This is a genomic window from Salinicola salarius (assembly GCF_003206135.1).
GTDB lineage: Bacteria > Pseudomonadota > Gammaproteobacteria > Pseudomonadales > Halomonadaceae > Salinicola > Salinicola salarius.
Map to the genome: position 1 here is coordinate 1 of NZ_PZJT01000013.1, position 57,671 is coordinate 57,671.

Annotated in this window: 49 protein-coding genes and 1 other RNA gene (1 of these 50 running past the window's edge); 18 read left to right on the plus strand and 32 right to left on the minus strand. The window is 63.0% G+C overall.

The features are described from left to right. Positions 1-86 precede the first annotated feature (86 nt). From prpD to DOM32_RS12675, 4 genes are read right to left on the minus strand one after another with little or no spacing between them, the layout of a single operon-like run. The gene (prpD, locus tag DOM32_RS12660; protein ID WP_110635038.1) at positions 87-1,571 is read right to left on the minus strand and encodes a 2-methylcitrate dehydratase; all 1,485 of its coding nucleotides are present in this window, start codon (positions 1,569-1,571) and stop codon (positions 87-89) included. A 50-nt stretch (positions 1,572-1,621) separates the two neighbouring features. Further along, positions 1,622-2,746 carry a bifunctional 2-methylcitrate synthase/citrate synthase gene (gene prpC / locus DOM32_RS12665; protein WP_110635247.1) on the minus strand — a complete coding sequence of 375 codons (1,125 nt, stop codon included), beginning with the start codon at positions 2,744-2,746 and terminating at the stop codon, positions 1,622-1,624. Positions 2,747-2,781: 35 nt separating this feature from the next. Next, the gene (gene prpB, locus DOM32_RS12670; RefSeq protein WP_071231613.1) at positions 2,782-3,666 is read right to left on the minus strand and encodes a methylisocitrate lyase; all 885 of its coding nucleotides are present in this window, start codon (positions 3,664-3,666) and stop codon (positions 2,782-2,784) included. Further along, complete coding sequence (locus tag DOM32_RS12675) at positions 3,663-4,409, minus strand: GntR family transcriptional regulator (protein ID WP_110635041.1); 747 nt, start codon at positions 4,407-4,409, stop codon at positions 3,663-3,665. The genes prpB and DOM32_RS12675 overlap by 4 nt, the downstream gene beginning before the upstream one ends. A 321-nt stretch (positions 4,410-4,730) precedes the next feature. Here DOM32_RS12675 and pabB point away from each other — a divergent pair, with 321 nt between their 5' ends. The 4 genes from pabB to DOM32_RS12695 all read left to right on the plus strand — a co-directional run bounded on the left by pabB (position 4,731) and on the right by DOM32_RS12695 (position 8,855). Beyond that, entirely contained in the window at positions 4,731-6,131 is a 1,401-nt protein-coding gene (pabB, locus tag DOM32_RS12680) for an aminodeoxychorismate synthase component I (RefSeq protein ID WP_110635043.1), read from the plus strand. Positions 6,132-6,210: 79 nt separating this feature from the next. Further along, positions 6,211-7,290, plus strand: coding sequence for a FecCD family ABC transporter permease (locus tag DOM32_RS12685; protein ID WP_244179913.1), 1,080 nt, complete (start codon positions 6,211-6,213; stop codon positions 7,288-7,290). Continuing rightward, entirely contained in the window at positions 7,287-8,069 is a 783-nt protein-coding gene (locus DOM32_RS12690) for an ABC transporter ATP-binding protein (protein WP_110635046.1), read from the plus strand. Before DOM32_RS12685 ends, DOM32_RS12690 begins: the two co-directional genes overlap by 4 nt. A gap of 165 nt (positions 8,070-8,234) precedes the next feature. After that, positions 8,235-8,855, plus strand: coding sequence for a phosphoadenosine phosphosulfate reductase domain-containing protein (locus DOM32_RS12695; protein ID WP_110635049.1), 621 nt, complete (start codon positions 8,235-8,237; stop codon positions 8,853-8,855). Positions 8,856-8,985: 130 nt separating this feature from the next. Here DOM32_RS12695 and cysB read toward each other — a convergent pair whose 3' ends face one another. After that, the gene (gene cysB / locus DOM32_RS12700; protein ID WP_071231618.1) at positions 8,986-9,954 is read right to left on the minus strand and encodes an HTH-type transcriptional regulator CysB; all 969 of its coding nucleotides are present in this window, start codon (positions 9,952-9,954) and stop codon (positions 8,986-8,988) included. Between the two features lie 241 nt (positions 9,955-10,195). Here cysB and trxA point away from each other — a divergent pair, with 241 nt between their 5' ends. Further along, complete coding sequence (trxA, locus tag DOM32_RS12705; RefSeq protein WP_110635052.1) at positions 10,196-10,519, plus strand: thioredoxin; 324 nt, start codon at positions 10,196-10,198, stop codon at positions 10,517-10,519. Between the two features lie 197 nt (positions 10,520-10,716). On the opposite strand, the gene DOM32_RS12710 is transcribed toward trxA, so the two are convergent. From DOM32_RS12710 to DOM32_RS12775, 14 genes are all read right to left on the minus strand, one after another. Beyond that, entirely contained in the window at positions 10,717-11,823 is a 1,107-nt protein-coding gene (locus DOM32_RS12710) for an AI-2E family transporter (RefSeq protein ID WP_071231620.1), read from the minus strand. 179 nt (positions 11,824-12,002) lie between these two features. Next, the gene (pstB, locus tag DOM32_RS12715; RefSeq protein WP_083387314.1) at positions 12,003-12,827 is read right to left on the minus strand and encodes a phosphate ABC transporter ATP-binding protein PstB; all 825 of its coding nucleotides are present in this window, start codon (positions 12,825-12,827) and stop codon (positions 12,003-12,005) included. A 20-nt stretch (positions 12,828-12,847) separates the two neighbouring features. Continuing rightward, positions 12,848-13,699 carry a phosphate ABC transporter permease PstA gene (gene pstA, locus DOM32_RS12720; RefSeq protein WP_110635055.1) on the minus strand — a complete coding sequence of 284 codons (852 nt, stop codon included), beginning with the start codon at positions 13,697-13,699 and terminating at the stop codon, positions 12,848-12,850. A gap of 16 nt (positions 13,700-13,715) precedes the next feature. Beyond that, positions 13,716-14,654: a phosphate ABC transporter permease subunit PstC gene (pstC, locus tag DOM32_RS12725; protein WP_071231640.1), complete on the minus strand. Its 939-nt coding sequence runs from the start codon at positions 14,652-14,654 to the stop codon at positions 13,716-13,718. Positions 14,655-14,760: 106 nt separating this feature from the next. Beyond that, positions 14,761-15,804, minus strand: coding sequence for a phosphate ABC transporter substrate-binding protein PstS (gene pstS, locus DOM32_RS12730; RefSeq protein ID WP_071231621.1), 1,044 nt, complete (start codon positions 15,802-15,804; stop codon positions 14,761-14,763). Between the two features lie 319 nt (positions 15,805-16,123). Further along, positions 16,124-17,338, minus strand: a complete 1,215-nt coding sequence (locus tag DOM32_RS12735; RefSeq protein WP_110635061.1) for a Bcr/CflA family multidrug efflux MFS transporter — start codon at positions 17,336-17,338, stop codon at positions 16,124-16,126. Between the two features lie 252 nt (positions 17,339-17,590). Continuing rightward, entirely contained in the window at positions 17,591-18,097 is a 507-nt protein-coding gene (locus tag DOM32_RS12740; RefSeq protein ID WP_071231623.1) for an STAS domain-containing protein, read from the minus strand. Then, positions 18,090-19,229 (minus strand): PP2C family protein-serine/threonine phosphatase, encoded by a 1,140-nt coding sequence (locus tag DOM32_RS12745; RefSeq protein WP_071231641.1) that lies wholly within the window; start codon positions 19,227-19,229, stop codon positions 18,090-18,092. The genes DOM32_RS12740 and DOM32_RS12745 overlap by 8 nt, the downstream gene beginning before the upstream one ends. Before the next feature lie 16 nt (positions 19,230-19,245). Continuing rightward, complete coding sequence (locus DOM32_RS12750; RefSeq protein WP_071231624.1) at positions 19,246-19,992, minus strand: MlaA family lipoprotein; 747 nt, start codon at positions 19,990-19,992, stop codon at positions 19,246-19,248. Next, positions 19,992-21,122 (minus strand): beta-ketoacyl-ACP synthase III, encoded by a 1,131-nt coding sequence (locus DOM32_RS12755; RefSeq protein WP_110635064.1) that lies wholly within the window; start codon positions 21,120-21,122, stop codon positions 19,992-19,994. Before DOM32_RS12755 ends, DOM32_RS12750 begins: the two co-directional genes overlap by 1 nt. An 82-nt stretch (positions 21,123-21,204) precedes the next feature. Further along, positions 21,205-25,245, minus strand: a complete 4,041-nt coding sequence (hrpA, locus tag DOM32_RS12760) for an ATP-dependent RNA helicase HrpA (RefSeq protein ID WP_110635067.1) — start codon at positions 25,243-25,245, stop codon at positions 21,205-21,207. Between the two features lie 88 nt (positions 25,246-25,333). Further along, positions 25,334-27,070, minus strand: a complete 1,737-nt coding sequence (locus tag DOM32_RS12765) for an AMP-binding protein (RefSeq protein ID WP_071231627.1) — start codon at positions 27,068-27,070, stop codon at positions 25,334-25,336. A gap of 127 nt (positions 27,071-27,197) precedes the next feature. Next, positions 27,198-28,994 (minus strand): VWA domain-containing protein, encoded by a 1,797-nt coding sequence (locus DOM32_RS12770; protein WP_167400670.1) that lies wholly within the window; start codon positions 28,992-28,994, stop codon positions 27,198-27,200. A 61-nt stretch (positions 28,995-29,055) separates the two neighbouring features. After that, positions 29,056-29,514, minus strand: coding sequence for a hypothetical protein (locus DOM32_RS12775; RefSeq protein WP_071231629.1), 459 nt, complete (start codon positions 29,512-29,514; stop codon positions 29,056-29,058). 242 nt (positions 29,515-29,756) lie between these two features. On the opposite strand from DOM32_RS12775, the gene DOM32_RS12780 reads away from it, so the two are divergent. Further along, a complete protein-coding gene (locus tag DOM32_RS12780; RefSeq protein ID WP_110635073.1) occupies positions 29,757-31,823 on the plus strand; it encodes a S9 family peptidase in 2,067 nt (688 codons plus the stop codon). 67 nt (positions 31,824-31,890) lie between these two features. Here the strand turns inward: DOM32_RS12780 and DOM32_RS12785 are convergent, their stop codons facing one another. The 10 genes from DOM32_RS12785 to DOM32_RS12830 form a co-directional block, all read right to left on the minus strand. Continuing rightward, positions 31,891-32,346 (minus strand): YcgN family cysteine cluster protein, encoded by a 456-nt coding sequence (locus DOM32_RS12785; RefSeq protein WP_071231642.1) that lies wholly within the window; start codon positions 32,344-32,346, stop codon positions 31,891-31,893. 66 nt (positions 32,347-32,412) lie between these two features. After that, a complete protein-coding gene (locus tag DOM32_RS12790; RefSeq protein WP_110635076.1) occupies positions 32,413-32,703 on the minus strand; it encodes a YcgL domain-containing protein in 291 nt (96 codons plus the stop codon). After that, positions 32,703-33,827, minus strand: coding sequence for a ribonuclease D (locus tag DOM32_RS12795; RefSeq protein ID WP_110635079.1), 1,125 nt, complete (start codon positions 33,825-33,827; stop codon positions 32,703-32,705). Before DOM32_RS12795 ends, DOM32_RS12790 begins: the two co-directional genes overlap by 1 nt. Positions 33,828-33,907: 80 nt before the next feature. After that, positions 33,908-34,513 carry a recombination mediator RecR gene (gene recR / locus DOM32_RS12800; protein WP_110635082.1) on the minus strand — a complete coding sequence of 202 codons (606 nt, stop codon included), beginning with the start codon at positions 34,511-34,513 and terminating at the stop codon, positions 33,908-33,910. Further along, complete coding sequence (locus DOM32_RS12805) at positions 34,513-34,839, minus strand: YbaB/EbfC family nucleoid-associated protein (protein WP_071231634.1); 327 nt, start codon at positions 34,837-34,839, stop codon at positions 34,513-34,515. Before DOM32_RS12805 ends, recR begins: the two co-directional genes overlap by 1 nt. A 70-nt stretch (positions 34,840-34,909) precedes the next feature. Further along, the gene (gene dnaX / locus DOM32_RS12810; RefSeq protein ID WP_110635085.1) at positions 34,910-37,216 is read right to left on the minus strand and encodes a DNA polymerase III subunit gamma/tau; all 2,307 of its coding nucleotides are present in this window, start codon (positions 37,214-37,216) and stop codon (positions 34,910-34,912) included. Positions 37,217-37,429: 213 nt separating this feature from the next. After that, positions 37,430-37,526, minus strand: an RNA gene (gene ffs, locus DOM32_RS12815) — signal recognition particle sRNA small type. A gap of 268 nt (positions 37,527-37,794) precedes the next feature. Then, entirely contained in the window at positions 37,795-39,312 is a 1,518-nt protein-coding gene (locus DOM32_RS12820) for a tripartite tricarboxylate transporter permease (RefSeq protein ID WP_110635088.1), read from the minus strand. After that, a complete protein-coding gene (locus DOM32_RS12825) occupies positions 39,312-39,758 on the minus strand; it encodes a tripartite tricarboxylate transporter TctB family protein (protein ID WP_110635091.1) in 447 nt (148 codons plus the stop codon). Before DOM32_RS12825 ends, DOM32_RS12820 begins: the two co-directional genes overlap by 1 nt. After that, entirely contained in the window at positions 39,755-40,741 is a 987-nt protein-coding gene (locus DOM32_RS12830) for a Bug family tripartite tricarboxylate transporter substrate binding protein (protein ID WP_110635094.1), read from the minus strand. Before DOM32_RS12830 ends, DOM32_RS12825 begins: the two co-directional genes overlap by 4 nt. A gap of 330 nt (positions 40,742-41,071) precedes the next feature. Here DOM32_RS12830 and DOM32_RS12835 point away from each other — a divergent pair, with 330 nt between their 5' ends. From DOM32_RS12835 to DOM32_RS12850, 4 genes are read left to right on the plus strand one after another with little or no spacing between them, the layout of a single operon-like run. After that, positions 41,072-41,743: a response regulator gene (locus DOM32_RS12835; protein WP_338095129.1), complete on the plus strand. Its 672-nt coding sequence runs from the start codon at positions 41,072-41,074 to the stop codon at positions 41,741-41,743. Continuing rightward, on the plus strand, positions 41,740-43,134 hold the full coding sequence (locus DOM32_RS12840; RefSeq protein WP_244179915.1) for a sensor histidine kinase: 1,395 nt from the start codon (positions 41,740-41,742) through the stop codon (positions 43,132-43,134). Before DOM32_RS12835 ends, DOM32_RS12840 begins: the two co-directional genes overlap by 4 nt. Further along, positions 43,101-44,273 carry an ABC transporter substrate-binding protein gene (locus tag DOM32_RS12845; RefSeq protein WP_110635096.1) on the plus strand — a complete coding sequence of 391 codons (1,173 nt, stop codon included), beginning with the start codon at positions 43,101-43,103 and terminating at the stop codon, positions 44,271-44,273. The genes DOM32_RS12840 and DOM32_RS12845 overlap by 34 nt, the downstream gene beginning before the upstream one ends. Positions 44,274-44,295: 22 nt before the next feature. Then, entirely contained in the window at positions 44,296-45,045 is a 750-nt protein-coding gene (locus DOM32_RS12850; protein WP_110635099.1) for a TlyA family RNA methyltransferase, read from the plus strand. Positions 45,046-45,073: 28 nt separating this feature from the next. On the opposite strand, the gene mscK is transcribed toward DOM32_RS12850, so the two are convergent. Beyond that, positions 45,074-48,529, minus strand: coding sequence for a mechanosensitive channel MscK (gene mscK / locus DOM32_RS12855; RefSeq protein WP_244179916.1), 3,456 nt, complete (start codon positions 48,527-48,529; stop codon positions 45,074-45,076). Between the two features lie 450 nt (positions 48,530-48,979). On the opposite strand from mscK, the gene DOM32_RS12860 reads away from it, so the two are divergent. From DOM32_RS12860 to DOM32_RS12875, 4 genes are read left to right on the plus strand one after another with little or no spacing between them, the layout of a single operon-like run. Continuing rightward, positions 48,980-49,903, plus strand: coding sequence for a phospholipase A (locus tag DOM32_RS12860; protein ID WP_110635105.1), 924 nt, complete (start codon positions 48,980-48,982; stop codon positions 49,901-49,903). A 60-nt stretch (positions 49,904-49,963) separates the two neighbouring features. Next, positions 49,964-50,305: an ElaB/YgaM/YqjD family protein gene (locus tag DOM32_RS12865; protein ID WP_110635108.1), complete on the plus strand. Its 342-nt coding sequence runs from the start codon at positions 49,964-49,966 to the stop codon at positions 50,303-50,305. Next, a complete protein-coding gene (locus tag DOM32_RS12870) occupies positions 50,305-50,685 on the plus strand; it encodes a phage holin family protein (RefSeq protein ID WP_087717877.1) in 381 nt (126 codons plus the stop codon). The genes DOM32_RS12865 and DOM32_RS12870 overlap by 1 nt, the downstream gene beginning before the upstream one ends. Beyond that, positions 50,678-50,977: a YqjK-like family protein gene (locus tag DOM32_RS12875; protein WP_071232829.1), complete on the plus strand. Its 300-nt coding sequence runs from the start codon at positions 50,678-50,680 to the stop codon at positions 50,975-50,977. The genes DOM32_RS12870 and DOM32_RS12875 overlap by 8 nt, the downstream gene beginning before the upstream one ends. Before the next feature lie 69 nt (positions 50,978-51,046). Here the strand turns inward: DOM32_RS12875 and DOM32_RS12880 are convergent, their stop codons facing one another. Then, positions 51,047-52,279 (minus strand): BaiN/RdsA family NAD(P)/FAD-dependent oxidoreductase, encoded by a 1,233-nt coding sequence (locus tag DOM32_RS12880; RefSeq protein WP_167400671.1) that lies wholly within the window; start codon positions 52,277-52,279, stop codon positions 51,047-51,049. Between the two features lie 119 nt (positions 52,280-52,398). Between DOM32_RS12880 and DOM32_RS12885 the strand changes: the two genes are divergently transcribed. The 4 genes from DOM32_RS12885 (at position 52,399) to DOM32_RS12900 (ending at position 57,510) form a co-directional block, all read left to right on the plus strand. Further along, entirely contained in the window at positions 52,399-53,598 is a 1,200-nt protein-coding gene (locus DOM32_RS12885) for an efflux RND transporter periplasmic adaptor subunit (protein WP_110635111.1), read from the plus strand. After that, a complete protein-coding gene (locus DOM32_RS12890; protein ID WP_110635114.1) occupies positions 53,598-56,729 on the plus strand; it encodes an efflux RND transporter permease subunit in 3,132 nt (1,043 codons plus the stop codon). Before DOM32_RS12885 ends, DOM32_RS12890 begins: the two co-directional genes overlap by 1 nt. A gap of 126 nt (positions 56,730-56,855) precedes the next feature. Continuing rightward, complete coding sequence (locus tag DOM32_RS12895; RefSeq protein ID WP_139284355.1) at positions 56,856-57,206, plus strand: ElaB/YgaM/YqjD family protein; 351 nt, start codon at positions 56,856-56,858, stop codon at positions 57,204-57,206. Between the two features lie 67 nt (positions 57,207-57,273). Next, positions 57,274-57,510 carry an ElaB/YgaM/YqjD family protein gene (locus DOM32_RS12900; protein ID WP_071232833.1) on the plus strand — a complete coding sequence of 79 codons (237 nt, stop codon included), beginning with the start codon at positions 57,274-57,276 and terminating at the stop codon, positions 57,508-57,510. 150 nt (positions 57,511-57,660) lie between these two features. On the opposite strand, the gene DOM32_RS12905 is transcribed toward DOM32_RS12900, so the two are convergent. Further along, positions 57,661-57,671, minus strand: the end of a protein-coding gene (locus DOM32_RS12905) for a tautomerase family protein (RefSeq protein ID WP_110635117.1). The gene runs 175 nt beyond the window's last position; 11 of the gene's 186 nt are visible here — the last part of the coding sequence; its start codon lies beyond the right edge, outside the window; its stop codon occupies positions 57,661-57,663.

Sequence of the window (57,671 nt, forward strand, 5' to 3'; positions counted from 1 at the left end):
CGGCCCGCTTGGCAACCCCTGAATGAAGAAAAAGTTGGCAACGTGAGCCAGCCGTCATCAGACGGTCATCTCGAGGCCTTCTTTCGTCAGATGGTCCAGTGTTCCAGGAAAGTATCGACCGGCATCGATTCGAGCCGCGCGACATCTTCATACAAGGCGAGTATCCGCTCGCAACGTTGTGCAGGAAAGCGCGTTGCCAGGTTACGGCGGAACTTCTCTTTCAACAGGGGAATCCCCTCCTCTCGTCGACGTCGATGCCCCAAGGGATATTCCACCGCCACCCGGTCAGTGTGCGTTCCGTCATTGAAGAAGACCTGAATGGCGTTAGCGATGGAGCGCTTGTCCGCCTGGTGGTATTCAAGGCTGTATCGTTCGTCTTCCACGATCTCCATCTTGTCACGCAGGAGGTCGATGACGGGGTGCGCCCGATGGAAGTCGTCCTCGTAGTGCTCGGCGGTCAAATCACCGAACGCCAGCGGTACGGCGACCATATACTGCAGGCAGTGATCCCGGTCGGCAGGGTTGGCGAGCTCCCCCACTTTGGAGATGATGCGGATGGCAGATTCATGCGTGGTCACCACGATCCGTTCGATCTCGTCCAGGCGATCGCGCACCAAGGGATGCAGCGCGACGGCTGCTTCGGCCGCGGTCTGGGCATGAAACTCCGCCGGGAAACTGATTTTGAACAGGACGTTCTCCATCACGTAAGTCCCGTAGGGCTGAGATACACTAAAAGCGCGCTCGGCCTCGGGCTTGATCGCCTGATCCCTGTTGGTCTTGCTGAACAGGACATCGTAGAACCCCCACTGCGGCGCGGAAAGCACGCCCGGGATACCCATTTCGCCCCGCATCGCCATATCGGCCAGCCTGACCGCCCGGGACGTTGCATCCCCTGCCGCCCAGCTCTTGCGAGATCCGGCGTTAGGTGCGTGACGGTAAGTACGCAGACTCTGCCCGTCGACGAAAGCGTGCGATAGCGCCGAGAGCAGCTGCTCGCGGTTGGCGCCCATCAGCTTGGCGACCACAGCCGTCGATGCCACCTTGACCAGCACGACGTGATCCAGACCTACACGATTGAACGAGTTCTCCAGCGCCAGCACGCCTTGTATCTCGTGGGCCATGACCATGGCATCGAGTACATCGCGAAGGGTCAGCGGTTGTTCGCCCTTTGCCAGGCGCTGCTGGGAAAGATGATCGGCCACTGCCAGAATGCCGCCGAGATTATCGGAGGGATGCCCCCACTCCGCCGCCAGCCAGGTATCGTTATAATCCAGCCAGCGGATGATGCAGCCGATATCCCAGGCCGCCTTCACGGGATCGAGTCGAAGCTGCGTGCCGGGCACCCGAGCCCCATGGGGGACGATCGTACCGTCTACCAGCGGGCCCAGATGTTTGGTGCATTCCGGAAAACGCAGTGCCAACAGCCCGCATCCCAGCGTATCCATCAGGCAGTGCCGCGCGGTATCCAGCGCTTCCCGACTTTCGATGCGATAGTCGAGCACGTAATCCGCAATCGCCTGAAGCTCCGGATCGTAATCGGGGCGCTGGTTGAAATCGACGTTGGCACTCATGGCATTTCCTTTGATTTGTGACTTGTCCGGCTCGATGTTCGAAGCCGATATTATTGACGCTGCTCGATCGGCACCCAGTCGCGTTTTTCCGGTCCGACATAATCGGCACTGGGGCGGATGATACGGTTGTTGGCGCGCTGCTCGAAGACGTGTGCGCACCATCCCGTCAAACGGGAGCAAACGAAGATCGGCGTGAACAACTTGGTGGGAATGCCCATGAAGTGATAGGCGCTGGCGTGATAGAAATCGGCATTGGGGAAGAGCTTCTTCTCTCTCCACATGACTTCATCGACACGCTGCGACACCGCATAGAGGTGATTGTCGCCCACGTCATCCGCCAGTTGTCTGGCCCATCCCTTGATGATCGCGTTACGAGGATCGGACTCGCGATAGATCGCATGGCCGAAGCCCATGATCTTGTCCTTGCGCTCGAGCATTTCGAGAATATGGCGCTCCGCCTCGTCCGGCGTCGACCAGCGGCTGATCATTTCCATCGCCGCTTCATTGGCACCGCCATGCAATGGTCCGCGTAGCGAGCCGATCGCCCCGGTAACGCAGCTGTGCAGATCCGACAGTGTCGACGCACACACCCGCGCCGTGAAGGTCGAGGCGTTAAACTCGTGCTCGGCATAGAGAATCAGCGAGACGTTCATCACCTTGGCGTGCAACTCGGAGGCCGGCTTGCCGTGAAGCAGATGCAGGAAATGACCACCCACGGAGTCGTCGTCGGTTTCGGTCTCGATGCGCTCGCCGTAATGTGAATATCGATACCAGTAATTGAGAATCGACGGCATGACCGCCAGCAGCCGGTCCGCGTGGCGCTGTTGGTCTTCCCTGCGCTGCTCGGTTTCCAGATTGCCCAGCATGGAAGTCCCTGTGCGCAGCACATCCATCGGATGCGCATCGGACGGGACCTGCTCCAACACCTTCTTCAACGCCTCCGGCAGCGAACGGGAACGCTGGAGCAACGCGACGTAGTCATCCAATTGACGCTGATTGGGCAACTCCCCCTTGAGCAGTAGGTAGGCGACCTCTTCGAAACGCGCCTTCTCCGCCAATGTCTGGATGTCGTAGCCGCGATAGGTGAGTCCCGAGCCGCTCTTGCCCACCGTGCAGAGTTCGGTCGAGCCGGCACTCTGCCCGCGCAGGCCGGTGCTCTGGAGTTTTTCCACCATGATGATCTCCTCCAATAATCTTTTCCTGCTGCGACTCAGTCGCCCCCTTTCTCGAAGAGCATATCGAGCTTGCGTTCGAAGGCGTGATAGTCGAGAAAGTCGTAGAGTTCTTCTCGTGTCTGCATCAGATCGACCACATCCCGCTGATGCCCTTTGGCGTGAATATCCCGATACACCTTGAGTGCCGCGGCATTCATCGCACGGAAAGCCGAGAGCGGATAAAGCACCATGCGACAGCCGACCTCGGCGAGTTCCTGCTGGGTAAATAGCGGCGTAGCCCCGAATTCGGTGATGTTGGCGAGAATGGGTGCCTCGACGCCCTCGCAGAACGCCCGATAGTCATCCAAGGTATGCACCGCCTCGGCAAAGATCGCATCGGCGCCCGCCTCGATACAGGCGTTGGCCCGCTCGATCGCCGCAGCCAAACCCTCCTTCTGGAAGGCATCGGTGCGCGCGATAAGATAGAAATCCGCATCGTGACGGGCGTCGGATGCCGCCTTGATACGATCGACCATCTCCGACTGGGAAACGATCTCCTTGTTGGGCCGATGGCCGCAGCGTTTCTGCGCCACCTGATCCTCGAGGTGAACCGCGGCAACACCGGCGCGCTCCATTTCCTTGATCGTGCGGGCGATATTGAAAGCTCCGCCCCAGCCGGTATCGATATCTACCAGCAGCGGCAGATCGCAGGCGCCGGTAATACGGCGGGCGTCTTCCACCACATCGTTGAGCGTGGTCATGCCCAGATCCGGCAGCCCGTAGGAGGCGTTGGCCACCCCGCCACCGGACAGATAAAGGGCATGATGCCCGACTGCCTTTGCCATCATCGCGCTATAGGCATTGATGGCGCCGACGATGGGTAACGGACGGTGGCTATCGAGCGCTTCACGAAAGCGGGCGCCGGGGCTTGGTTGAGTCATGATTCGATCCTCGGGATTGCGGGAGAGTCGGACGCCTCCTCTCCCAGCGTACGGGCATAATGGGCAGCGACATTCTCGCGAGAGGCGCTGACATGGCGGCGCATCAGCAGCTCGGCCAGCTCGGCATCGCCCGCTTCGATCGCATCAACGATACGATGATGCTCGACGAACGCTCGCTGCGGCCGGGAACCCTTGGCGCTGAATTGGGTACGATAGAGCCGCACCAGGTAATAGAGGTCGTCGCACAGCAAGGTCATCAGCATGCGATTGTGGCTGCCCTGCACGATGCGATAATGAAAGTCGAGATCGCCCTCGCGCTGGTAATAAGCCTCTCCGCTGGACAAGTCTTCCTGACGTTCGTGAAAAGCCAGCAACTCTCGCAGCCCGGCAATTTCCTCGGCGGTCATCGACTTCGCGGCCAGTCGCGCCGCCATGCTTTCCAGCGCCTCGCGAACATCGAACAGTTCCAGCAGCTCGTCCATCGACAGCTTGACGACCCGGGCGCCGACATGAGGCACGCGCTCGATCAGGCGATAGGTTTCCAATCGGCGCATGGCTTCCCGCAACGGCCCCCGGGAGATACCGTAATGCGACGAGAGGTCCGGCTCCGTGATGCGCGTGCCGGGCGGCAGCTCGCCACGAACGATGGCACGCTGAAGCTGGTGGAAAACGCGCTCGGCCAGGGTTCGAACTACAGGAAGTTCGGTGTCGGCATCGTGTGCATCGGAAGTTGGTTGAAACATTAAGTTGTTAACAATCAAAGGGCGAAGATCCAATCATAGGCGCCCCGTTTTCCCGGGGCAATGGAAAAAACGTCGCAGATATCGCACTTTAGTCGAAAAGCACAAACTTCTTTTTGCATCATTGTCGACAATCAGTTCCCGCAAGCGGCCAGACACCGGCAGATACGCTTCCGCTCCCGGCACCGTTCACGTTCGCCCACGAGAGCGCAAAGACCTCGCTCATCATCACGACTCCCGATAAACTTGCGCCAGGCAATCGTTGCCTGCATGACAAGGCTTTCGATGCCGTGTCGTTGTTTCATTCGTCAGGAAAAGGTGTTCATGGCTGACGCGCGACCGTGGCTCGAGATAGCCGACCTTCCCTATACCTCCGACCCCACGTCGCTCTTCGAACGATTGCAGCAGCGCCCCGGTGCCGTATTACTGGACAGCGGCCGTCCGAGCGCCCCGGGTGGACGCTTCGACATTCTCAGCAGCGATCCGCTGGCGATGCTGACCATCGAAGACGGCCACCCTCGCTGCGAGCCGTCGATACCACTGCCCGCCGCCCCCTTTGCAGCGCAACAGGCCTTGCTGGAGCACGCCGAGACCGAACTGCTGCCGAGACTGTCGAATACTGTCGCAGCGCGGGCCAGCGCCCTTCCGTTTCTCGGCGGTCTGCTCGGCTACTGGGGCTATTCGCTGGTCAAGCCTCACGATGCGACGGACGACGCTGCCCGCCGAGACGCCCGGCGACCGGAGCCCGGGCTGCCCGAGGCCAGGCTCGGGCTCTACGACTGGGCGCTGGTTCAGGATCACCATGCCCGGCGCACGTTTGTTGTAGCCACGGCCGAACGTCGCCAGCAGGTCATGGCCTGGCTGGACGAGCCTGCAACCTCGACGCGGCCCGACTTCACCCTGACCAGCCCCTTCGTGGCCGACCTGGATCGCGCCGGCTATGCACAGCGCTTTCAACGGGTCATGGACTACCTTCACGCGGGAGACTGCTACCAGATCAATCTGGCCCAGCGCTTTACCGCCCATTTTCAGGGGAGCACCTGGCAGGCGTACCAACGTCTTCGTCAGGCCACCCCGACGCCCTACGGCGCTTATCTCGCGTGGGAGGACCAGGCCATCCTGTCGCTGTCGCCGGAACGCTTCATCGGTATCGCCGATGGACGGGTCGAAACCCGCCCGATCAAAGGGACTCGCCCCCGCGGCTCGACGCCCGAGGACGACCAGCGCCTGGCGGCAGAGCTACGACAGAGCGCCAAGGATCGCGCAGAGAACGTCATGATCGTCGATCTGCTCCGCAACGACCTCGGTCGTGTCTGCCGGCCCGGCAGCGTCACGGTTCCCCAGCTCTGCGGACTGGAGAGCTATGCCAATGTCCATCATCTGGTCAGTATCGTGCATGGGGAACTCGCAGTCGGCGCGAAGCCGCTGGATCTGCTGGCTTCCGCTTTTCCCGGCGGCTCGATCACCGGCGCCCCCAAGCATCGCGCCATGCAGATCATCGACGAGCTGGAGCCCTCCCAACGTAGCGTCTACTGTGGGAGCCTCGGCTATCTCGATCGTCGCGGCCGTCTCGACACCTCGATCGCGATCCGTACCGTCATCGCCGATGGCGACACGCTGCATATCTGGGGCGGCGGTGGGCTGGTCGCGGATTCCGACGAAGAGGCCGAGTATCAGGAAACGCTGGCCAAGATCGCACGATTGATGCAGGCGTTAGCGGGTTGAAGCCGTCGCGAGCCCGATTTCTGATAGCCTCTCCTTGGCTGACGCTGCCCGACCCCACCTCCAGACATCGATTCTTGCCTTGAAAGCCACCACTCGCTTGTCTCACACCGCGAAGCCGGAATCCACGGCAGTCCGCTACCTGGCCCGCCAGCGGCGTCAGCGGAGGTTGATCGCCCTGGCCGCCCTGGCGGTCCTGATTTCGCTCCTGGTCGATGTCGCTACTGGCCCCGGGGCCTATGCCCTTCCCGACGTGCTGAAAGCGTTGGTGGCACCGTCGGAGGTGTCCCGCATTCTCGAGATCGTGGTGTGGGAGATTCGGCTACCGGTCGCCTTGATGGCCATCATCGTCGGCGCCAGTCTCGCCGTCGCTGGCGCGGAAATGCAGACACTGCTCGACAATCCGCTTGCCGACCCGTTCACGCTCGGCATCTCTTCGGCGGCCAGCTTCGGCGCCGCGCTGGCCATCGTGCTCGACTTCGGCCTCCTGCCGGTGGCCGGCACGCTGCTGCTGACCGGCAACGCCTTCCTGCTGGCCATGTTCGCCTCCCTGGCGATATGGGCCTTGAGTCGACTACGCGGCGTCAGCATCCAGACGATGGTGCTGATGGGCATCGCGATCATGTTTTTCTTCAACGCGCTGCTGGGAATCCTGCAGTACGTCGCTTCCGCCGAGTCGCTGCAGCAGCTGATGTTCTGGTCGCTGGGCAGCCTGGACAAGGCCAGTTGGGGAAAGCTCGGGCTCGCCGGCCTGGCGTTGATGATCACGATGCCGGCCTTCATCAGGGCCCGGTCGCAACTGACCGCCCTGCGGCTGGGAGACGTTCAGGCCAAGGCGATGGGTATCGATGTCGGTCGACTTCGGCTGCGCATGCTGCTGTGTTGCGCACTGCTGTCGGCGACAGCCGTCGCCTTCGTGGGAACCATCGGCTTCGTCGGCCTGGTCGGTCCACACATCGCGCGCCTCCTGGTCGGCGAAGACCAGCGCGTGTTCCTGCCGATGTCCGCGCTGACCGGCGCGCTGATTCTGTCGTTGACCTCGATCCTCTCGAAGACGCTGATTCCCGGCATCCTGCTACCGATCGGCCTCCTGACGGCCCTGATCGGCCTGCCGTTCTTCGTCTCGCTGATCCTGCGTTCGCGCCGGGAGACATGGCGATGACTCTCACCATCGATCATCTCGACTGTTCGCTGGGGAAGCGTCGAATACTGCACGACGTTTCCGGCCTGAGCGCAAGCCCGGGCGAGATCACGGCATTGATCGGCCCCAACGGCTCGGGCAAATCGACGCTGCTCAAGGCGATCGCCGGCATCGAAGCGGCCAGCGGTCGCATCAGGCTGGGTGAACGGCAACTCGATGCGCTGTCGCTCGAGCAGCGCAGCCAATGCCTCTACTATCTCCTTCAGGACACCAGCACCCAGGCAGCGCTGAGTGTTTTCGAAGCCGTCCTGCTCTCTCGTCGAACGCAGGTTGCCGAGCCCGCCGCCACCGCGCTGTCGGCGGTGGAACGAGCCCTGACATCTCTGGAACTCGACCCCTTGGCCGAACGCGAGCTGGTCACGCTTTCCGGCGGTCAGCGCCAGCGAGTCGCGATCGCGCAGGCGATCGTGCGGAAACCGAAGCTGCTGATGCTCGATGAACCGACCAGCGCGCTGGACCTGCACCACCAACTGCAGGTGCTCGACTATCTTCGGCGTCTGGCGCGCCGCGAAGGGATCGTCATCGTTCTCGCGATTCACGATCTCAACCTGGCCGCCCGCTTCGCCGATCATCTGTGGGTCGTGAAGGAAGGTCGACACATTGTCAGCGGCATGCCAGAGCAAGTGCTGACCCCCGAGCGCCTGCGAGACATCTATGCTATCGAAGCCCATGTGGAATGGCCGATCGACGCCCCGCCTCGTGTCATCCCGCTATCGGCCCTGCACCGGCTGGGTGACTAATAATCAGAAGATTGATTTCTAATGCCAACTAGATAATCTGGTTATATATCCATCTAACCAAACGGTATTGGTCGATGCCTGGCCGCCCTTGCTAGAGTGACAGCCATTCCACGCCCCGTCGGATTTTGCCCACCTTGCGGCGTGACCACCCTGAAGGAGTCAGCCATGGCGTTCGACCTCGATGCCCTGAACCGTGAAATCGGCCACGATCCGCTGGCCATTACCGAATTCGCACTGAGCCTGGATCAGAAGGCGATCTGCACCACCAACTTCCGTCCGTTCGAGGCCGTGATACTGCACCTGGTCACTCGTGTGCGCCCCGATATTCCCGTCGTGTGGATGGATAGCGGCTACAACACGCCGGAGACCTATCGCTTCGCCGAGGAACTGACCAGGCAACTCGACCTCAACCTGACCATCTACCACCCGCTTCGCTCACGGGCCCATCGCGAGGCAGTGGAAGGCCCGACACCGCAGATCGACGACCCGCGTCACGCGGCGTTCACCGAAGAGGTCAAGCTCGAACCGTTCCGCCGCGCCCTGGCCGAGACGGCGCCGGATGTCTGGTTCACGGCACTGCGGGCAGAAGACACCGCGGAGCGCTCGCGCATGCAGCCCCTGTCCCGCAATGCCGGCGGGCTTTTGAAAGTGGCTCCGGTACTGCACTGGACCGCCAAGCAGATGTATCAATACCTGCAGCAGCACGACCTGCCCAACAACTTCGACTACTTCGATCCGACCAAGGTGGAAGAAAAGCGCGAGTGCGGTCTGCATTTGCAACATTGACCGGCAACGCGTCTCGCTCGGTCCGCACCCTACAACGCATGAGCCCCGCCAGTGGCGGGGCTCATGCATTGAGAAAAAGATCGTCTGCTGGAAACGATCCCGACAGGAACCGGCCTCTACGACACGATTTCTACAGCACCGGCAGCTGAATTCCCTCGAACAGCTCGGCCTCGTGCCGCGGCCCCGCCGCCAGCGCCGCCTCGACGGTTTCTCGATCGAGGTGTGGTGCCATGCGCTTGACGAAGTCATACATGTAGGTACGCATGAAGGTGCCGCGACGTATGCCGATCTTGGTGGTGGAACTCTCGAACAGATGCGACGCATCCACGGCGATCAGGTCGCTGTCGGCAACGGGGTCGACGGCCATGTGCGCAACGATGCCAATCCCCAGTCCCAGGCGCACGTAGGTCTTGATCACATCGGAGTCGGCCGCAGTAAGCACGACATTGGGCGTCAGGTCCCGGGACTTGAACGCATCATCGAGCTGCGAACGACCGGTAAAGCCAAAAACGTAGGTGACCAGAGGATGTTCGGCGACGCGTTCGAGCGTCAGCTCGCCGGTGGCCAGCGGGTGCCCCTTGGGTACGAGCACGCAACGATTCCAGCGGTAGCACGGTAGCAGTACCAGATCGTTGAACAGCTCCAGCGACTCGGTGCAGATCGCGAAATCCGCGGACCCTTCACTGACCATCTGCGCGATCTGCTTCGGCGTCCCCTGCTGCATGTGAAGAGCGACATCCGGATACTTCTGGCGAAACTCGCTGATTACGCCAGGCAGCACGTACCGTGCCTGGGTGTGCGTGGTGGCAATCGCCAGGTTACCGCGGCGTTCGTCGCTATGTTCCTGCGCGACGTGCTTGATATCCTCGACCGTTCGCAGCACCTTGCCGGCCAATTCGACGATCGCCTCCCCGGCGGGTGTCACGCGAGTCAGATGCTTGCCGCTGCGCGCGAAAATCTCCACACCGAGTTCATCTTCCAGCAGCCGAATCTGCTTGGAGATACCGGGTTGCGACGTGAACAGGCTTTGGGCCGTCGCCGATACATTGAGCTGATGCCGTGTCACTTCCCATACATAGCGCAACTGCTGAAGCTTCATAAGCGACCTCGTGGCTTCCCGACTCACCAAAAATGGCATAAGAAACGATTTAAAGATTACTTTACGCAATAAGTGGCAGCACGTGAAGGCCAAAAAACGCTATTCCGGATATGAAAAAATGACCTTTAATAACTTGGCGCTATCGTTTCGATAAGCCAGGATATTTGCCAGCATCCCATGCAAGGGCTAACATCGACGCCATAAGCTCGGTAAGAGCCCAATGTCTACAGGAGTTAACGTCATGTCCAACAACGTCGATATCACCACGGCCAATTTCGAACAGGAAGTGCTGAATTCGGACAAGCCCGTTCTGCTCAAGTTCTGGGCGCCCTGGTGCGGTCCCTGCAAGATGATGGCGCCCGTCGTCGACGAAGTCGCCGATGAAAAGGCCGAGGATATCAAGGTCGTCAGCGTCAACGTCGATGACGCCCCGGAGATCGCCTCCGAGCACGGGGTGCGCGGGGTTCCCACGGTGATGCTGTTCAAATCCGGCGCCAAGGTCGCTTCGCTGGTCGGCGCGCAGTCCAAGTCCCAGCTGACGCAGTTCCTCGAACAGAACGGCTGATACCGGCAGACCGCCGACAGATAGTCTCGGTTTCGCCATATTCTCAAGGCCGCACTCTCGTGAGTGCGGCTTTTTCATGGCCGCCATTCCGGTCGCCGGATGACCGAACGGCAGTCGGAACCTTGAGAGGCCAAGCCAGCCTGCTCTCGAACTGGGTCCGGCCGGTCGAATCTTCGGTGCCTGACGCTACCTGATCGCTACTCGATTTCTTCCTCCAGCTCATCCAGCGCTTCCTGAGCCTTGCGCTGACGCCGCCGTCTACGCTCCGAGGGGCTCAACATCTTGGCGATCCAGCGCGTCTCGGGATGGCTGTCCAGCGCGATCTTGAGCGTCATCGTCAGCGGTACCGACAGCAGCATGCCGACCGGCCCCAGAACCCACCCCCAGACCACCAGGGAAAGAAACGCGACCAGCGTCGATAGTCCCATCGTTCGGCCCATGACGCGGGGTTCGACGATGTTGCCAAGAATGAAGTTGATGGTGAGATAGGTACCCGACAGGATCAGCGCCTTCACTACCCCGCCGTCCGGCATCGCGAGTGTCAGCAGGACCGGCGGCACCGCGGCCAGCACCGAGCCGATATTGGGAATGTAATTGAGAATGAAAGCCAGCGCCCCCCAGAGCAGCGCGAACTTCACCCCGACGAGCCAGGCCGAAATCGTGACCAGCACCCCCGTGATCAGGCTGATCACGGTCTTTACCGCCATGTAGCGCTTGAGGTTGTAGCTGAACTCGGTGAACCGCTCCAGACTCGGCCCCGGATTGGTCAGTGCCCTGGCCACCTTCTGGCGAAAATCCAGCGTCTCGAACAGCATGAAGTTGACCATCAGCAGAATGACCAGGCTCTGGGACAAGACCAGGCCCAGACCGCTGAGAAAGCCGGAAACCCAGCTCTGGTCGCTGGAGTCGTCGACCATGTTGGAGAGTTGCTGCGGCGAAACGGACAACCCCTGGTTGGCCAGCCACTCCAGCAGGGTCAAATAGTGTCCCTGGAGCTGCTTCTGCGTTTCCGGCCAGCTGTCCATGAACATCGCGAAGCTGTTGGCCAGCAAGGTGCCGAACAGCGCCAGCAACCCGCCCAGTATCAGCAGCGTGATCAGTACGGCCGCGAAGGGATTGACCCCTCGGCGATAGAGCCAGTGGACTGGCGAAGCGCAGATCACGGCGATGAACAGCGACAGCAGTATCGGGATGATGAGGCTTTCGGCGGCGCGTATCCCGGCGATGATGATCGTCAGCGACGCCAGCGTCAGCATCAGATTGAAGGGAACGTTCCGAAACGTGGGTTCCTGCCCGGACGACATAGTGATAATCCTAGTGACACATCCTGTGAATCGAGACAGTAGCATGATCCTCGCACGGGTTCGTTGCCACGATGCAAAGTGTCGGCAATATCCTCTTTATCCAGACGCTGAATGCAGACACGCCCGAGCCAGAGCCCGGGCGTGTCCGCCAACCTTGATCGATGACTGATCCTCGGCGATCAGCCATAACGGCCGGTGATGTAGTCCTCCGTCCGGGATTCCTTCGGCTGGGTGAAGATCTTGGTCGTGTCGTCACACTCGATCAGGCTGCCCAGATACATGAAGGCGGTGATATCCGAGATGCGGGCTGCCTGCTGCATGTTGTGCGTCACGATAACGATCGTGTAGTCCTTCTTGAGCTCGTTGATCAGGTCTTCGATGTACCCGGTCGAGATCGGATCCAGCGCCGATGTCGGCTCGTCGAGCAGGATCACTTCCGGCTTCACCGCGATGGTGCGGGCAATGCACAGCCGCTGCTGCTGCCCGCCGGAGAGTGCCTGACCGCTCTGCTTGAGCTTGTCCTTGACCTCGTTCCAGAGCGCCGCCTTGCGCAACGCCCACTCGACTCGCTCTTCGAGCTCGCGGGCCGAGAGCTTCTCGTAGAGACGAATCCCGAAGGCGACGTTGTCGAAGACCGACATCGGGAACGGCGTCGGCTTCTGAAAGACCATCCCGACCCGGGAGCGCAGCAGGTTGAGATCGACGCCCGAATCGTAGATGTCGTGATCGTCGAGCAGGATCTGACCCTCGGTCCGGATCCCCTCGTAAAGATCATGGATGCGGTTGAAACAGCGAATCAACGTCGACTTGCCGCACCCCGAGGGGCCGATGAAGGCCGTGACCTGGCGCTCGGGAATTTCCATGGAGACGTTCTTGAGCGCCTGGAACTTGCCGTAATAGAGGCTCAGATCGTCCACCCGCAGCTTGGTAGCAACCTGGGGAGCAGGCGTCGCATCGACGGGATCGGCGTCGCGTTTCTGCTTGAGAGAAATATCGGCTGTCATGGCAGTCTCGCAGCTGGAAATCAGGAACGCTGGCGCGAGAAATAGCGCGCCGCAATGTTCAGAATCAGGATGGCAGCGGTCAGGATCAATGCGCCGCCCCAGGCCAGTGCAACCAGATCGGGAATGAAGGCATTGATCGTCATGTTCTGGTAGATGGTCATCGGCAGGTTAGCCATCTCGCTACCCAGGTCGAAGAAATTCCATTGATTGGAATTCAGCGATGTAAACAGCAGCGGTGCCGTCTCGCCACTGATACGGGCAAAGCCCAACAGGATACCGGTCAGGATGCCTGCGCGAGCGCCGCTGTAGCAGACACGGACGATGATCCACCAGCGATGGGCGCCCAGCGCAGCGGCGGCTTCCCGCAGCGAATTGGGGATCAGACGCAGCATGTCCTCGGTGGAGCGAATCACTACCGGCACGATGATGACGGTCAATGCCAGCACCCCTGCCCAGGCGGAGAAGTTACCCATCGGCACGACGACCACCGCGTAGATGAACAGGCCGATGATGATCGACGGTGCCGACAGGAGGATATCGTTGATGAAGCGAATCACCTTCGCCATCACCCCCTTGCCGCTGTACTCCGCCAGCCAGGTACCCGCCGCGACGCCGATGACAGTACCGATCAGGGTCGCGGCGCAGGTCATGATGAACGTGCCCCAGATCGCATTGCCCAGGCCGCCGCCGGTCATCCGCGTACGCTCGACGAAGGTCGACGGCGAGATCGCACCGATGCCCTTGGTCACCAACGTGAAGAGGATCGCGAACAGAAAGACGAACCCGATCACGGTGGCCAGCTGACAGAGCAGCATCACCAGCTGGTTGAGCCGCTTGCGGCGGCGGTAAAGCGGCGTTTGACTGATATTCATGGCTCTCTCCTGCCGCTTACGCGTGGCGACCGGTACTGTTGCGCAGCAGATAGCGCGCGAAAGCCAGTACCGCAAAGGTGATCAGGAACAGAATCAGGCCGAGCGCCAGCAGCGCCGAGCGCTGAGTGCCGTCCGACTCGGAGAACTGGTTGGCGATCAATGCCGCGATCGACGTGCCCTGACCGGTCAAGGTGGTATTCAGGAACAGGTTGTTGCCGATCACGAACGTCACCGCCATGGTCTCGCCCAGCGCACGCCCCAGACCGAGAACGACACCGCCGACCAGACCGCCTTTCACCGACGGCAGAATCACGCGCCGCGTCACTTCCCAGGTCGTGCAGCCCAGTCCGTAGGCGGACTCGCGCATGACCGCGGGCACGGTGTTGATCACGTCTCGGCTTACCGCCGTGATGAAGGGAATGATCATCACCGCGAGAATGATGCCCGCCGTCGTCAGACCGGTACCGGCGGGAAAGACAGAGGGGAACCAGGTGCGCAGTAACGGTGCCAGCACCTCCATGCCCCACATGCCGTAAATGATCGAAGGGATACCGGCCAGCAGCTCGATCAATGTACTTAGCGGCTGACGCAGGAACCCCGGGCATCGCTCGGTCAGAAAGATAGCGATGCCGAAAGAAACCGGCACGGCAATGACGATCGCGATGAACGACGTCAACAGCGTCCCGTAGATTGCCGGCAGCGCGCCAAAGACCTCGACGTTGGCCGCCCAGCGGTTTTCCGTAAAAAAGTCCAGGCCGTAACGCTGGATCGCCGGCCAACTGGACAACATCAACGACGCGATGATCGCACCAAGCAGCAGCAGCACGGCAAAAGCGAACGCGAACAGCGTGCGCTCGAACCATACATCGATGCGCGCCTTGCGTCGTAGCCGCTTGCGGGCAGCATCGCTGAGATGCCCCAGGCCGCTGGCTTGAATCGCGTTGGAGGTGGCCATCTTCATTCCTCATCGACTTGCCAACATGCCGCCAACCGGCGGCATTCGATACAGCGCCGCGACGGAGGCGGTATCCCGCTCACCGTCGCGGCATGTCATGCAGGGATCACTGGTTCCAGACAGCGCCGCCATCCGGACCCTGGATTTCGCTCCAGCTGTCGCGAACCATCTCGGCGACGTTCTCCGGCATCGGCACGTAGTCCAGTTCCTGAGCCATCTCGCTGCCGTTGCTGTAGGCCCAGTCGAAGAATTCCAGTGCCTGACGCGCAGCGTCGGCGTCCTGGACTTCCTTGTGCATCAGGATGAAAGACGCACCGGTGATCGGCCAGCTTTCGTCACCCGGCTGGTTGGTCAGCACCAGATACATGCCCGGCGCGGCCTTCCAGTCGGCGTTGGCGGCAGCAGCCATGAACGACTCCATGCTCGGCGCAACGACTTTGCCGGCCTGGTTCTTCAGGTGTACCAGACTCAGGTCGTTCTGGGCCGCGTAAGCGAACTCGACATAACCGATCGCGCCATTGGTGTTGGCGATCTGGCTGGCGACACCAGCGTTCGCCTTGGCGCCGACACCAGCCGGCCACGCGACGGACTTGCCCTCACCCACGGTGTTGGCGAAATCTTCGCTGACCTGGGACAGGTAATGCGTGAACAGGAAGTTGGTGCCCGAGCCTTCCGCACGGTAGACCGGCGTGATCTGAGTATCCGGCAGATCCATGTTCGGGTTCAGCTTGGCGATCGCCTCGTCGTCCCAGCTGGTGATCTTGCCCTGGTAGATGTCGGCCAGCGTCGGGCCGTCCAGGTTGAGCGAACCCCCTTCGATACCTTCGACGTGGAATGCCGCGACTACGCCGCCCATGACCATCGGCCACTGCATCAGACCGTTCTTGTCGAGCTCTTCCTTGGTCATCGGTGCATCGCTGGCGCCGAAGGTGACCGTCTTGGCGACGATCTGCTGAATGCCGCCGCCGGAACCGATCGCCTGATAGTTGAGGCCGATGCCGGATTCATCCTGGTAGGCGTCCGCCCACTGCGAATAGACCGGGTACGGGAAGGTTGCGCCAGCGCCGGTAATGGCTTCCTGGGCCTGAACACCAGCGGCACCCAGAACCAGCGATCCGGAAATGAGCGTTGCGAAGACGTGTTTAAGCATAGCGATATCCTGTTTCCACCTTGAATGCGTGAGCGATAACGACGTTGCGAAGGTTGCCAACACTCTCAGCACACACCGTACTTCAGTGTCGTGACAGTTTTATGACACCGATGTAGCAACTATCGCGAAGGTTTCGAGGTCGTGCCCGCCCTTTTATGAAAAAACCATCGAACGATTGCCTGAAGTCTTCAGGATCGTCGATGGTTCTTTGACGGAGCATTACCGTGACAACCTTCGCGCCACCACAGTGGCAAGGTTTGATGACAACAGGATGACAAACGTCAAATCGAGTAACGATCTCGCCGTTTAGGGTAACGGCTCAGGATGTCATCTCGTCAGACACGACACGGCGCTTGAGCGCGCGGCCAGCCAGCACGCGAACGGCGATGTTGCCCAGTAGCGTGGCGCCCAGCATCGTCAGTACCGTCGGCCAGGCGCTGGCCAGTTCGAAGGCCCCCACCAGCGCTCCCGAGACGGCGCCGCAAGTAAACTGCAGACAGCCCTGTAACGCGGTCGCCGTCGCGCTCATGCGCGGGAAATGATCCAGCATCGACGACATCGCGTTGGGACTGATCAGCCCCTGCATGCCCACGAACACCACCATCAGCGGCGCCACGGTGAAGATGGAGTCCAGTCCTGTCGCCACCATGGCGACCAGCAGTAACCCCGCCGTGAGCTGGACCCCCAGCCCCAGGAGCAGGTTCTGCTGCGGCGTGCGCGTCTTCAGCAGCCGGATATTGAGCCGACTGGACGACGCCATGATCAAAATGTTGGCGCCGAAGACGAAAGGATAGAGCGTGGTCGAAAGCCCGTAGTGCTCCATGTAGAGATAAGGAGAACCCGTGATGAAAGCGAACATGCCGGCAAACGACATCGACACCGCACCGATATACCCCATCGCTTCGCGATGCCGAAGCACGCTGACGTAATTGCCGAGGATCTGGCGTGCCGAAGGCGCCTGCGGATCGCGCCCATGGGTCTCGGGAAGATAACGACCCAAAAGCCACAACACGAACGCGGCATAGACAGCGAGAAACAGGAAAATCAGCCACCAGTCCGCCAGGTGCAACAGCGCGCTACCGATGGCGGGTGCCACCAGCGGTGCCATCATCAGGATCATCACCATGGTGGACATCACCTTGGCTGCCTCGCGGCCACTGAACCGGTCGCGCACGATCGCCGCAGAGTTCACCACGCATGCTCCGCCGCCCAGCGCCTGCACGAACCGCCACCCCCACAGCGTCGCCAGCGAGCCCACCTGGGTCAGCGCCAGGCTGGCGATGAAGAAGACGCCCAGACCCAGCATCAACACCGGCTTGCGGCCAAATCGATCCGAGAGCGGCCCACAAATCAGCTGGCCCAGGGCAAAGCCGAGCAGAAAGACGCTGAGAGATAGTTCCGTGTGATGCACGCTGGCACCAATCGAAGCGGCCAGTGACGGCATCGCCGGCAGGTAGGCATCGATCGCCAGCGGCGCCAGTGCGGTATTGGCCGCGACCAAAAACGCCAGACGGCGTGCGCTCAAAGTCGTCACACTCTCTCCTTAATATTCCGGTGCCTCACTCCGATTTTCCTGCCGGAGACAAACTGGAAGGAACCCATGGAAAATCACGCAAAAAACGCCTTGCCAAAAGCGGCAAGGCGCGAAGGTTCGAAACCCGATAGTCACAACATAACACTCGAAACAAGATCCTGAAGCGACCGCCGAAGGCTGTCCGGATCCGACTCGTGGCTAGTGCTTCTGCTACCGGCGTGGCAACTCGTCACGCTAGGAGCCCGATCGCGATCAGCCGCGCGATGGCGCGTTGGTGCGCTGTGACTCGAGCAGCTCGACGAACGGTTGAAACTCGTGCCGATTGTGCTCGCTCATGCGCATGAGGATGCGGTGGGCCTCGAGGATTCGCCGCTGGATGTCGTTTTCATCCGCCTCGACATGGGGCAGCTCGTCCAGTTCCGATGGCTCGGTCAGCGGAGCTTCCAGCAGCGTGAAATAACGCGCGAACCCCATCACGTCCAGCATGCGTCGCACGTCCGGATGTTCGGCGATGATCGTGGGTGGATCATCCAGCCGCCCCTGTACGGCCATTGCCACCTTGGCCAGAAAACCCAGCGCGGTCGAATCGACGTTGGTTGCCTCGCGCAGGTCGACCATCACCGCACGCAGCCCCGGCAGTTCCGCCAGGCGCTGGGCCTCGGCATCCAGGGTGGCACACAGCGTCAGCCGCACGTCACCGCACAGCTTGAGCACAAATACGCCCGACTCGAAGGCCGCCTTGATTCGCCCTTCAATCATGGTCGAAACCACTCAGTGTCATCATGCTGAGATCATCCGGCAGAGGATCCCCCAACGCCAACCCTTCCCTCAGATCGTCGACGCTGGTGCAGTGTGTCGTGCGGCGTTCGAGTTCCTTGAGCCGCGCGTCCAGTGAACCCGCCGGCAAACACTCGAGAATGCCGTCGGAGCAGAACCAGAGTCGAAACGACTCCGGCAAAGGACAACCATAGATGGGGTACTCGACATCGGGAAACAACCCCACGGGTGGCCCCTCGCCTCCCAGATAAGCGCTACGCCCCTCGGCCTGGAGGATCGGCATCGGCAACTGGGCGCCGAGCGCATAGTGCAGAAAACGACGCTCGTGGTCCAGTACCCCGGCAAAGACCGTCGCATGCTTGCCGATTCCGGTCTCGAGCAACTCGCGATTGAGCTCGCCCAACCATCGGGACGGAAACGCCTCCGGCAACAATGTGCGCCATTGGGCCAGCCAGCGGTTGCAGAGATACCGCAGAAGCACGGTAACGAACGCCGACGAGGAGCCGTGCCCGGCGACGTCGGCAAAGTAGAAAAAGCTGTAGCGGTCGTCGCAGCGCTGAAAGTCCAGAAAGTCGCCCGACAGGTACAACGACGGCGCGAACCAGTAGTCACAGCGCACGCCGAGATGCGTAACGCCCTGGGGCGGCAGCAACTTGCGCTGTACGTGGCCTCCCGCACGCTGATCGTCCCTCAGCATGGCGAGATGCTTCTCGAGACGTTCGTTGAGCGCCTCGAGCTCTGCCCGACTCTGGTTATGATCGCGCGACAGCCGATCCAGTTCCAGGGCTCGCTCGACCAGACGCCGCAGAATATCGGCATGCTTCAGCGGCTCGACCAGATAGTCGATCAGGCCTGCATCGAGCGCCTTGTGCAGATCGCCATCGCGACGACTCTCGCTGATCACGATGGTCGGACGCCCGACGGCAAGCTGTTCCCAGCCCTCGTGGGAGACGGCCCGCACATGCGCGACCACCAGATCGCAGTGCGCCGGCAAGGTCGAGACCGAGACGGCCACTCGCACCTCGACGTCGAGGCGAGAAAGCTCCTCGGCCAGCCGCTCGCGATCCGGCCCGGGCAGATCGATCAGCCCGATCACGGGCAACTCGTCCGACAGCGTATTGGACACGGGTCTACTCGGCGAAGTCGTCTTCACTATATTCGAAATCGTCACCGAAACCGCCGCTGGCGAACGGATCCTCCCCCGCCGCGCCGTTGGTGACCTCGAACTGCCGACGCTGGAGATAAGCGTCGCGAATGAAGCTGTAGCGGTCCCCCTGAATCAACGCCTCCTGGTCGAGCAGACTGGCACGCAGATCCACGTAGCGCAGGAAGGTCAGGCCGTAACGCCATTTATCCTCTTCCACATAGGTGACCGGATAGGTGTACATATCGACCGGCAGGCCGCTGGTATCGCGAACGGTGCTCGGCCCCAGGATCGGCAGTACCAGGTAGGGGCCGGAATCGACACCCCAGACACCCAGCGTCTGGCCAAAGTCTTCCTCGTTCTCGTCCAGGCCCATTCGCGTGGCCGGGTCGAGAACGCCGCCGACGCCTAGAATGGTATTGACCAGGAAACGGCCGGACGCCACGCCAGCATTGCTCCATTGCCACTGGAGAATACTGTTGAAGACGGTACGGATCTCGCCCAGGTTGGAGAAGAAGTTACCGACACCATCCTGAACCGGATCCGGCGTGACCGTGTCGTAACCCTGGGCGATCGGTTTCAGCGCATAGCGGTCGAGCGTGTCATTGAACTGATAGACGCCCCGGTTGAAGCCTTCCCAAGGGTCCTGAGGATTGGAATCCTGCCCCGTCGAGGCGCAGCCGCTCAACGCTGCAGCGACACAGACGCCGCCCAGCCAATGGATCGATTTCATTAACACGCATTCCCTTTACGCAGTATCACACTGCCCGCACTGTAGCCCGCACCGAAGGAACACACCACCCCCACGTCGCCCTCCTGCAGATCGTCTCGATGCAGGTGGAAAGCGATGATCGATCCTGCCGAGCTGGTATTGGCGTAGCGGTCGAGAATCACCGGCGCTTCCGTCTCCGAGGCTTCCCGCCCCAGCACTCGCTGCGCGATCAGGTCATTCATATGACGATTGGCCTGATGAAGCCACAGTTTCTTGACCGAATCTCCCGTCAGCGACTGACTCTCCAGATGATCGAGAATCAGCGAGGCGACCATCGGGCAGACCTCCTTGAACACTTTGCGCCCTTCCTGGACGAAAAGCTTGTCCAATGTCTGCGCAGATTCATCGGCGAGACGATTGAGAAACCCGAAATTATTGCGGATGGCATTGGAGAACTGGGTCACCAGACGCGTGCCGAGTACCGTGAAATGCTCGCGATCCTGAGCGAGATGGTCCGCCTCCAGCACGATGGCGGTACAGGCATCGCCGAAGATGAAGTGACTGTCGCGGTCGCGGAAGTTGAGATGCGCCGAACAGATCTCGGGATTGACCACCAGCACCCGCTCCAGGCTGCCCGCACGAATCGCATTGGTCGCCATATCGATGGCGAACGTCGCGCTGGAGCACGCCACGTTCATGTCGAACGCATAGCCTCCGGCGCCCAGCGCGGCCTGAAGCTCGACCGCAACCGCCGGATAGGGTCGCTGGAGGTTGGAACAGGCGACGATGACCAGATCGAGCTGCTCGGCGCGGATACCGGCCGTGTCCAGCGCCTGGCGCGCGGCAGCCACTCCCATCTCGGCCTGGACCGAAAGCGTGTCGTTGGGCCGCTCGGGAATCCGCGGCCGCATCCGTTCAGGGTCCAGGATACCGCTGGCTTCCATCACGTAGCGGCTCTCGATACCCGACGCCTTGAGGATGAATGCCTCATTCGAGTGTGCCAGCGGCTCGCGTTCGCCGCGGGCAATCGCCTCCGCCTGTCGTGCATTCTCCGAGTCGACCCAGGCATTGAAGCTGGCGACCAGTTCGGCGTTATCGATCGAATCCGGCGGCGTGAACAGGCCCGTCGCGGTAATCACGGCTTGCGTCATCGGCTACTACCTCCCGCGGCTCAGGCCGCTTCAGATCATTACGCGCATCCATGTGTAGCAGATGCAATAAGGCGACCGTCGGTCACACGGTCTGCCCGGTCATTTCCTGCCAGCGCCGCGTCAGGCGCTTCTCCGATACGCTTTCCAGCGTGCCCAACTGCTGGGCAAATAGCGAGACTCGCCACTCCTGAAGCCACCAGCCGAACTCGACCAGATCGGCGTCGACGATGCCGTCGCGATGGGTCTGCTGCTTTCGCGCGTCGACCCGCGCCTCCCAGGCCTGTACCTGCTGCATCGACAGCTGGTCCCGGCGCAGGTCCCGAGGTGCCTTCTCGAGCCGGATTTCCGCTGCCTGCATGTAGCGCGGGTAATGCTTCAGCCAGGCACCGGCGTCGCGCACGAAGCCGGGATAGACGAGCCGCTGCATCTGGGCCTTGAGATCACTGTAGGTCAGAGCCAGCGCCAGCGTGACATTGCCCTTGAGCGCCTTGGTCACTGCCAGGTGCCCCTGCAACGCCTTGTGCAGGTCTTCCAGCAGCGACTCGGCATACGCGACCAGCTCGCCACGCCAGCTTTCGAGACGGGCATCGAACGCCTCTCGGGACCGCGGCAGCGGATCGGCGGCCACGGTCTGCGCCAGGCAGGCGTCGATCACATCGCGCGCCAGCTGCTCCTGACTGCCGACCTTGGCGAACAGCAGCGCGCACTGCTTGAGCTTCGGCAGCTCCCGCTGGATATAGCGCACCGTATCGGGAAGCCGACGGCGGGCCAGTTGCACCAGTCCGTCGCGATGCGCCGTCGCCGCCCGCTCGGCATGATCGAACCAGGCGACAGTCAGGTCGTCACCGTCAGCCACCAGCGCCGGATAGACTTCCACCTGAATGCCGGCCTGACGGGTCGTGCGAGAATCCGGCAGGGCCGCTTCCGGAAGATCGTCGAGACGTTCGGCGCTTTCCCGTGGCGTTTCCGCCAGCGCCCTGGCACCCGCCGCTGCCGCCTCGCCGAAGCGCTTCTGCAGGGCGTACAGGTCGCGCCCTTCTCCCAGCACCTTGCCGTGGTGATCGACCACGCGAAGATTCATGAGCAGATGCGGATCGAGCTGATCGAGACGCCAGGCAGACGCCTCCAGGCGCGTGCCGGTCTTGATTCGCAGGAACTCTCCCAGCGCCTCCTCGACCGGGCGCTCGTCCGGCGTCAAGGTCGCCAGCGCAGCGTCGACCCAGTCCGGAATCGGCACGACCTGGCGGCGCATCGCCTTGGGCAGCGCCTTGAGCAGCGCGATGCACTTCTCGCGCAGCAGGCCCGGCACCAGCCAGCTCAAGCGACCTTGCGGCAACTGGGCGAGCATCACGGCGGGCACGGTCAGGGTGACACCGTCATCGCTGGCACCCGGGGCGAAGTGATAGCTCAGCGGGTAGCGAACGCCGTTGAACACGAGTTCGTCCGGGTACTGCTCGACGCTGACGTCGTCGGCCTCCCGCGCCATCAACGATGCCTTGTCCAGCTTGAGAATATCCGGCGCGTCCCGCTCGGCCTGCTTGCGCCAGTTCTCGAAGCTGCGCCCACCGGCGACGTCCGCCGGGACCCGCTCGTCATAGAAGGCGAACAGCGTCTCTTCGTCGATCAGGATGTCCCGCTTGCGTGCCCGATCCTCGAGCTCCTCGACCTCGGCGACCATCGCCCGGTTGTGCGCGAAGAACGCGGCCCTGGTCTGATAATCTCCCTCCACCAGCGCGCGCCGCAGAAAGATCTCGTGCGCTTCTTCCGGCGCCACCTTGGCGTAATCCACGCGGCGACCGGTCACGATCGGCAAGCCGAAGAGCGTGACCTGCTCCAGCGCCACCACCTGGGCCCGCTTGCGCTCCCAGTGCGGTTCGCTATAGCTGCGCTTGATCAGATGGGCCGCCTGCGGTTCGATCCACTCCGGCTTGATTCTGGCCACGTCACGGGCATAGAGGCGGCTGGTCTCCACCATTTCGCCGGCCATGACCCACTTGGGCGGCTTGCGCGAAAGTCCCGATGCCGGATGAATCAGGAAGCGCCGGTTCCTGGCGCCAAGGAATTCGCGGCTTTCCGGCTGCAACTGCCCCAGGTTGGAGAGCAACCCGGACAGCAGAGCCTGATGCAGACGTTGCGTATCGATCCGGGGCAGCTTGGCGGCCTCCGCCGATACCGAGTCGCCGGAGCCGCTGTCGGCCGGCCGTGACGGCTCGTCGTCATCGGGTTGCACGGCGCTTGTCAGCTCGAGCTTCATCTCGCGGGTCAACTGACGCAACTGGCGATAGGTATCGTGCCATTCGCGCAGCCGCAGATAATTCAGATACTGTTCGCGGCACCAGCGTCGCAGCTGGTTGCTCGACAGCGTCTCGCGCATGACATCGAAGCCATGCCACAGGTTGAGCCAGGCGACGAAGTCGGAGTTGGGGTCTTCCCACTGCTTGTGGCGCTGATCGGCGGCCTGGCGCTTTTCCGCCGGCCGCTCGCGGGGGTCCTGCGTCGCCAGCGCACTGACCACGATCAGCACTTCGCGCAGGCACTGGAAACGTTCCCCCGCCAGCACCATCCGCGCCAGCCGCGGATCGATCGGCAACCGCGACAGCTGCCGCCCCAGGCCGGTGATTCGCTCGGCGTCATCCACCGCTCCCAGTTCGAACAGCAGCCGATAGCCATCCTTGACGAAACGGGCATCCGGCGCATCGACGAACGGGAAGTCGAACACGTCGCCCAGCTTGAGCGACAACATCGACAGGATCACCGAGGCCAGGTTGGTGCGCTGAATCTCGGGCTCGGTGAACTCGGGGCGGGAAAGGAAATCCTCTTCGCTGTAGAGCCGAATGCAGACCCCTTCGGCGACACGTCCGCAGCGCCCCTTGCGCTGATTGGCGCTGGCCTGGCTGACCGGTTCGATCGGCAGGCGCTGGACCTTGGCCCGCGCGCTGTAGCGGCTCATGCGGACCAGGCCGGGATCGATCACGTAGCGTATCCCGGGCACGGTCAGCGAAGTCTCGGCGACGTTGGTGGAAAGCACGATCCGCCGGCCGGCGTGCGACTGGAACACCCGGTTCTGTTCGGCGTTGGAGAGTCGCGCATACAGCGGCAGGATCTCGGTGCTCTTGAGGTCGGCGCGCCGCAGCACGTCGGCAGTTTCACGAATGTCCCGCTCGCCGGGCAGAAAGATGAGGATATCGCGCGGGCCGCTGTACCAGCGCTTTTCGCGTTCGATGCGCTCAACTTCTTCGACCGCGGCCAGGATCCCCTCCTGCAGCGTCAGGTCCTCTTCCTCCCGGGATTCGCGTACCAACGGCCGATAATGCACCTCCACCGGATACGCCCGCCCGGACACTTCCACCACCGGTGCCGGCTGGGTCTTGCCGTCGCGCTCGATGGCGAAATGCCGCGACAGACGCTCGACGTCGATGGTCGCCGACGTGATGATCACCTTGAGATCGGGCCGGCGGGCCGTCAGCCGCTTGAGATAGCCCAGCAGGAAGTCGATGTTGAGGCTGCGCTCGTGAGCTTCATCGATGATGATCGCCTCGTAGCACATGAGATCGGGGTCGTGCTGCGTCTCGGCCAGCAGAATGCCGTCGGTCATCAGCTTGACCAGGGTGTCGTCGCTGCTCTGATCGGTGAAGCGCACCTGATAGCCGACCTGCTCGCCCAGCGGCACCTCGAGTTCCTCGGCAAGGCGCGAAGCCACCGAGCGCGCCGCCAGCCGGCGTGGCTGGGTATGACCGATCATGCCCCGACGCCCCAGGCCCAGTTCCAGGCAGAGCTTGGGTAACTGCGTAGTCTTGCCGGAGCCGGTCTCGCCGGCCACGACCACGACCTGATGCTCGCGCAGCGCTTCGAGAATCGTCTCGCGCCTGGCAGCCACCGGCAGCGATTCCGGGTAGTCCAGCGTCACCGGCTGGCTCCGGCGACGCGCGAGCACCTCGCTGGAGGCGGCCAGCCGCGACTCGATCTCCTTCAGCGACCGGTCGATCGGCTTGCCGTCACGGGCACGCCGAGCCAGACGCCGGAGCCGCTGGCGCTGCTCGTGGGCGTCACGCAGCAGACAGCCATCCAGGCGAGTTTCCAGATCATTCAGGGCTTGCAGCGAGGGGGAAGCGATAGCGCTCAAAGAGATCCTCTACGTCGGCGAGATAACGACAGAAACGGGCCGCCACCAAAGGCGATGGCGAACCCGTCATTATAGCGCCGTCGGCGGATCAACTCACGTCCGAGGAGGATCGGCGTTCCGTCGGTGGCGTATCGCCGGCCTGCCGGGACGGCGCGGATTCGCTGCCCGCCGACTCGTCGCGCAGCTCCCGACGCAGCACCTTGCCCACGTTGCTCTTGGGCAGCTCGTCACGCAGCTCCACGAACTTGGGCACCTTGTAGCCGGTCAGTTCCTGTTTGCACCACTGGCGTAATGCCTGCGGGTCGAGACTGTCGTTGCGCGCGACCACGAACAGCTTGATGGCTTCTCCGGTCTCTTCGTCGGGGACCCCCACCGCCGCGGCCTCGACGACATCGGGATGGCCCGCGACGACCTCCTCGATCTCGTTGGGATAGACGTTGAATCCGGAGACCAGAATCATGTCCTTCTTGCGATCGACGATCTTGACGTAGCCGTCGTCGAGTATCACCGCCATGTCGCCCGTACGCAGCCAGCCGTCGGCATCCAGCGTTCTGGCCGTGTCTTCCGGGCGGTTCCAGTAGCCCTTCATGACCTGCGGACCCTTGACGCAAAGCTCGCCGCGCTCGCCAAGCGGCAATGCCCGCCCATCATCATCGATGACCTTGATCGAGGTGCCGGGTACCGGCTTGCCGATGGTGCCGATCTGCGTCGCCTCGGGCGGATTGACCAGCGCGATGGGCGAGGTTTCGGTCAGGCCGTAACCTTCGACGATGCCATTACCGGTGGTCTGCTCCCATCGCTGTGCCACCGTATGGGTCAACGCCATGCCGCCGGAAATCGTCATCTTGAGGCCGGAAAAATCGAGCGCCTTGAAGTCGTCGCGCTGACAGAGCGCATTGAACAAGGTATTGAGCCCCACGAATACCGTGAAAGGCGTCCTGGACAGCGTCTTGACGAATCCGGGGAGATCACGAGGATTGGGGATCAGAACGTTGTGCTGCCCGGTGACCATCGCGAACAGGCAATTCACCGTGAAGGTGTAGATGTGATAGCAAGGCAGCGGCGCGATGATCGTCTCCTCCCCCTCGACCAGCGCCTTGCCGACCACCTGCTTGGTCTGCAGCATGTTGGCGATCAGGTTGCGGTGGGTCAGCATCGCGCCCTTGGCGACACCGGTGGTGCCGCCGGTGTACTGCAACGCGGCCACGTCGTCGCCGCGGCTGGCGACCACCTTCACCTGATGGCGGCTGCCAACGGAGAGCGTATGCCGGAAACCGATCGAACCCGGAAGCGAATAGGCAGGCACCAGCTTCTTGACGTACCGCACCACGCCATTGATCAGCGACCTCTTCGGCCAGGGATGGAGATCCGCCATCTCGGTCACGTAGACATGGCGGATATCGGTCTGATCGACCACCTTCTCCAGCTTGTGGGCCATGTTGGCCAGCACCACTACTGCCTTGACACCGGCATCACGAAACTGATGACGCATCTCGCGCTCGGTGTAGAGAGGGTTGGTATTGACGACCACCAGCCCGGCACGTAGCGCACCGAACACCGCCACCGGAAACTGCAGCACGTTGGGCAACTGGATCGCGATCCGGTCGCCGGGCTCCAGGTCGGTTTCCTGCTGCAGCCAGGCGGCGAAGTCGCCGGAAAGCCGATCGACGTCACGGTAGCTCAAGGTGTGACCCAGGCAACTGAAGGCCGGATGGTCGACGAATCGGCGGCACGCCTCGGCGATGATGTCGTTGATCGACTCGAACGCCTCCATGCCCTCCAGCGGCGCTCCCGTTTCGATGCACGGGCTGACGCTGTCGCTCATAGGATCTCCTTGATTCGTGTCGGTTACTCGACCTTATAACAGGATCGGACCAGCGAGGCGCTGCCACCAAGGTTGTAAGGGAACCGCAAACCGTCGTCCGGGCAATATCACCGCACGCTGGCTCGGTCTAGACCGAGGGTTCCTCGCGCCGCGCCAGGCGTCGTCGTTTCGCCGCTCGCCGCCAGCGTAGCAGCATCCACAGCAGCAAAAGCGCCGCAACGACGATCCACGTCACCGGGCGCTGAGCGTAGGTTTCCACGTACGGCCTGGCCAGCCGCCACCCCTGCTGGGCTTTGTCGACGGCGATATCGGCCATCTGCGAAGGGGTCAATCCATCGCCGAAGTCGTTACCGTCATCGGCATCTGCACTATCTTCCTGCTGGCGAGACTCGCTGACGATGCCCTGCTCGAGTTCGGCACCGCTCAAGCCTACCGCGGCGTCGGGATTGAGACGCACCACCGGGAGATCGAGATGCAACGTGCGGCCATCCAGCTGCGCCTCAGCGGTGATCCTGACCGGCAACGACTCGTTGGGATCCGTCTGCGGCACGGCGATCGTCCATTCCCGGTCACCGGTCTGGCGTATGTCGAGCGAACGACCGGTGAGGCTTGCGCTCAGCCGGGTATTGTCGACGTTGAGATCCGGGTGATTGGCACGCACCACGATCCGGGAGCCATCCTCGCTCAGCACCGCGCTCAGGGCAGCGACCACGTTCACCGGCTGCACCTGCTGGCGGATCATGCGCTCGCTGCGCGCCGTGATGGTCAGGCGTGCGTTGCCCAACTGATCGGCGCCCGGCAGCTCGCCACGGAAGTGATCCTCGGACGAGGCCAGCGCCGTCTCGGCGAGCGTCGCGCCGTCGAGATCGCGCAATTCGGCGCGCACGCTCAGCCCCGCCGGGCGCTCGTCGGCGGTCAGCGTCCGGCCTTCCGAAGCCAGCCAGACATCCAGCGGTGTCGAAAATCCCTGATAGAGCGTCGCCGGCAGCGGCTCGCTGCGCAGCACGGTATCGGCGTGGATACCGATACGACTGTCGGCACCGATATCGCCTTCGATCTGCCACTCGCCCGAGGCGGGGTCGGGCACGGTGATCAGGTCGTAGCGGTCGCTGCTCAGCCACTCCACGGAACCCGGGTGGTCGTCGCGGGAATAACGCTGCCCGTCGGGGCCGATCAGAACCGGCGAGTCGACGCCCGGCGCGTGGAACAGCAAGGCATTGAACTCGTCGATATCGTCATCGACGCGAAAGCGCTGTCTATCGTCGATGGGTACCTGATCGCCCGGCAGGATGCGGTCGAGAACATCCAGGAAGGCCCGTAGCAGCTCTTCGGGCGTCTCGGCCACGGCCGCCAGCCCACCGGTGGTCTGCGCGACCTGCTCGAGCAGCGGCAGGTCGACATTGTTGGAGAGCGCGATGGGATGCACGACGACCCCGCGCGCGGCGAGGTCCGGCGCCAGTTCATCGATGATGCGCTGGCGTGAAGCGCTGTCACGCTGCGCCTTGTCGCTGCCGGAAGCCGGCAGATCGACCATGCCGTCGGTCAACAGGATCAGATGCCGATTGCCGCTGTCCGGCGTCGCACTCGCCGTCTGCCGCAGCGCGCGTTCGATGTCCGTGAACTGCTGATAGTCGGTCAACTGCGAAGCCATGCTTCCGGCCTGCTCCCGCCAGGCATCGACGACTTCGCCACTCGGCAGCGGGTTGGCGACGGTGGTCCCGAAGGTCCAGATCGATCCTCGTGCACTGGGAGGCAGCAAGGTCGCGGCGAAACTCAGTGCATTGGCGCGCAGGTTGCCGGGATCGTTCTGTTTCATGCTTCCGGACACGTCGATGACCATCCGCACGTCCGGCGCTGTCTGCGCCAGCGCCCAGCCAGGAGAGATCCCCGCCGCCAATATCAGAATCAACAACAACGCACGCATTTTTCGCATCCTTTCGAAATACACGTCAGAACGAGATCACTTCACCCGAAAAAACTTCGGATCAGTTGACTACCGGCTCGCGACGGGTCCGCTCTTTCGCTCGCGGCGCTGGCCCCGCCTGCGGCGTATTCCGCTTTCCTCCTCGCGGCCCGTCGTCAGCATCGTCTCCATCGCGGCGGCGAGCCAACAATCGCCACGCTACCAGACCCAACGCCGCCCCTATCGCGACACCTGCAAGCAATAGCGGCATTGCGCCGGCGACCTGGCCGCCATCGTGCTGGAGTACGCCCACCGCCATGACCACGATGGCCGGTGCCAGGCCGGAATAGGTCTCTCCCGGTTCCAGCAACGGCAGCGAGAATGGCGCCACCATCCACAGCCCACCGGCGACGACGCCCACCAATACGAGACGCGGCAGTAGCGGCAGCAGTCGCACGCCCAGATAGCCAGTGATCAGAACGACCAGAGACAGCACGCCATAACTCAGCCAGAGTTGCGGCAGGGAATCGGAAAACAGCATGGTAATGACTCTCGATTCATACGATTTGGGACATGGTACACTTCAAGTCGGTAAAGCACAGCCGCACCGCTATCCGACGTGACATGCGGCTCCCCCGCCGCACGGCCTTCCTGGCGTGACAGACGGCAATCGGCCCCCTGCATTGTCGAAGCGCGATTGTCGGAAGTATCCTTTTTCGACGTTGACGCACCCTTTTTCGATGTCATTGAAACAGCCTGCCCGAAAGGACCTTTCCTCGACCCATGCCCCGCTCGCAGACGACACAAACACCGCCCGTCGCTCACTTTCGCCGTAGCGACGATCCCGACTGGCACTGGCTGGAATCCCGCGATGATCCGCAGGTCAAGGCATTCCTGCGCGCGGCCAATCGTGAAAGCGATGCTTTCTTTGCTCCGCTGAAAGCGCTGGAAGATGCCCTCTACGACGGGCACCTGGCGCGCCGGGAACTCAAGGTCACCGGTTTGCCGACGACGCTCGAACGATTCCGCTACTGGAGCGAAACGGCCGCCGATGCCGACTATCCTTTGTGGTGGCGCCAGGCCAGGGACGGCGATACCGCGCCCGAGCTGCTGCTGGACCTGGAAGCTCGTTCCCAGGCCCACGACTTTCTCGAACTGGGCGACATGGCGATCTCGTCGGACGAACAGTGGCTGGCCTGGACCGAAGACGCCAGCGGCAACGAATATTTCGATCTCTACCTGAAGCGGCTGCCGGACGGCGAACCGCAACGGCTACGCAGGCGCATCGGGCCGGATCTGGTGTGGGCGGAGGATAACCGGACGTTGCTGTTCACGCGTTACGATGCCACGCAGCGCCCCGCCAGCGTGTGGCTTCTGCGGCCAGAGGACGATCACTGCCAGAAGATTTTCGAGGAAGCGGATGTCGAGTTCTGGGTGGGGCTGGGCAAGACACGCTCCCGCCAGTGGCTGGTACTGGAGACCGCCTCGAAAGACACCTCGGAGTGCCATCTGATCCCGGCGACAGCGCCCCGGACCGCGCCGGCATGCGTCCGGCCGCGGGAGACCGGCGTCGAGTACACGCTGGAGCATCGCGACGACGTCTTTTACGTGCTGCACAACCGCGACGGCTCGCATTTCCGCCTGGATACGGCCCCCGTCTCGCAATCCGATTCATGGACACCGCTGGTCCCGCACCGTGAGGACGTCACGCTCGAGGGCGTCGATGCCTTTTCCTGGGGTGTGGTCGTCACCGAGCGGGATCATCACGAAGCCCAGGTCTACCTGCGCGTCATCGAGCGAAGCGAAGCCGATCCGGCCAGGGACGCTGCCGGAGCCGGCGGGCTACCGGGTAGCCGGCTTCCCCTTCCCGAAGCCCCCTGCAGCCTGGCGCTCGGCGACACGCCGGATTTCCATACCCGCAAGCTGCTTCTGCGCGAAGAGTCGTTCACCCTGCCGGTGCGCTGGGTCGAGCACGACCTCGACAGCGGGGAACAGCGTGTACTCAAGACACAGCCGCTGTATGGCGACCTGCAGCCCGACGACCTGGTCTGTCGGCGACTGTGGGCCGAAGGCCACGACGGCGAGCGCATTCCCGTTTCCGTCGTGGCCCGAGCCGACAGGCTCGGCCAGGTCCCGATGCCGACACTGCTCTACGGCTACGGCGCGTACGGCGAAGTGCTCGACCCCTGGTTCTCGATTGCTCGCCTGGAACTGCTCTCTCGTGGCGTCGCATTCGCCGTCGCCCACGTACGCGGCGGCGGCGATCGGGGCGAACCCTGGTATCTGGCGGGCAAGCTGGAGCACAAGGAAAACAGTTTCAGGGACTTTCTCGCGGCGCGTCAGGCACTGGTCGCCGAAGGAATTGCCGACCCCGAACGCATCGCGGCCTATGGCGCCAGCGCTGGCGGCCTGCTGGTCGGCGCCAGCCTCAACCTCGAGCCGGAGGCGTTCTGCGCGGCGGTACTGGACGTGCCTTTCGTCGACGTGCTGCGGACCATGGAAAATCCGGATCTGCCCCTTACCACGGCGGAGTACACGGAGTGGGGGAATCCAGACGAACCGGCCGTACGGCGACGCATCCGCGATTATTCGCCGCTGGACAACCTGACCGCACAGCCCTACCCCAGCGTCCTGCTGCAGGGCAGCTGGCACGATTCGCGGGTGCCCTACTGGGAGCCGGCCAAGCTCTACGCACGCATGACGGAACTCGGCAGCGCACGTGGCCCGGTCCTTCTGCGTACCGACATGGCCGCCGGCCACGGTGGCGCGTCAGGGCGATTCAAGGCATGGCGAGACAACGCTCGCCAGGACGCCTTCATCCTGTGGGCACTGGGACGAGACGCCGTCTGACGCGTGCGGAGGGCACACCGGAGGACGCCGGCGGGAGGAGTGACATCCTCCCGATCCGGCTGAGGGTTCAACGTTGCTCGTCGAGAGGGATGATGTCGATGATGTGCTCTTCATAGTCGGCATCATCGACCTCGGTTTCGCTGACGGCGAAATGGCGAACGCTCATCTTGCGCTCGTGCATGCGGCGGTCGCTGCCGCTGCGTAACGGATGCCAGCTGGCCAGTTTGCGCCCCTCGGCGAGACGCCGGTAGGCACAGCTGTGCGGCAGCCAGTGAAACTGGTCCAGGTTCTCCAGACTCAGCTGGGTACACTCGGGGACCCGCTCGAAACGATGCGCATAGTCGCTGCAGCGGCAACTGCCGATGTCCAGCAGCCGGCAGGCCACGTTGAGAGTGGCGACGTCTCCCGTATCGGCGTCTTCCATCTTGACCAGACAGCACTTGCCACAGCCGTCGCACAACGCCTCCCACTCCTGCTGGGTCAGCTCCTCCAGGGGGAACCGCTCCCAGAATCGCTCACGCATACGACTCTCCTCGCCATGGCTGGCTCACGGCTACTTCGGAAGAATGGGGTTCACGGTCGACCAGGATCATTCATCCCGCCGGGTGAACAGATCCAGCATCTCGGGATCCTTGGGCGGCGGCATCTGCAGATAGAACCCCTGCTCCCGAATCACCGCCATGACCTTGACCACATCGACCCGCGCCAGCGGCCGCTCGGGCCGCAGCAACAGCGTCATCACCGGAATCGGTCGACCGAATTGCTCGTGCAGCGCCTGGGGCACCGGCGCCATGCCGCGCGCCTTGTCGAGATAGAGATACATTTCTTCCCGTCGCGAGCTTTTGACGATCTCGCAGATGAGCCTGGCGGTATCGTTCATCACGCGGCTTCCTGCTCGGCAAGCGCCTGCTGCCAGCCGGCCGATAGCTGCTGTCCGCGCCATCCGGTCGGCAACGGCAAATCCATCTGTCTGAGATGCGCGGTGACCACCGCCTCCATTTCCGCCCGGTTGGAGAGCCGTTCGGGTGCCAGCCCCAATGCTTCGGCACGGGTCTGCACGACCTGCTTCAGCGCCTTGAAGCGGCACTTGAAGGCAGGAGACGTCGGCACCGGCAGCGGCTCGCAGAGTTCGGACGCCTCCCGGTGCCGTGCCGTCTTGACCAGCCCCAGCATCGCGTCCCCTTCCCGCTTGACGAGACTCGGTGTCACGCCATCGACGGCGGCCAGTTCATACCGGTTGCTCGGCATGGCCTCGGCGATCGCGTAGAGCACGCTATCCTTGGCCAGCCAGCCCCGCGGCACATCCCGACGCCGCACTTCGGTTTCGCGCCAGGCGGTCAGTTCCCGATACGCTTCGACCTGCCGGGGCTGCAGGCGCCACAGCTGGCGATGGCGGGTGTACCACTGTTCGCCGGCGGCAGCGTCGCGGCCCTGGCTCAACGCCTCGCATTCTTCCTCGAACCAGCGCTCGCGTCCCAGCGTCGCCAACGCCTGACGCTGCTGCTCCCAGATCACCGGAAGATAGACGACATCGAGAGCGGCATAATCGAGCTGCGCCGGTGTGAGCGGGCGCTCGAGCCAGTTGGAACGCGTCTCCTCCTTGGGCAGATCGACGCCGCAACGCTGCGCGACCAGGCGTCGATAGCCCATGGCCGGGTCGGCGCCAAGGAAGGATTCGGCGATCTGCGTATCGACCAGCGGAGCCACCGTCACTCCTGCCCACAGTGCCAGCACGTCGAGATCCTCGCTGCAGGCGTGGATCAGTTTCGGCGGGCCGGCGCTCAGCAGCTGCCGCAAATCGTCGCTTGCCGTGATCGCCTGAGGATCGATCAGATAGACGATTTCCCCGGCGGTCAGCTGGATCAGCGCCGGCACGGGAAAAAAGCTCGACTCCCGGAAGAACTCGGTATCCAGGGCGACGAGATCCGCCGTGGTCAACGCCTCGCAAGCGGCCTGCAATCCTTCCGGGGTGTCGACCCAACACAGCGAATAGTCAAAACTCATTCAGTTCCCTCTCGGCCAGTCACATGGCCGGCGTTACGAAAAATCGGAGCGAAGACTCGGCGGGCAAGCCACCGATGCCCTTACTCGTAGGAAAACGGCTGGCGCCCCTGGAACGCCCGGCTGAGCGTGCCGCCATCGACATACTCCAGCTCGCCGCCCATCGGGACGCCATAGGCCAGCCGGGAGAGCTTGGCCTCCCGCCCGACCAGGTGCTCGGCGATGTAATGCGCGGTGGCCTCCCCCTCCACGGTCGGGTTGGTCGCCAGGATGATCTCGCTGACCGTCTCTCGGGAAAGCCGGGACTCCAACTGGTCCAGGCCGATATCGTCGGGGCCGATGCCGTCGAGCGGCGACAGATGACCATGCAGCACGAAATACTGGCCGCGAAATCCGCCCGCCTGCTCGATCGCCAGCATGTCGGCCGGCGACTCGACCACGCACAGCAGGGCCGAGTCGCGCCGGGAATCCTGGCAGACGCCGCACAGCGCCTCTTCGGTCAGCGTACGGCATCGCTCGCAGTAGCCGACCTGCTCGATCGCCTGGACCAGCGCTTCCGAGAGCCGCCGTCCGCCCTCGCGATCACGCTCCAGCAGATGGAGCGCCATCCGCTGTGCGGTCTTCGGCCCGACCCCCGGCAGCACGCGCAGGCTGTCCAGTAACTGCTCGACAAGCGGTGAAAAGCTCATCAGAACGGCATCTTCATCCCGGGCGGCAGATTGAGTCCGGAAGAGACTTCTTCCATGCGCGCCTTCGACTGGGTCTCGACCTTGCGTGACGCGTCGTTGACGGCAGCCGCCAGCAGGTCTTCCAGCAGCTCCTTGTCTTCCTGCATCACGGAAGGATCGATCTCGACGCGGCTGACGTCATGGCGGCCATTCATGGTCACCTTGATCATGCCGGCGCCAGCTTCGCCCAATACTTCCATCTGGGCGATCTCTTCCTGAGCCTGCTGCATCTTTTCCTGCATTTCCTGGGCCTGCTTCATCAGATTGCCCATGCCACCCTTGAACATGACGAACTCCTTCTAAATTGGGAATAGTTTTCGAAATCAAGAACTTGCGAAACCATGATACCCGGTCGGATCACACGCGATCGGCGGTTACGCTCCCTTCCATCAGCCGAGCGCCGAAACGCGCTTCCAGCTCCTGGATATGCGGGTCGACACGCAAGGCTTCAACGGCGCGTGCGTGACGCTCGCGTGCCTCGCGGTCACGCTTGGCCTTGGCCGTCTCGCGGGTGCCGTCCAGTTCGGCAACGCTGATCTCGAGCCGACGCGTGTAACCGAGGCCTGCCAACGCCTTGGTGATGCGCTCGATATGCAGATCGGAGAGCATGGCCGACTGTCCGGGGTCCAGCGTCACCCTCAGCGCACTGCCATCGTCATGCTCGATGACGCAGTGAGCCGCGAGATTGCGCGTGAGACCGCCAATATCGAGCTGATCGAAGCGCTCCAGCCATAGCGCGTGCGTGAGCTGACCGGCATCCGCCGGCGAGTCCTGTGTCACCGCCGGGCTGTCGGTCTCGGCCATCGGCGCCTCGGCCATCGCCGGCACCGCATCCGCTTCGACGGCGGCTGCCGATCCGTCAGCCGGCGCATGATCCGTGTCGGCTGGAGCAATGTCACCTTGAACACCGACACCTTGAACACCGTCATCCTGAACAACGTCGCTTTGAACACCGTCACTTTGAAAGTCTGGCCGGGCCGGTTGCGATGCCCGCTCGGCCGGAGCGGAGGTCGGCGCCGTATCGGCCGCGAAGCCGGCGGTCGGCGAGTCGCCGAGTTCGGGTGCCGAGGCCCCTTCTGCTTCGACCGCCCAGGCGTAGGCCTCGTCGCTGAAACCGGCCTGATCGTCGAAACGGCTGGCGTCCTCGAAACCGCTGGCATCACCGGTAGCCGCGCTACCCGACTCGGCCGCGACGGCGACTCTCTCGTCCGGCCTCGCGCTCGGCTCCGGCGACGCCGCTTCCGGGACGATATCAACCGCGGGAGCTTTAGCTTGGGATGCCTCGGTCTCGGTAGCCCAAGGCGGGCGGTCCTCTTCGAAATCGGAGGGCGCGGGCGGCTCGGCCGGGGAAGACGAAGGGGGATCGGCAGGTTCCGCGAACTGAGCCTGATGCTCGACCGGCGCCGACGATGCCGCAGCGGTTGGCTCCGGCGCGGTCACCGGCGCAGGAGCGATGCTGGCAGCCTGCGGCGCCTCCGCCGTCGATGTGGCCGGCGTCCGATTCACGTCGCTCGGCGACCCGCCGCCTTGCTGGGCACCTTTGCGCAAGGGCAGGTCAGTCTGCGGTGGCGTCGGTACACCCTGGGGCCGGAAAGCCAGCATGCGCAGCAGCGTCATCTCGACCGCCGCGCGGGTATCCGGTGCGTTATCGATATCGCCTCGGCCCTGCAGCGCGATCTGGTAGTAGAGCTGCACGTCTTCCGCGGTGAAGCGTCCGGCCAGCGCCAGCAGCTCGTCACGATCGCCATGGCCGTTGTCCAGTGCGCCGGGAACCATCTGGGCGATCGCCAGGCGATGCATCAGCCCTGATAGCTCGTCGAGCACGCCGGCGAAATCCGGCCCCTGCTCCGCCAGGGCGGCCACTTCGGCCAGCAGCCGCTCGGCATCGACGTCCGCCAGTGCCTCGGCCAGCGCAATCAGATGCGCATGATCCAGCGTGCCAAGCATGGCGGCCACGTCTTCCCGGCGCACTTCGCCCTGTCCGAAAGCGATGGCCTGGTCGGTCAGACTCATGGCATCCCGCATCGAGCCGTCGGCGGCCTTGCCGAGCAGCCATAGCGCCTGCGGATCGAAGGCCACCTGCTCGGCTTCGAGAACCCGGGTCAGATGCTCGACCACCCGCTCCGGCGGCATGTTCTTGAGCGTGAACTGCAGGCAGCGCGACAGCACCGTCACCGGCAGCTTCTGCGGATCGGTGGTCGCCAGCAGAAACTTGACGTGCGGCGGCGGCTCTTCCAGCGTCTTGAGCAGCGCGTTGAAACTGTGCGTCGACAGCATGTGCACCTCGTCGATGAGGTACACCTTGTAGCGCCCCTGGGTCGGCGCGTACTGGACGTTGTCCAGCAGTTCGCGAGTGTCTTCCACCTTGGTGCGCGAGGCCGCATCGACCTCGATCAGATCGACGAAGCGGCCGCTATCGATATCGCGGCAGGTCTCGCACTGGCCACAAGGCTGGGAGCCCACGCCCTGCTCGCAATTGAGGCACTTGGCGAGAATTCGCGCCAGCGTCGTCTTGCCGACACCGCGAGTCCCGGTAAACAGATAGGCGTGGTGTAGTCGCCCCTGGTCGAGCGCGTTGACCAGCGCACGGCTGACATGCTCCTGGCCGACCAGTTCGTGGAAGGTACGCGGGCGCCATTTACGGGCCAGAACCTGGTAACTCATGCGGCGCGATACTCCTCGCAGATAGGCTCGCGGCTGGACGTGATCGTCAGCAATCGGCACGCCACGATCGAAACATCGTAGCCAGCGTCGATAATCCTGAAATGATCGGGCTATTCTAGCAGGGTCGAGAGAAAACTGACGAGGCGGGAGGCAGCGACTTAGTCGCCGAATTCAGGGCGGGCCAAATTGAGCAGAGCCAGAAATGGAGGCGGCCCCTACCAGCCACATCCCGGCACACGCGGCCACCACTACCGTTGCTCCCTTCCGGGCCTGGCGGGGTTTGCGGTTTAGCGTTGCGGGAGGACCGGTAAGGGCCACCATAGCTCGATTCATCGATGACACGATAAGATCGAAGTCCGACAAAGCCTGTACCATCAAGACGTTGCCGAGCGAGCGGCACTATAACAGCGTCATCGCTTTGCGGCAACCGGGAAGGCTTCTAGAGTGCTTCGAAAAGAAAGCACTTCGACATGAGAGCACCTCGAAAAGAATGGCGGCGAACCTCTGCGCCATTCGCCGAGAACGAAAAAGCCCCGCCGTTTCCAACGAGCGGGGCATGGAACAGGTCAACTTTCGGCTCAGCCGACCTTTTCCTTGGCCGCCTGCATGCGGCGACGCAGAATCGGCCCCACGACCACCGGCAGCAGCAGACCGATGATGGCCACCAGCCACAGCCCGATCGACAGGCCGCTGCTCCACAGGATCGACCAGTCGCCGTCGGAGATCTGCATCGCGTGACGCAGGTTCTTCTCCATTTCCGGCCCCAGCAGCAGACCCAGGATGACCGGCACCAGCGGTATCTCCAGCTTGCGCAGAATGTAGCCGGCAACGCCGAAGGCGATCATGAAGTAGAGATCGAAGGTCGAGTGGCTGATCGAGTAGATGCCGACCACCGCGACCATGGTCACGATCGGCAGCAGATACATCGGCGGCACCGACAGGATCTTCACGAACACGCCGACCAGCGGAATGTTGAGCAAAAGCAGCATGAAGTTGCCTACCAGCAGTGCGGCGATGACGCCCCATACCAGGTCGGCATTCTGCGTGAACATCAGTGGCCCCGGCGTGATGTTGAGCGACACCAGCATCGCCAACAGTACTGCCGTGGTCCCGCTGCCCGGTACGCCGAGGGTCAGCATCGGCACCAGCGCGCCGCTGGAGGCGCCGTTGTTGCCGGACTCGGGCGCGGCCACGCCGCGCGGGTCGCCTTCACCGAAGTAACCCTTCTTGCCGAGAATCTTTTTCTCCAGGGTGTAGGAGATGAAGCTGCCCAGCGATGCGCCCGCCCCCGGCAGCACGCCCGCGATGAAACCGAGCACACCGCCTCTCAACGTCGTCGGAAAGATCGACGTGATGTCCCGCCATTTCAACTTGAGCGGGTTGACCTTGATCATCTCGCGGCCGGCGCCGGCCTTCTCTTCGATGAAGAACAGAAGCTCGGATACCGCGAACAGACCGACGATGGCGATGATGAAGTCGACGCCTTCGTAGAGTTCCAGCACCCCGAAGGTGTAGCGCTGGGTGCCGGTGGAGAGATCGATCCCGACCGTGGCGATGATCAGCCCGATCGCCGCGGCCATCAGCGTCTTCATCGGATTCTTGCCGGTGATGCCGCCCAGGGTGGCGAAGGCGAGCACGAACAGCGCGAAATACTCGGCCGGGCCGAAGGTCAGGGCGAAACGCGCAAGCAACGGCGCCAGCAGGATCAGGCCGATGGTGGCGATCAGGCTGCCCATGAAGGAGGCGATCGCCGAGATCGCCAGCGCTTCGGCGGCCTTGCCCTGGCGGGCCATCGGGTAGCCGTCGAGACAGGTCATCATCGCCGGCTCGTCACCGGGAATGTTGAGCAGGATCGACGAGATACGCCCGCCGTACATCGCCCCGGCGTAGACCGCCGTGAGCATGATCAGCGCGGTTTCCGGCTTGAGGCCGAGGGTGAAGGCCAGCGGGATCAGGATCGCCACGCCGTTGGCCGGGCCCAGACCGGGCAGCGCGCCGATCAGCGTGCCGATGAAACACCCCATCAGGGCGAACAACAGGTTCTCGGGCTGCAGCGCCACGCCGAAGCCGAGGGAAAGATAGTGCAACGTTTCCATCAGTTCATCTCCAGCAGGCCAAGCGGCAGCGGTAATTCCAGTCCATAGGTGAACAGTACGAACACCACCACACCGCTAATCAGCCCGGTGAGATACGCCTTGATCGGACGCGCGCCCATGCGCCAGCACAGCGTGCCGACCGCCAGCGTGGTCGAGACGATGAAACCCAGCGGCTCGAGCAGCAGCGCGTAGACGATCAGCGTCACCACGGCGATACCGAGTTCGACGAAGGTGCGCGAGGCGGGCCAGTGATTGTCGGGGTCGGGCTTGACGATCATGTAGAGGCTGCAGATCGCCAGAATGACGGCCAGCAGCTTGGGAAAGGTCTCCGGACCCACGGCTTCCGATCCCCCGAAGGGGACCGGAAACTGGGTGGCGCCGTAGTAGTAGGCCACGGCGATCACCAGCATGACCAGGCCGAAGACGCGGTCGTTGAACTTGCTCATTGAATCAGCCCGATTTCCTTGGACAGCGACTGAATATCGTTGATCTGCTGCTTGACGAAGGCTTCGAATTCACTGGAATCCGGGTGGAACGGCATCAGACCGTTGCTTTTCATGACCTTCTTCCACTGATCGCTGGCATAGAGCTTGTCGACGGCATCGACCCAGTACTGCTTGGCGTCTTCGTCGATGTCGGCCGGCATGTAGAAACCGCGCCAGTTGGGGCCGACCGCATCGATGCCCTGCTCTTTCGCGGTAGGAATATTGGACAGATCGCCCGGGAGACGCTCGTCGGAGAGCACCGCCAGCACACGAAGATCGCCGGACTCGAGGAAGCCCTGGGTTTCGGTGATGTCGCCGGTAAATGCATCGACGTGGCCGCCGATGACTTGAGTCATCGCTTCGCCGCCATTGTTGTAGGAGAGATACGGAATGCGTGGCAGATTCTCGACACCGGCGGCCTTGGCGGCGATCAGCACCTTGAGGTGATCCCAGCCGCCATTGGCGCTACCCCCGGCGAACTTGACCGAACGCGGATCTTCCTTCATCGCGTCCATCAGCGAGTTGAGGTCGTGATACGGCGAATCCTTGGATACCGCGATCACGCCATAATCCGCTCCTACGGCACCGATCCAGTTGACCATGTCGACATTCATGCCCGGAAACTGGCCTTGTGCCAGACGGGTCGTGGTCGCCGTCGAGGCCGCCACCAGCAGCTGGTCGTCACCCTTGCGCTTGCTGACGGTGTGGGCGAACGCGACACCGCCACCGGCGCCTGCCATATTGATGGTCTGAACGCTGGCCGGTACGAGCTCCAGCTCCTCGAGCACGTTACCCACGCTGCGGCAGGTGAAATCCCAGCCGCCACCCGGATCTGACGGTGCGATACATTCGACCTTGCCAGCAGGCTCGAAGGCCATGGCGCCACTGGCGGTCAGGGCCAGCGCTGCAGCGGCCACCCAACGGATCGTCTTGCTTGCAAACATGATTATTCTCCTCGCTGATAGAGCGGAGTTATCCCTAACGCTGACGCCAACCTTACAGTTCCGTAAGGTAGAACTTTGTTTCCATGGGCGGAAATTAGGGTGAAGTCATGTAACGGTCAACGGCGCGAACGCAAAAGCCGACTAAAGTTCAATGCCCCGATATTCAATTCGTTTACAATCGCCCGCCAACGCGCGATGGACGATGCCATCGCTGGTTCATCGCACGAAGAACGGTGAAGGAAAGTGGATTCCTCGAGCGCCGGCGTATCCGATAAACGCGCATAGACGCGCACCGGGGTATTCTGTCTCTTTCACCTGCAGGAGTTTTCCATGCCCCTGAAGTTGCTGCTGATAGAGGACGATCCTCTGCTCGCCAGCACCCTGACCGAAACATTGACCGTCGAGAATCAGCGCGTCGAACGGATTGCCGATGGCGGCGAAGCTCTGGACCGCCTTTCCTTCGAGCATGACTACGACCTGATCCTGCTCGATCTCAACCTGCCGAATCGCAGCGGCCTCGAGGTACTGGAGGCGCTACGCTCACGTGATCGACAAACGCCGGTCCTGATCCTCACTGCCAGGGCAGCGATCGAGGATCGGGTCAAGGGACTCGATCTCGGCGCCGACGACTACCTCGCCAAACCTTTTGCGCTCGACGAGCTGGAAGCCCGGGTTCGCGCGCTGCTGCGCCGTCGTCAGAATGATCCGAGCGAACCGCTGATGCTCGGCTCGCTGAGCTTCGACCGCCAGCGCCAGCATTTCACGTTGAACGACACCGCCTTGTCGCTGCCACCGCGGGAGCACCGCCTGCTGGCGTGCCTGATCCACTACGCCGGCGAGCCGGTGGACAAGGCACGTCTGCTCGACGAGGCCTTTGCCGGCGAAGCGGTCGGCGACAATGCCATCGAAGTCTATGTACATCGGCTGCGTCGCCGGCTCGCGGCGGCCGACGTCAGACTGCGCACGGTACGGGGTATCGGCTATCTGCTGGAGGTCGAGTGACGCCGTTGCGACGCTGGCGCCTGTCACATCTGAGTCTTTACCGACGCCTGATGGTCTGGCTGCTCTGCCCGCTGGCGCTGCTGGTCGCCGTCATGCTGCTGCAGGCCTGGCTGGCCTCCCGCGAGGCGGCCGATCGCGCCTTCGACCGGCTGCTGGACGCGGCATCGCTCTCCATTGCCGAGCAGGTTCGCTGGCAGCAGAGTCGGCTGTGGATGGACCTGCCCCCCTCGGCGCTGGAGATGCTTGCCACCGATGCCGAAGAGCGAGTGTTCTATGCGCTCTACGACGCCCATGGGCACTTCGTCACCGGTAACCGATCGCTCCCCACGCTGCCCGCCGAGAACGGCAGCCAGATGAGCTACGGAGACGTGACATCCCGGGGCATGCCGCTGCGGCTCGGGGTGCTGCGCGCTCGCCTCGAGGGCTGGGATCGAAGCGATCGCTTCGAGGTCAGGGTGGCGCAGACACGCGAAGGCCGGCAGGCGCTGGCCAACCAGCTGTTCCTGGCGAGCCTCGTCAATATCGTGATCATTGCCGGCCTGGCCGTGGTGGTCGTCCTGCTCTCGGCCCGCTTCGCGCTGGAACCGCTGACCCGCCTGCGCCGTGCCATCCGCCAGCGCAATCCTCGAACACTCGCACCGCTCGAACTGCCGCTGCCCCGCGAACTGGCCGAGCTGCGCCAGACACTGAACGAACTGCTGGCACGCATGCGCCGCGTTCGCGCCAACCAGGAACGCTTCATCGGTGACGCCTCCCACCAGTTGAAAACGCCGCTGGCCGGCCTCTCGACCCGCGCGGAGCTGGCCCTGCGACAATCGGATCCGGCAACCTGGCGCGAGGCGCTTGCCACCATGCATGGCACCGCCACCAAGACCGCGCGACTGGCCGGCCAGCTGCTGTCGCTGACCCGGCTCAACAACCCTGAAGCGACGCCGGCCAAGCAAGCCGTCGACCTCACCGCGTTGGCCCGGCGCTGCGTGCGGGAGGCGTTTTCCCGCCACCATCGCCGCGGGGTCGACCTCGGCGTGGAGGCGCCGGAGCATGCGGTGATGGCCTCCGCCAACGACTGGCAACTGGAAGAGGCACTGAACAACCTGATCGAAAACGCCTCGCTCTATGGCGCCAGCCAGGTCACCGTGCAGGTCACCGATACACCGCCACGGCTGGCGGTCATCGATGACGGCCCGGGCATTCCCGAGTCCCAGCGCCTGCTGATGCTGCGCCCTTTCCACCGCGGCCAGGAAACCGGCGACGGTAGCGGCCTCGGGCTGGCCATCGTCGACAGCATTGCCCGCGCCCACGACATCCGCCTGAGTCTGCAAGCCGTCCATCCCGACCACCCCGAGCGTCCCGGCCTATGTATCGCCCTGACCTTTTCATCCGACGCCTGACGACGGCGCCACACCATATCCGGCATCTCGCCGGCGTCTTGCTGGCGCTCACGCTACTGGTGGCGGCCTCTGCGCAGGCAAGGACACTACATTTCACCGCTGATGCCGAGTCATCCCAGCCACTGACCATTTATGGCGTCGTCGATCCGCCGCAAGTGTATCCGCTACTCGCGGACTTTCATCGACGGAACCCGGATATCGCGATCACCTATCACAACCTGGAGACACTGGCGCTACATGCGCGGGTACTTCAGGAACGTGACGCGCCACGCGCCGACGTGATCATGTCGCCCGCCATGCCCTGGCAATACCAGCTCGCCAACGAAGGGCTCTCGACCCCCGTCGACTCTCCCGCCGCTGAGGCCTGGCCGAGCTGGGCACGCTGGCGTCAGGAGCTGTTCGGCTTCACGTTCGAACCCATCGTCATGGTCTATCGGCGCGATCTCGCCACCCGCATGCCCCCGCCGGAAAGCCACGCCGAACTCCTGAGCCTGCTGCGCCAGCGATCCGCTGAACTGAGTCACCGCGTAGTCACCTACGATCCGCGCTTCAGCGGCGCCGGCTATACCTACGCCATCGAGGATGCCAGGATTTCTGCCCGCTACTGGGATCTGGTCGAGGCACTCGGGCAAGCGCACAGCGAGCTGGAGACCACGACGGCAGCGATGCTCGAGGGGCTCAGCGAGGGGCGCTACTGGATCGGCTACAATCTGATCGGCTCCTACGTCCAGGATTACGTGGCCGAACATCCCGAGCTGGCCATGGTCGTGCCCAAGGATTACGCGCTGGTGCTGCAACGTCTGGTCATGATGTCTCGCAACGCGCCGCATCCCGTCGCCGCGCAGCGCTTCATCGATTATCTCCTGAGCGCACCGGCCCAGCGCCTTCTCGCCACGCAGACGACGCTGGGCGCCGTGCACCCGGCGATCGACGGACTCGGCACCGCAGCGGACCTGCGCAAGCGACTGGGAGAGGCGATCCGCCCCGTGCAGATCGGCCCCGGACTGCTGGCGACGCTGGATACGCTCAAGCGTCAGACGCTGCTGGAACAATGGCAACAGGCCTTCAAGAACCACTCGACCCACGCCGACGGGCCACTGGCCGACCCCTCTCCGCTCCCCCGAGCACCGCAAAAATGAGCACCGCAGAAATGAGCACGCCATGAAACGACTCGATCAACTCGTCACCGCTCACGTGCGTTCGCGCACCCGGGCGCAACGCCTGATTCGCCAAGGCTTCGTCAGCATCAACGCCGGGGGGAAATGGCAGGTCGCGACCAAGCCCGGCGAGAAACTCCCGGAGACAACGGCACTGCGTATCGCCGAAGCGCCGGAAGAGCGCTACGTCTCGCGAGCCGGCCTCAAGCTGGAAGCGCTGCTGGAGACGCTGGACCGGCGCCTCGACGGCCTCACCGTGCTCGACATTGGCCAGTCCACCGGCGGTTTCACCGACTGCGCGTTACGCTACGGCGCGACAAAGGTCATCGGCATCGAGGTGGGACACGATCAACTCGATGCCTCCCTGCGTGACGACGACAGCGTCATCTGCCTGGAAGGCACCAACGCCCGCCAGTTGCCGACGACGCAGTTGGAGGCCCTGGCGCCCGACGGCATCGACGCCGTGGTGATGGACGTCTCGTTCATCTCGCAGACGCTGATATTGCCGGAGGTTGCCCGCGTCCTGCGCCCGGGTGGCGAGCTCTACTCGCTGGTCAAGCCGCAGTTCGAGGTCGGCCCCGGCAAGGTCGACTCGCGGGGTATCGTCCGCGATGCCAGCCTCTACGCGGCGGTCGCCGACACGCTGCACCGGGCCTGCGATTCCCACGGCCTGGCAATCGACCATTGGCAGGAAAGCCCGATCCAGGGTGGCGACGGCAACCGCGAGTTTCTGCTCCACGCACTGCGCCGTTGAACGGCGCGCTATTTCCGAGGCGGTGCGATCAACGGCCGCCGTCCCCTCCTCCATCGCCGCCACCACCGTGTCCGGCGCCACCGACTTCTCCATCGCCCAGGTGACCATCGTCACCACTGCGAGACTGGCGTGAACTCCGGGGTGCCGCTGGCGGCCGGGGGGTCGAATCAGGCTCCGAACCCAGCGCCGCCTCGTTTCCGCTGGCGCTCTGGACCTTCGCCACCTGGCCGTTGTCGCCATGCAGCCAGACGTCCATCTGGTTGAAAGCCACGCGAATGCCATGTTCCTTGAACAACTGATCCAGCCGGCGGTTGATCTCGTCACTGGCGTAGAGCCGATCCAGCAGATCGTTGACGAAGATCCGCAGCTCGAAGTTGAACGATGTCGGCCCGTAGCTGAGACAGAACACCTGCGGCTCGGGATCCCGCAATACCCGGCGGTTCTCGTCCGCGGCCTGCCGCATCAGCCGGTGCACCTCGTCGAGATCCGAGCCGTGGGCCACACCGTAGGTCAGTACCACTCGAGTCACGTTGTCCGATAGCGACCAGTTGATCAGTTGATCGGTGACGAAGGTCTTGTTGGGAATGATGATCTCCTTGCGGTCGAAATCGGTCACCGTGGTCGCCCGGATGCGGATACGGCTGACCGAACCGTGGAGCTGGCCGAGCGTGATGGTGTCGCCGATTCGCATCGGGCGCTCGAACAGAATGATCAGGCCCGAGATGAAATTGGCGAAGATCTCCTGCAGGCCGAAGCCCAGCCCCACGCCCAGCGCCGCCACCAGCCATTGCAGTTTGTCCCAGGAGACCCCGAGCGTGCCGAGCGAGACCACCACGCCGGTGCCGATGATGGTGTAGGAGAGCAGCGAGGAGATCGCGTAGGCACTGCCCTGTTTGAGCGTCAGGCGCGACAGGACCATGACCTCCAGCAGGCCGGGCAGGTTGCGCGCCAGCATCATGGTCAGCGCCACCATGACCAGCGCCACGATGACATCCGCCACCGTGATCGGATCCAAAGTCATCGCCTCGCCCTGCCCCCGCTCGATTTCCCACACGCTGACATGATCGAGATAGGAGAAGACCTCGAGCAGATCCGACCAGATCAGGTAGAAGGCGAAGGTAAAACCGATGAACAGGATCAGCTTGGAGAGTCGCAGCGACTGCTGGTTGACCTGCTCCATGTCCAGCGGCGGCTCCTCGACCACCTCGAGCCCGCCCTCGGCCCCTTCCTGGATCTGGGCCCGCCGACGTGCCACCGCCCGGCGATAGGCCAGGCGGCGCTGTGCCACCGCCAGTCCGCGGACCACCGTGGCCTCGACCAGGATCCACAATCCGAAGAGATAGAGCGAATTGATGAACCGACCGATCAACCGCAGCGCCGCGTACTCGTAGCCCAGTGCGACCAGCCCGGCCAGCACCAGCGGCACCAGCGCCAATGCCAGCCCCAACAGCAATCGGAACAGCTTGAGACCGAAATAGGGCACATGCGCGAGGATCAGCCGCACCAGGATGACGCTCATCGCCAGCAGGCCGGCCAGCAGCAACAGCAGGAACAGCGGCCGACTGGATAGCTCGGCCTGACTGCCGGGCGAGGTGACACTGATGAGAATGACGGGAATGAGCGAAATTCCCAGCCAGAACAACAGACGGCGCAGCCGGGCCACGTAGCCGGCCGACCAGTGGAAATGGCGCGTCGCCACCCCGTCCGACACCAGCAGTCGACGAGTCCAGCCAATGACGCCCCATGCCAGGGCGAGCTGCAACAGCGACTCACCCACACGCTCGGCGAACGCATCGCTGCCCAGTCTCAGCAGCCCGCCGATCACGGCCAGCAGCATCGGGCCATGGGCGGCCAGCAACGCGTTGTAGAGAATCGCGCGCGGGGTATGCATCTGGGTGTCGCGCTTGAGACGGCCGATCTGCTCATGAAGATTGAGCAGCCGGACCTTGATTCGACGCCTCGACATCAGCAGCACGGCGGCCAGAATCAGCACCGGCACGACCGCCAGCGCATGGATATCCGGCACCTGCCAGAAACTCGCCAGCGCCTCTGGCCAGGCGTCTCCGCCCACCTGGATGGCGAGAAGACCGGGCGCATCCTGCCACCAGCTCAATGTCAGCGGGCGCGAACTGGCGACCCAGAACAGCTGCTCCTCGATGACGCCACGAAGCGACGTGGTGAGCTCGGCCAGTTGCTCCTGATTGAGCTGCAGATCGATCGCCACCGTCAACAAATTGCCGTATTCACGATCGAGCTGTTCGAGAATGTCACTCCGCGACTGGAATAGCTTCACCAGCGAATCAATCAACGCTGGCGTCACATCGATGTCGGTATCGGCCAGACTCTTCTCGGCCAACGCCCTCGGTTGACGAAGGGCATCGCGCTGCTCGGCCAGATCGAACTGGCTCAGCCGCGTTTCGGCGATCTCCTCCTGCAGGCCGCCCAATTCGTCGACGTCCGGAAGGGCTCGGCGCTGCTCGTTGAGGATGCGCGACAGCAGCGGGCTGCCGCGGATGGCGTCGATCTGTTCGTTGAGCGTGCGCTTGATCTGGCGCACACGATCGAGCTGCGAGCGAGTATCGATGGCCCGCCGGATCAGGTCGTTGGTGCGGTCGGTGACCTCGAGCAGTTGGTCGCTGAGCTCGCGATTGGTCGCCTGGATATCACGCAGCACCGGGTGCGCGGCGATCGCTGCCCGATCTTCCTCGCCGATATCGGCGACGGCTTTCTCCGATTCGGCACGCCGCTGCCGGTCGAGCGCCGCCCGCAATGCATTCAGGCGGGCTTCTTCGATGGCAACCTGGCGCTGGAGCAAGTCGCGGCGCTGGGCATCGAGCTCGCGAAGCTGCGTGTTGTTGGCCAGTTCCCGGCGATGATACTCGGCTTGCAGCTCGGCCAGCGCGAGTTCCAGTCGGTAGCGTGCCTGGGCCGGATCGAAGGTCTGGGTTTCGTCACTATCAGGCGTCTGAAGCTGTGTTCGTGCCTGTTCGGCATCTGCCATCGCCTTGGCGATGGCAGATTGCGCTCGTTCCGGCCGCGTCTCCGCGCTGATCAGCCGCGCGTTGACCGACGCCAATTGACCTTGCAAGGTTTCGAGCCGATCCAGGGCATCGGACGTTCTCTGGCTCAACGTTTCCACCGTGAGCCCATCGAGGGTATCGGCTGCCGGGGCCTCGCTATCGCTCAGTGCGGAAAGCTGGCGCTCGAGTTCGCGAATTCGCCGGGGTGCCTGCTGCGCCGAGCTCTCGAGCGTCTTCAGCTCCTTGCGCAGTGCTTCCAGCGAATCCAGCGTCTGCACCGCGACTCGCAGATCCTCCAGCGCCGCCTGCTGCTGTTCATCAGGCGCCTCGATCTGCTCGAGCTTCTGCTGTTCGGCAGCGAGCGTGTCGCGCGTCGGCAGGCTTTCCTGCTGTTGCGCCAGGGCGACAGCGCTTGTCATCAGTATGCACAATGCCAGCGCGAGGAACGTGATACGCTGAGCCACTTTTTTTACGATCGAAACGGCTTTGACGATCGAAACGGCTTTGACGACCGAAACGGCTTTGACGACCGAAACGGCTTTGACGACAGAGACAGCAGGCGCAGGCGCTCGGGCGGTCATTATCAGAGCGTTGGCCCTCGTGGGGTTTAACGATCTCCGAGCAAGAGGCTCTGGTTGACTGACATACTCGCTCCCGGCCGGATAATCCGACATGCCCTCTCCTCGCCAACTCCGTTCATGCGGCCACCGTCGCTCTCGCGCGGTACGATTCGTATCGAAGTCGGAGTTTAACGCCAGGACGAGCGGATTCCGAGGCGTCCGTTAAGCGTGCCTGCCGAGTTTGACTTAGGCCGGCGACATGCTAGAAATCGTCACTACTCGACTACACGAAGCCTGATCGTCATCGACCTGATCGCGCTTCTATCCACTGGATTATCTTGACAGGACAGTCTTATGACGCCCATTCGTTCGCTGCGCCATACCAGTCTTCTACTAGCGGGGGTGCTGGTCACTCCGTTGGCGACTGCGCAGGCACCGGAAAGCGATGGCGACCCGGTTCAACAAGCGAACGAGCAGGCGGAAGTGCGCCGTAACCTCGAAGCGGAAACCGCCGAGAACCCGCTCGCGATCACGACCTATCGCCGCAACTACTTCCTGCCGTGGACTTACAACACCAACCCGGACGAGGCCGATTTCCGTCAGATCACCTCCGAGGGCGAGGTCGACAATTCGGAAATCAAGTTCCAGTTGAGCTTCAAGATCAAGCTGCTCGACGACATGTTCGGAGACAACGGCGACCTCTATTTCGCCTATACCCAGCGCAGCTGGTGGCAAGCCTACAACTCCGAGGCATCGGCCCCCTTTCGCGAGACCAATTACGAACCCGAGGGTTTCGTGAGCTTCGATAACCGATGGACAGTGCTGGGCTGGACCAACACCATCAACCGGGTCGGCTTCGCGCATCAGTCCAATGGTCGTTCGGATCCGCTGTCACGCAGCTGGAATCGAATCTATGCCGAATCGATATTTCAGCGTGGCAACTGGGCGTTCAGTGTCGCCCCTCACTGGCGCATTCCTGAAAACGACGAGGATGACGACAACCCCGATCTGGAAAACTATATCGGCTATGGTGACCTGACCGTGGTCCGCGCCTTCGGCGACCAGGAAGTTTCGTTGATGGTTCGCGGCAACCCCGGCAAGGCCCACTATGGCGGTCAGCTCGACTACTCCTTTCCGCTGTTCGGCAAGGTTCGCGGCTTCCTGCAGTACTATCAGGGCTACGGCGAAAGCTTGATCGACTACGACCATGACGTGCAGCGTTTCGGCCTCGGCTTCAGCATCAATACCTTTTTGGCCGGCATCCCTGGCACTCGTTGATCCCTGCAGATAGCCTGTCTATGCTGATCCACGTTAATTGACTGTCAAAGGAAGACGACCATGACCATGCAATCCATCGGCGGCAACGGCCCCGAGCGCGAACGCGAAGCTTCTACCGAGCAACTCAAGGAAGATCTGCGCAACCTGTCGCAGACCGTCGAAGAGCTGATCCATGCCACGGCGGACGACTCGCGCAGCAACATCTCCGAAATGCGTGAACGCGCCCAGCAGCGCCTGCAGGAGACGCGCGGACGTCTCGAAGCCCGTGGCGAGAAGCTTTATGCCAGCGCCAAGGGCCAGATGGACGCCACCGATCAGTACGTGCACGAGAATCCCTGGACGAGCATCGGCATCGGCGCCGCCGCTGGTGTCGTTCTGGGGCTGCTGCTGGGGCGTCGTTGATGGCGGGTCCGGCTGAAAACGTCATCACCGCCGCTCGGCGGCTGATCGCCAACCTCATCGCCAGTGGCGAGACGCGCCTGCGTCTCGCCGTTGTCGAATGGGAAGCCGAACGCGACCGAATGTTGACCCTGCTGCTGCTGGCGGGCGCCGGCCTGATCATGCTCTCCTTCGCCATCGGCATGCTGCTTCTGCTGGTCGTGGTGGTGTACTGGGAGGATAACCGCTTGCAGGCCATCGGGATCTGCTCGGCGGTGCTTTTCGTCATCGCGGGCGCGCTGATTCTCTCGGCCAAGCGAGTGGCCAAACAACGTAAGTTGATGGCCGCGACCTTGCATCATCTCGAACGCGATCGAGAGGCACTGGGGCCTTCCCATGACTGAACGGACTCGGCAGCAGCAGATCGACGACCTCGAGGACGAGATTCTCCAGCAACGCCTCGACATGACGTCCGCCATGCGTGAATGGCGCGATGCCACGGCGCCGATCGACCATGCCTGGGAAAAGATCGTGAGCTGGAAGGTGCCGCTGATGGCGATCGGCAGTCTGGTGGCCATGCGCAGCGCGCGCAAGCCACGTTCGACGGGTCGGCTGTTTCGTCGCGCCCTGACCGGGCTGTTGATGTACAACCGCGGCAAGGCACTCTACCGGGCGTCTCGCGGGCGCAATCGCTAAGCGACGCCATACTCGCTCTTCGGCCTCAGAAGCGGCCACTATGACCTAGTGGCCGCTTTTTCGTTCAGCCTAGAGCGACTGACCACAGGCGACGCCGGACGCCCAGGCCCACTGGAAGTTGAAGCCGCCCAACTGGCCCGTCACGTCCAGCACCTCGCCAATGAAGTAGAGTTGAGGCAACGCATTGACCGCGAATGTCTTCGAAGAAATCGCATCGGTATCGACGCCGCCCATGGTGACTTCCGCCGTCCGCCATCCCTCCGTGCCTGCCGGCTTGAACTGCCATGCCCCGAGCCCCTGCGCAATCGTCTGAATATCGCCATTGGAGAGCTCGGCCATCGGCCGATCCTTCCATCCCTGCCACTGGAGCAAGGCCTGCGATAGCCGCTTGGGCAATACCTCTCCCAGCCAGGTTCCCAGATGCCGGCGAGGCGCTTCCTGGCGCAGCTTGCGCAGGGTCTCCTCGACAGGAATCGATGGTAGCCAGTCGATCTCGACCGCCATTCCCGGCCGCCAGTGACTCGACGCCTGAAGCATCGCCGGCCCCGACAGGCCACGATGGGTAAAGAGCAGCGGCTCCTGGTACTGACCATCTCCGCATCTGGCCGCCACCGGGCAGGAAAGGCCGGCTAGCGCCGCCAGCGATGTCTTCCACTGCGACGTCACGGTGAACGGTACCAGTGCCGCTCGCGTCTCGGTCACCTCGAGCCCGAACTGACGAGCCAGATCGTAGCCCAGACCGCTGGCTCCCAGCGTCGGGATCGACAGGCCGCCAGTGGCAACGACCACGGCCCCCGCCTCGACCCTGGCGCCATCGATCTCCAGCCGCATGCCGTCGCCGAGACGCTCGATGTGTTTCACGGCAGTGGAAAGAGAAACCTCCACGCCCGCCCACTCGCACTCGGTCAACAGCATGGCGACGACATCCTTGGCCGAATGGGCACAGAACAGTTGCCCGGGCGCCTTCTCGACATACTCGATACCATGCCGCTCGATAAGCTCGACGAAATGGTGTGGCGTGTAGCGCTTCAGGGCCGAGATCGGAAAGTGCGGATTGCCCGAGAAGAAATTCGCCGGCGTGGTCGCGAGGTTGGTGAAATTGCAGCGTCCGCCACCCGACATCAGGATCTTCTTGCCGGCCTTATTGGCATGATCGACGACGCGCACCCGAAGGCCGCGATAGCCCGCCGTGAGCGCGCACATCAAGCCGGCCGCGCCAGCGCCGATAACGACGACGTCGTAGGTTTTCATGTCCGCACCGACCTTGCCTTGCTGGTTGGGCGGGCATTCTAACAGAGCCATTTTGCGGCACGCCCTTTTCATTCGGCAGGGGTTAAGGTACTAACGGGTAACAGGACTTCACGACGCATCGATCCTTCCGTCATTTACACATCGTAACGCAGCGCAGACATCAGCCCACTATGACAATGATATCGGTGACCCGCTCGACGCCCGCTCTTTTCCGCAGACGCCTTCCGTCACCGTCGACACTGTCGAGCCTGGCAACCGCTGCCGCGCTACTGTTCGGCTCGATCCATACCGGCTCGGTATTCGCTCAGACGCAGAGTGATGCACCAATCGCAGTGATCGGCGCCACCGTCGACACCTCGATCTGGCAAGACCCGGTCGAAGCTCTGGGCACCTTGAAGGCGGACGAGAGCGTTACCCTTTCCTCGACGCTCACCGGCACCGTCAGTGCCATCAACTTCGAGGACGGCGACAGCGTCGAGGCCCGTCAGTGGCTGGTCCAGCTCGACGACGAACAGGCCCAGGCCGAACTTCGGGCCGCCCAGGCACTGCTCGATCAGCGCCGGAGCGCCCTCGACCGCGCCCAACAGCTTCAGGATCGCAATTTGGGCGTACGTGCCACGCTCGAGGACAATGCCGCGCTGGTCAGGCAGAGCGAAGCGGAAATCGATGCCATTCGCGCCCGGCTTGCCGATCATCGGTTACGCGCGCCCTTCGCAGGCACCGTCGGGCTGCGCGACGTCAGCGTCGGTGCGCTGGTGACCCCCGGCGCCGAGCTGGTCACGCTGGACAAGCTCGATACCATGAAGCTCGATTTCACCGTACCGGCAACGCTGCTCTCGGTGCTGCATCCTGGGCTCACGCTCAGCGCCACGACACCGAGCTATCCCGACGCCACGTTCCGTGCCGAGGTCGCCACCCTCGGCACCCGAATCGACCCCGTCTCCCGAAGCCTGGTGGTGCGCGCCAATCTGGACAATCCCGACGGGCGCCTGCTGCCGGGCATGCTGATGGAAGTGCGATTGAACCAGCCCGCCCGCGAGGCGCTGACGATCCCGGAGAGCGCGCTGGTGCCCGATGGGGAACGCCAGACCGTCTGGTTGATCGAACCCGGCCAGCCCGCCAGCGTCACGCGTCGGGAAGTCGCCATCGGCGAACGCCGCCAGGGTGAGGTCGAGATCACCGATGGTCTCGAGAGCGGCCAGCGTATCGTGACGCATGGCACCCTCAAGGTACGCGAAGGCGACCCCGTCGAACTGATCGCCGAGGACGTCAGCGACGGTGACATCAAAGAAGTCCTCGAGCGTCAGCGCCGCGCCACCGAATCGCAGATCAACGAATCGCAGGTCAACGAATCGCGAGCCAGGAACTGATGCGGATTTCCGACCTATCGATCCGTCGTCCGGTCTTCGCGACCGTCGTTTCGCTGCTGCTGATCGCCTTCGGCCTGCTGGCCATGGAGCGCCTGCCCCTGCAGGAGTATCCGGCCATCGACCCGCCCATCGTCAGCATCGAGACCAACTATCCGGGCGCCTCCGCCAACGTCGTCGAGACGCGCATCACCCAACTGCTCGAAGACCGCATTGCCGGTATCGAAGGTATCGTCTCGATCGAATCCAGTAGTGCCGACGGCGAATCGGAGATCGACGTCGAGTTCTCGCTGGATCGTGATATCGACGGCGCCGCCAACGACATTCGCGACCGGATCTCGTCGGTGGCCGACAACCTGCCCGACCAGGCCGAGCCGCCGGAAATCGAGAAGAGCGACAGCAGCGACGACGTCATCATCTGGCTGTCGCTTTCCGGAGAGGGCTACACCATCCCGGAGCTGACCGACTACGCCAACCGCTATCTCGTCGACCGCTTCTCGACCCAGAACGGGGTGGCCCGGGTGCGGCTCAGCGGCGGCAAGGAGTACGCGATGCGCGTCTGGCTGGATCGCAACGCCTTGGCCGCGCGCCAGCTGACCGTCGACGATGTGGCCGATGCGCTGGAGAGCGAGAACGTCGAACTGCCCGCCGGCTTCCTCGAATCCCGCGATCGACAGTTCACCCTGAGAATCCCGCGCAGCTTCACCACCGCCGCCGACTTCCAGAATCTGGTCGTCGCCCGCGGCAACGACGGTTATCTGGTACGACTGGCTGACGTGGCGCGCGTCGAGGTCGGTTCGGTAGAGGAGCGTTCGCTGTACCGAGGCAACGAGGTCCCGATGGTGGGCCTCGGCATGATCAAGCAGTCGACCGCCAGCGTGCTGGAAGTGGCCAACGGTGCCAAGGCGGAGATGGCCCGGCTGCAACCCACGCTACCCGACGGCATGCAGCTGTCGCTCAATTTCGACTCGTCGGTGTTCGTTTCCGGCGCGCTGCATGAGGTCGTATCGACGCTATTCATCGCCATGGGGCTGGTCGTGGTGGTGATCTTCGTCTTTCTCGGCAACGTACGCACGACCCTGGTGCCCGCAGTAACGGTACCGATCTCGCTGATCGGTACTTTCATCTTTCTGGCGCTGTTCGGGTTCACCCTGAACTTGCTCACGCTGCTGGCGCTAGTGCTGGCGATCGGGCTCGTGGTCGATGATGCGATCGTGGTCATCGAGAACGTTCACCGGCGCATGGTGATCCACGGCGAGACGCCTCTGGTCGCTGCTTTCCGGGGCACCCGCCAGATCGGCTTCGCTGTCATCGCCACCACCCTGGTGTTGATCACCGTCTTCATCCCGTTGAGCCTGCTCCAGGGCGATATCGGCCGCCTGTTTTCGGAGTTCGCCCTGACGCTTGCCGCGTCGGTCGGCCTCTCCTGTCTGGTGGCGCTGTCGCTGGCACCGATGCTGTGCTCGAAACTGCTCAGCCCGCGCATGCACGAGAGTCGTATCAGCCATGGCGTGCATTGGCTGCTGGACCGTTCGCAGACGATCTACCGACAGGCACTGCTATGGGCGCTGCGTTGGCGCTGGATCGTGGTCGGACTGTTCGCCCTGGTGCTGGCACTCACCGCCTGGCTGTTTCAACAGCTGCCCAACGAATATACGCCCCAGGAAGATCGCGGCGCCTTTTTCGTGCTGATCGAAGGGCCGCCCGGCGCGACCTTTCACTACATGCAGGATTACTACGACGAGATCGAGGCCCGCCTGATGACGCTGGTCGATGCCGGCGACATCAATCAGGTGTCGGTTCGCGGTCCCCGCGGCTTCGGCAATGTCGAGAACTTCAATGATGGCATGGCCGTCGTTACGCTCAATGATTGGGGCGATCGACGATCGGCCTGGGATATCCTCGCCGACGTCCGCAGCCGGCTGTCGGATCTGCCCGGCGTCACTGCCACGCCGGTGATGCGCCAGGGCTTTGGCGGCCGGGTCGAGAAGCCGATCCAGTTCGTCATCGGTGGCAGCACCTACGAACAGCTGGCCGACTGGCGCGATCGGCTGCTGACCCGCATTCGAAGCGACGACAGCAGCGGCCTCGAGGCGGTGGACAGCGACTACAAGGAAACCCAGCCACAGCTGCGCATCCAGATCGACTACAACCGTGCCGCCGCGCTGGGCGTTACCGTGAGCACCATCGGCAATACCCTGGAGACACTGTTCGGAGGCCGTAACGTCACCACCTATGTCGACGGCGGCGAAGAGTACGACGTCATCCTCGAAGGCGAACGTGACAATCAGCGCGCCCCAAGCTCGCTGGACAACGTGCAGGTACGTTCAGCGGTCAGTGACGAGCTGATTCCGCTGGCAAGCCTGGTGTCGGTGTCGGAATTTGCCGGTGCCAGCGAGCTCAACCGCTTCAACCGAATGCGCGCGATCACGCTCGAGGCCAATCTCCAGGAAGGGGTCGCGATCGGCGACGCGCTGGCCTACCTGCAGGATATCGCGGAAGAAGAGCTGCCCAGCGAAGCGGTCATCGACTACAAGGGGCCCTCCCGGGATTACCAGGAAGCCAGCGGTGCGACGACCTTCCTGCTCATCCTGGGCATCGTCGTGGTCTTCCTGGTGCTGGCTGCCCAGTTCGAAAGCTTCGTGCACCCGCTGGTCATCATGCTCACGGTACCGATGGCCATCAGCGGCGCCTTGCTGGGCCTTTGGGCCAGCGGGCAGTCCCTCAATATCTACAGTCAAGTGGGGCTGGTCATGCTGGTCGGTCTGGCCGCCAAGAACGGCATTCTGATCGTCGAATTCGCCAACCAGTTGCGCGACGAAGGTCAGGCTTTCTCCGACGCGCTGGTCGAGGCTTCCGTGACTCGTCTCAGGCCGATCCTGATGACGACCGTCACCACCATGGCCGGCGCCGTTCCCCTGATTCTGGCCTTCGGGCCTGGCGCCGAATCGCGCATCGTCATTGGTACCGTCATCTTCTGTGGCGTTGCCGCCGCGACCCTGCTGACGCTATTCATCGTACCGGTGGCCTACGACATGCTAGCGCGGCGTACCGGTTCACCCGGCGACGTCAGCCGGCGTCTCGAACGCGAAATACACGGCCACGAGACACGAGACCAAGAAATCAGTCGATGAGGTTTAGCTACCACACGAGCCTAGCAAGGAACGGAATTGCAACTACACTAAGGCAACCATGCTGCTGCAATGGTGCCATTGCGTGAGCCAGTCGGAAGGCTATTCCATCGAACCGGAGGGATGAACATGAGCCTGTTCCATCGTGACGACAAGGACACCGGGACTAGCCGAATCGATGAAGACATGGCAGTCGCCGCCGAGCGCGCACCGCATTTGGGAGATGATCCGATCCGGGAGGAACCTGCATTGGCATCCGAAGAAGAACCGCTTGAAGAAAGCATCGACGAACCGTCACCCTACGCCACGGCTTATCTGACACGTGACAGCTGGGCAAGCCGCTCACGTCGTCGACTGAACGATCAGATCAGCGATACTTGCGAGAGTTGCGACGAATTCGTACAACATAAGCCTTGGCAGAGTGTCGGTATCGCCGCGCTGGGCGGCGTGCTGATGACCCTGCTGTTGAGTCGGCGCTGACAGCCGTTTTCCACCTGATCGGTCACGTGCACCGATCCACACATTGACGAATGGTTAAGGACGATCCATGAGCCGTAATTACCGTGAAGACACGCGCCATTACTACCGGGATGCCAAGCGCCGCGGCCGCAAGAGCCTCGATCGGGCCCGGCATCGCGCCGACGATATCAGCCATGAGCTGGTAGAAAACGCAGAAGAGGCGTGGCGCGAAACTGACGATTACGTTCATCGCAACGCCTGGAGCAGCATGGGTGTTGCCGCCCTTGCCGGGTTCGCCATCGGCTTCCTGGCCGGTCGCCGCTAGGCGTTCCCATCGCCGGCCCCACAGCGATCGGAAGCCGATTGCCGGCTGAATGAAACGGCCCCGCGATGCAGTTCATGCATCACGGGGCCGTTTCTGATTCGGTAATCGATACAGCACTGCCTGGTAGTCGCAGGATCGCGATCCTCAGGCTCAGGCTTGAT

Excerpts from the sequence above, each read along its gene's own strand:
- prpD (WP_110635038.1), bottom strand. The coding sequence starts at position 1,571 with ATGAGTGCCAACGTCGATTTCAACCAGCGCCCCGATTACGATCCGGAG.
- prpC (WP_110635247.1), bottom strand. The coding sequence starts at position 2,746 with ATGGTGGAAAAACTCCAGAGCACCGGCCTGCGCGGGCAGAGTGCCGGC.
- prpB (WP_071231613.1), bottom strand. The coding sequence starts at position 3,666 with ATGACTCAACCAAGCCCCGGCGCCCGCTTTCGTGAAGCGCTCGATAGC.
- DOM32_RS12675 (WP_110635041.1), bottom strand. The coding sequence starts at position 4,409 with ATGTTTCAACCAACTTCCGATGCACACGATGCCGACACCGAACTTCCT.
- pabB (WP_110635043.1), top strand. The coding sequence starts at position 4,731 with ATGGCTGACGCGCGACCGTGGCTCGAGATAGCCGACCTTCCCTATACC.
- DOM32_RS12690 (WP_110635046.1), top strand. The coding sequence starts at position 7,287 with ATGACTCTCACCATCGATCATCTCGACTGTTCGCTGGGGAAGCGTCGA.
- DOM32_RS12695 (WP_110635049.1), top strand. The coding sequence starts at position 8,235 with ATGGCGTTCGACCTCGATGCCCTGAACCGTGAAATCGGCCACGATCCG.
- cysB (WP_071231618.1), bottom strand. The coding sequence starts at position 9,954 with ATGAAGCTTCAGCAGTTGCGCTATGTATGGGAAGTGACACGGCATCAG.
- trxA (WP_110635052.1), top strand. The coding sequence starts at position 10,196 with ATGTCCAACAACGTCGATATCACCACGGCCAATTTCGAACAGGAAGTG.
- DOM32_RS12710 (WP_071231620.1), bottom strand. The coding sequence starts at position 11,823 with ATGTCGTCCGGGCAGGAACCCACGTTTCGGAACGTTCCCTTCAATCTG.
- pstB (WP_083387314.1), bottom strand. The coding sequence starts at position 12,827 with ATGACAGCCGATATTTCTCTCAAGCAGAAACGCGACGCCGATCCCGTC.
- pstA (WP_110635055.1), bottom strand. The coding sequence starts at position 13,699 with ATGAATATCAGTCAAACGCCGCTTTACCGCCGCCGCAAGCGGCTCAAC.
- pstC (WP_071231640.1), bottom strand. The coding sequence starts at position 14,654 with ATGGCCACCTCCAACGCGATTCAAGCCAGCGGCCTGGGGCATCTCAGC.
- pstS (WP_071231621.1), bottom strand. The coding sequence starts at position 15,804 with ATGCTTAAACACGTCTTCGCAACGCTCATTTCCGGATCGCTGGTTCTG.
- DOM32_RS12740 (WP_071231623.1), bottom strand. The coding sequence starts at position 18,097 with ATGATTGAAGGGCGAATCAAGGCGGCCTTCGAGTCGGGCGTATTTGTG.
- DOM32_RS12750 (WP_071231624.1), bottom strand. The coding sequence starts at position 19,992 with ATGAAATCGATCCATTGGCTGGGCGGCGTCTGTGTCGCTGCAGCGTTG.
- DOM32_RS12755 (WP_110635064.1), bottom strand. The coding sequence starts at position 21,122 with ATGACGCAAGCCGTGATTACCGCGACGGGCCTGTTCACGCCGCCGGAT.
- DOM32_RS12765 (WP_071231627.1), bottom strand. The coding sequence starts at position 27,070 with ATGAGCGACAGCGTCAGCCCGTGCATCGAAACGGGAGCGCCGCTGGAG.
- DOM32_RS12770 (WP_167400670.1), bottom strand. The coding sequence starts at position 28,994 with ATGCGTGCGTTGTTGTTGATTCTGATATTGGCGGCGGGGATCTCTCCT.
- DOM32_RS12775 (WP_071231629.1), bottom strand. The coding sequence starts at position 29,514 with ATGCTGTTTTCCGATTCCCTGCCGCAACTCTGGCTGAGTTATGGCGTG.
- DOM32_RS12780 (WP_110635073.1), top strand. The coding sequence starts at position 29,757 with ATGCCCCGCTCGCAGACGACACAAACACCGCCCGTCGCTCACTTTCGC.
- DOM32_RS12785 (WP_071231642.1), bottom strand. The coding sequence starts at position 32,346 with ATGCGTGAGCGATTCTGGGAGCGGTTCCCCCTGGAGGAGCTGACCCAG.
- DOM32_RS12790 (WP_110635076.1), bottom strand. The coding sequence starts at position 32,703 with ATGAACGATACCGCCAGGCTCATCTGCGAGATCGTCAAAAGCTCGCGA.
- DOM32_RS12795 (WP_110635079.1), bottom strand. The coding sequence starts at position 33,827 with ATGAGTTTTGACTATTCGCTGTGTTGGGTCGACACCCCGGAAGGATTG.
- recR (WP_110635082.1), bottom strand. The coding sequence starts at position 34,513 with ATGAGCTTTTCACCGCTTGTCGAGCAGTTACTGGACAGCCTGCGCGTG.
- DOM32_RS12805 (WP_071231634.1), bottom strand. The coding sequence starts at position 34,839 with ATGTTCAAGGGTGGCATGGGCAATCTGATGAAGCAGGCCCAGGAAATG.
- dnaX (WP_110635085.1), bottom strand. The coding sequence starts at position 37,216 with ATGAGTTACCAGGTTCTGGCCCGTAAATGGCGCCCGCGTACCTTCCAC.
- DOM32_RS12820 (WP_110635088.1), bottom strand. The coding sequence starts at position 39,312 with ATGGAAACGTTGCACTATCTTTCCCTCGGCTTCGGCGTGGCGCTGCAG.
- DOM32_RS12825 (WP_110635091.1), bottom strand. The coding sequence starts at position 39,758 with ATGAGCAAGTTCAACGACCGCGTCTTCGGCCTGGTCATGCTGGTGATC.
- DOM32_RS12830 (WP_110635094.1), bottom strand. The coding sequence starts at position 40,741 with ATGTTTGCAAGCAAGACGATCCGTTGGGTGGCCGCTGCAGCGCTGGCC.
- DOM32_RS12835 (WP_338095129.1), top strand. The coding sequence starts at position 41,072 with ATGCCCCTGAAGTTGCTGCTGATAGAGGACGATCCTCTGCTCGCCAGC.
- DOM32_RS12845 (WP_110635096.1), top strand. The coding sequence starts at position 43,101 with ATGTATCGCCCTGACCTTTTCATCCGACGCCTGACGACGGCGCCACAC.
- DOM32_RS12850 (WP_110635099.1), top strand. The coding sequence starts at position 44,296 with ATGAAACGACTCGATCAACTCGTCACCGCTCACGTGCGTTCGCGCACC.
- DOM32_RS12860 (WP_110635105.1), top strand. The coding sequence starts at position 48,980 with ATGACGCCCATTCGTTCGCTGCGCCATACCAGTCTTCTACTAGCGGGG.
- DOM32_RS12865 (WP_110635108.1), top strand. The coding sequence starts at position 49,964 with ATGACCATGCAATCCATCGGCGGCAACGGCCCCGAGCGCGAACGCGAA.
- DOM32_RS12870 (WP_087717877.1), top strand. The coding sequence starts at position 50,305 with ATGGCGGGTCCGGCTGAAAACGTCATCACCGCCGCTCGGCGGCTGATC.
- DOM32_RS12875 (WP_071232829.1), top strand. The coding sequence starts at position 50,678 with ATGACTGAACGGACTCGGCAGCAGCAGATCGACGACCTCGAGGACGAG.
- DOM32_RS12880 (WP_167400671.1), bottom strand. The coding sequence starts at position 52,279 with ATGGCTCTGTTAGAATGCCCGCCCAACCAGCAAGGCAAGGTCGGTGCG.
- DOM32_RS12885 (WP_110635111.1), top strand. The coding sequence starts at position 52,399 with ATGACAATGATATCGGTGACCCGCTCGACGCCCGCTCTTTTCCGCAGA.
- DOM32_RS12890 (WP_110635114.1), top strand. The coding sequence starts at position 53,598 with ATGCGGATTTCCGACCTATCGATCCGTCGTCCGGTCTTCGCGACCGTC.
- DOM32_RS12895 (WP_139284355.1), top strand. The coding sequence starts at position 56,856 with ATGAGCCTGTTCCATCGTGACGACAAGGACACCGGGACTAGCCGAATC.
- DOM32_RS12900 (WP_071232833.1), top strand. The coding sequence starts at position 57,274 with ATGAGCCGTAATTACCGTGAAGACACGCGCCATTACTACCGGGATGCC.